This is a genomic window from Oceanimonas smirnovii ATCC BAA-899, assembly GCF_000381965.1.
GTDB classification, from domain to species: Bacteria; Pseudomonadota; Gammaproteobacteria; order Enterobacterales; family Aeromonadaceae; genus Oceanimonas; species Oceanimonas smirnovii.
Genome location: NZ_KB908472.1, coordinates 1 through 57,671 on the forward strand (window position 1 = coordinate 1; position 57,671 = coordinate 57,671).

53 protein-coding genes (1 of these 53 running past the window's edge) are annotated in these 57,671 nt (G+C 55.4%); 9 read left to right on the forward strand and 44 right to left on the reverse strand.

What is annotated here, in order from left to right; all coding sequences use genetic code 11:
- Positions 1–202: 202 nt before the first annotated feature.
- A complete protein-coding gene (locus G364_RS0115340; protein ID WP_019936024.1) occupies positions 203–1,402 on the forward strand; it encodes an NnrS family protein in 1,200 nt (399 codons plus the stop codon).
- Positions 1,403–1,763: 361 nt separating this feature from the next.
- Here the strand turns inward: G364_RS0115340 and clpB are convergent, their stop codons facing one another.
- The 3 genes from clpB to rluD form a co-directional block, all read right to left on the reverse strand.
- Positions 1,764–4,337, reverse strand: coding sequence for an ATP-dependent chaperone ClpB (gene clpB / locus G364_RS0115345; protein ID WP_019936025.1), 2,574 nt, complete (start codon positions 4,335–4,337; stop codon positions 1,764–1,766).
- 100 nt (positions 4,338–4,437) lie between these two features.
- Positions 4,438–5,166 (reverse strand): peptidoglycan editing factor PgeF, encoded by a 729-nt coding sequence (pgeF, locus tag G364_RS0115350; RefSeq protein ID WP_019936026.1) that lies wholly within the window; start codon positions 5,164–5,166, stop codon positions 4,438–4,440.
- The gene (gene rluD, locus G364_RS0115355) at positions 5,157–6,137 is read right to left on the reverse strand and encodes a 23S rRNA pseudouridine(1911/1915/1917) synthase RluD (protein WP_019936027.1); all 981 of its coding nucleotides are present in this window, start codon (positions 6,135–6,137) and stop codon (positions 5,157–5,159) included. The genes pgeF and rluD overlap by 10 nt, the downstream gene beginning before the upstream one ends.
- Before the next feature lie 102 nt (positions 6,138–6,239).
- On the opposite strand from rluD, the gene G364_RS0115360 reads away from it, so the two are divergent.
- On the forward strand, positions 6,240–6,986 hold the full coding sequence (locus tag G364_RS0115360; RefSeq protein ID WP_019936028.1) for an outer membrane protein assembly factor BamD: 747 nt from the start codon (positions 6,240–6,242) through the stop codon (positions 6,984–6,986).
- Positions 6,987–7,058: 72 nt separating this feature from the next.
- Here G364_RS0115360 and gshA read toward each other — a convergent pair whose 3' ends face one another.
- From gshA to G364_RS0115375, 3 genes are read right to left on the reverse strand one after another with little or no spacing between them, the layout of a single operon-like run.
- Complete coding sequence (gene gshA, locus G364_RS0115365) at positions 7,059–8,648, reverse strand: glutamate--cysteine ligase (RefSeq protein ID WP_019936029.1); 1,590 nt, start codon at positions 8,646–8,648, stop codon at positions 7,059–7,061.
- Between the two features lie 54 nt (positions 8,649–8,702).
- Complete coding sequence (locus tag G364_RS0115370; RefSeq protein ID WP_026344946.1) at positions 8,703–11,507, reverse strand: M16 family metallopeptidase; 2,805 nt, start codon at positions 11,505–11,507, stop codon at positions 8,703–8,705.
- A gap of 30 nt (positions 11,508–11,537) precedes the next feature.
- Positions 11,538–12,470, reverse strand: coding sequence for an NADP-dependent oxidoreductase (locus G364_RS0115375; protein WP_026344947.1), 933 nt, complete (start codon positions 12,468–12,470; stop codon positions 11,538–11,540).
- Positions 12,471–12,609: 139 nt separating this feature from the next.
- On the opposite strand from G364_RS0115375, the gene G364_RS17250 reads away from it, so the two are divergent.
- Positions 12,610–12,777, forward strand: coding sequence for a hypothetical protein (locus G364_RS17250; protein ID WP_156816528.1), 168 nt, complete (start codon positions 12,610–12,612; stop codon positions 12,775–12,777).
- Between the two features lie 15 nt (positions 12,778–12,792).
- Here G364_RS17250 and G364_RS0115385 read toward each other — a convergent pair whose 3' ends face one another.
- The 14 genes from G364_RS0115385 to G364_RS0115450 form a co-directional block, all read right to left on the reverse strand.
- Positions 12,793–13,530: a ferredoxin--NADP reductase gene (locus G364_RS0115385; protein ID WP_019936033.1), complete on the reverse strand. Its 738-nt coding sequence runs from the start codon at positions 13,528–13,530 to the stop codon at positions 12,793–12,795.
- 96 nt (positions 13,531–13,626) lie between these two features.
- On the reverse strand, positions 13,627–14,076 hold the full coding sequence (gene rplI, locus G364_RS0115390; protein ID WP_019936034.1) for a 50S ribosomal protein L9: 450 nt from the start codon (positions 14,074–14,076) through the stop codon (positions 13,627–13,629).
- Positions 14,077–14,116: 40 nt separating this feature from the next.
- Positions 14,117–14,344, reverse strand: coding sequence for a 30S ribosomal protein S18 (gene rpsR / locus G364_RS0115395; RefSeq protein ID WP_014291460.1), 228 nt, complete (start codon positions 14,342–14,344; stop codon positions 14,117–14,119).
- 27 nt (positions 14,345–14,371) lie between these two features.
- Positions 14,372–14,743 carry a 30S ribosomal protein S6 gene (gene rpsF, locus G364_RS0115400; RefSeq protein WP_019936035.1) on the reverse strand — a complete coding sequence of 124 codons (372 nt, stop codon included), beginning with the start codon at positions 14,741–14,743 and terminating at the stop codon, positions 14,372–14,374.
- Positions 14,744–15,103: 360 nt separating this feature from the next.
- Entirely contained in the window at positions 15,104–15,967 is an 864-nt protein-coding gene (locus G364_RS0115405) for a DMT family transporter (protein WP_019936036.1), read from the reverse strand.
- Between the two features lie 10 nt (positions 15,968–15,977).
- Positions 15,978–16,712 (reverse strand): 23S rRNA (guanosine(2251)-2'-O)-methyltransferase RlmB, encoded by a 735-nt coding sequence (gene rlmB / locus G364_RS0115410; RefSeq protein ID WP_019936037.1) that lies wholly within the window; start codon positions 16,710–16,712, stop codon positions 15,978–15,980.
- A gap of 97 nt (positions 16,713–16,809) precedes the next feature.
- On the reverse strand, positions 16,810–19,146 hold the full coding sequence (rnr, locus tag G364_RS0115415) for a ribonuclease R (RefSeq protein ID WP_019936038.1): 2,337 nt from the start codon (positions 19,144–19,146) through the stop codon (positions 16,810–16,812).
- 130 nt (positions 19,147–19,276) lie between these two features.
- On the reverse strand, positions 19,277–19,786 hold the full coding sequence (gene luxS / locus G364_RS0115420) for an S-ribosylhomocysteine lyase (RefSeq protein WP_019936039.1): 510 nt from the start codon (positions 19,784–19,786) through the stop codon (positions 19,277–19,279).
- Between the two features lie 134 nt (positions 19,787–19,920).
- A complete protein-coding gene (gene glnB, locus G364_RS0115425; protein ID WP_019936040.1) occupies positions 19,921–20,259 on the reverse strand; it encodes a nitrogen regulatory protein P-II in 339 nt (112 codons plus the stop codon).
- Between the two features lie 10 nt (positions 20,260–20,269).
- Positions 20,270–21,889 (reverse strand): NAD+ synthase, encoded by a 1,620-nt coding sequence (locus G364_RS0115430; RefSeq protein WP_026344949.1) that lies wholly within the window; start codon positions 21,887–21,889, stop codon positions 20,270–20,272.
- A gap of 75 nt (positions 21,890–21,964) precedes the next feature.
- Positions 21,965–23,542: a type IV pilus modification PilV family protein gene (locus G364_RS0115435; RefSeq protein ID WP_019936042.1), complete on the reverse strand. Its 1,578-nt coding sequence runs from the start codon at positions 23,540–23,542 to the stop codon at positions 21,965–21,967.
- 11 nt (positions 23,543–23,553) lie between these two features.
- Positions 23,554–24,678 (reverse strand): pilus assembly PilX N-terminal domain-containing protein, encoded by a 1,125-nt coding sequence (locus tag G364_RS0115440; protein WP_019936043.1) that lies wholly within the window; start codon positions 24,676–24,678, stop codon positions 23,554–23,556.
- Positions 24,665–25,318: a PilW family protein gene (locus G364_RS0115445; protein WP_019936044.1), complete on the reverse strand. Its 654-nt coding sequence runs from the start codon at positions 25,316–25,318 to the stop codon at positions 24,665–24,667. The genes G364_RS0115440 and G364_RS0115445 overlap by 14 nt, the downstream gene beginning before the upstream one ends.
- On the reverse strand, positions 25,306–25,803 hold the full coding sequence (locus G364_RS0115450) for a GspH/FimT family pseudopilin (RefSeq protein ID WP_019936045.1): 498 nt from the start codon (positions 25,801–25,803) through the stop codon (positions 25,306–25,308). The genes G364_RS0115445 and G364_RS0115450 overlap by 13 nt, the downstream gene beginning before the upstream one ends.
- A gap of 81 nt (positions 25,804–25,884) precedes the next feature.
- Here G364_RS0115450 and G364_RS0115455 point away from each other — a divergent pair, with 81 nt between their 5' ends.
- Positions 25,885–26,268 (forward strand): type IV pilin protein, encoded by a 384-nt coding sequence (locus G364_RS0115455; protein WP_019936046.1) that lies wholly within the window; start codon positions 25,885–25,887, stop codon positions 26,266–26,268.
- A gap of 28 nt (positions 26,269–26,296) precedes the next feature.
- Here the strand turns inward: G364_RS0115455 and ispH are convergent, their stop codons facing one another.
- From ispH to murJ, 6 genes are all read right to left on the reverse strand, one after another.
- Positions 26,297–27,238 carry a 4-hydroxy-3-methylbut-2-enyl diphosphate reductase gene (gene ispH, locus G364_RS0115460; RefSeq protein WP_019936047.1) on the reverse strand — a complete coding sequence of 314 codons (942 nt, stop codon included), beginning with the start codon at positions 27,236–27,238 and terminating at the stop codon, positions 26,297–26,299.
- A gap of 2 nt (positions 27,239–27,240) precedes the next feature.
- Positions 27,241–27,687 (reverse strand): FKBP-type peptidyl-prolyl cis-trans isomerase, encoded by a 447-nt coding sequence (fkpB, locus tag G364_RS0115465; RefSeq protein WP_019936048.1) that lies wholly within the window; start codon positions 27,685–27,687, stop codon positions 27,241–27,243.
- Positions 27,680–28,171: a signal peptidase II gene (gene lspA / locus G364_RS0115470; protein WP_019936049.1), complete on the reverse strand. Its 492-nt coding sequence runs from the start codon at positions 28,169–28,171 to the stop codon at positions 27,680–27,682. Before lspA ends, fkpB begins: the two co-directional genes overlap by 8 nt.
- A complete protein-coding gene (ileS, locus tag G364_RS0115475; protein ID WP_019936050.1) occupies positions 28,171–30,996 on the reverse strand; it encodes an isoleucine--tRNA ligase in 2,826 nt (941 codons plus the stop codon). The genes lspA and ileS overlap by 1 nt, the downstream gene beginning before the upstream one ends.
- Before the next feature lie 5 nt (positions 30,997–31,001).
- Positions 31,002–31,949, reverse strand: a complete 948-nt coding sequence (ribF, locus tag G364_RS0115480; protein ID WP_019936051.1) for a bifunctional riboflavin kinase/FAD synthetase — start codon at positions 31,947–31,949, stop codon at positions 31,002–31,004.
- 92 nt (positions 31,950–32,041) lie between these two features.
- The gene (gene murJ, locus G364_RS0115485; protein WP_051089288.1) at positions 32,042–33,604 is read right to left on the reverse strand and encodes a murein biosynthesis integral membrane protein MurJ; all 1,563 of its coding nucleotides are present in this window, start codon (positions 33,602–33,604) and stop codon (positions 32,042–32,044) included.
- A gap of 196 nt (positions 33,605–33,800) precedes the next feature.
- Between murJ and rpsT the strand changes: the two genes are divergently transcribed.
- Complete coding sequence (gene rpsT, locus G364_RS0115490; protein WP_014291441.1) at positions 33,801–34,061, forward strand: 30S ribosomal protein S20; 261 nt, start codon at positions 33,801–33,803, stop codon at positions 34,059–34,061.
- A 64-nt stretch (positions 34,062–34,125) separates the two neighbouring features.
- Here the strand turns inward: rpsT and G364_RS0115495 are convergent, their stop codons facing one another.
- The 7 genes from G364_RS0115495 to rppH all read right to left on the reverse strand — a co-directional run bounded on the left by G364_RS0115495 (position 34,126) and on the right by rppH (position 41,537).
- Positions 34,126–34,419 (reverse strand): ArsR/SmtB family transcription factor, encoded by a 294-nt coding sequence (locus tag G364_RS0115495; RefSeq protein ID WP_019936053.1) that lies wholly within the window; start codon positions 34,417–34,419, stop codon positions 34,126–34,128.
- Between the two features lie 28 nt (positions 34,420–34,447).
- Positions 34,448–35,392 carry a transcriptional activator NhaR gene (gene nhaR, locus G364_RS0115500; protein WP_026344950.1) on the reverse strand — a complete coding sequence of 315 codons (945 nt, stop codon included), beginning with the start codon at positions 35,390–35,392 and terminating at the stop codon, positions 34,448–34,450.
- Between the two features lie 88 nt (positions 35,393–35,480).
- Positions 35,481–36,680, reverse strand: coding sequence for a Na+/H+ antiporter NhaA (gene nhaA, locus G364_RS0115505; protein ID WP_019936055.1), 1,200 nt, complete (start codon positions 36,678–36,680; stop codon positions 35,481–35,483).
- A gap of 176 nt (positions 36,681–36,856) precedes the next feature.
- The gene (gene thyA / locus G364_RS0115510; protein WP_019936056.1) at positions 36,857–37,651 is read right to left on the reverse strand and encodes a thymidylate synthase; all 795 of its coding nucleotides are present in this window, start codon (positions 37,649–37,651) and stop codon (positions 36,857–36,859) included.
- Positions 37,648–38,466 (reverse strand): prolipoprotein diacylglyceryl transferase, encoded by an 819-nt coding sequence (gene lgt, locus G364_RS0115515; protein WP_019936057.1) that lies wholly within the window; start codon positions 38,464–38,466, stop codon positions 37,648–37,650. Before lgt ends, thyA begins: the two co-directional genes overlap by 4 nt.
- A 239-nt stretch (positions 38,467–38,705) precedes the next feature.
- On the reverse strand, positions 38,706–40,964 hold the full coding sequence (ptsP, locus tag G364_RS0115520) for a phosphoenolpyruvate--protein phosphotransferase (protein ID WP_019936058.1): 2,259 nt from the start codon (positions 40,962–40,964) through the stop codon (positions 38,706–38,708).
- Positions 40,965–40,979: 15 nt separating this feature from the next.
- On the reverse strand, positions 40,980–41,537 hold the full coding sequence (rppH, locus tag G364_RS0115525; RefSeq protein WP_026344952.1) for an RNA pyrophosphohydrolase: 558 nt from the start codon (positions 41,535–41,537) through the stop codon (positions 40,980–40,982).
- Between the two features lie 613 nt (positions 41,538–42,150).
- Here rppH and mutH point away from each other — a divergent pair.
- Positions 42,151–42,828 carry a DNA mismatch repair endonuclease MutH gene (gene mutH / locus G364_RS0115530; protein WP_083928726.1) on the forward strand — a complete coding sequence of 226 codons (678 nt, stop codon included), beginning with the start codon at positions 42,151–42,153 and terminating at the stop codon, positions 42,826–42,828.
- A gap of 309 nt (positions 42,829–43,137) precedes the next feature.
- Here the strand turns inward: mutH and G364_RS0115535 are convergent, their stop codons facing one another.
- From G364_RS0115535 to ffh, 6 genes are all read right to left on the reverse strand, one after another.
- The gene (locus tag G364_RS0115535) at positions 43,138–44,304 is read right to left on the reverse strand and encodes an MFS transporter (RefSeq protein WP_019936061.1); all 1,167 of its coding nucleotides are present in this window, start codon (positions 44,302–44,304) and stop codon (positions 43,138–43,140) included.
- Between the two features lie 136 nt (positions 44,305–44,440).
- Entirely contained in the window at positions 44,441–44,794 is a 354-nt protein-coding gene (gene rplS, locus G364_RS0115540) for a 50S ribosomal protein L19 (protein WP_019936062.1), read from the reverse strand.
- Between the two features lie 32 nt (positions 44,795–44,826).
- Positions 44,827–45,573, reverse strand: a complete 747-nt coding sequence (gene trmD / locus G364_RS0115545) for a tRNA (guanosine(37)-N1)-methyltransferase TrmD (protein ID WP_026344954.1) — start codon at positions 45,571–45,573, stop codon at positions 44,827–44,829.
- Between the two features lie 27 nt (positions 45,574–45,600).
- Positions 45,601–46,122, reverse strand: coding sequence for a ribosome maturation factor RimM (gene rimM / locus G364_RS0115550; RefSeq protein ID WP_019936064.1), 522 nt, complete (start codon positions 46,120–46,122; stop codon positions 45,601–45,603).
- 23 nt (positions 46,123–46,145) lie between these two features.
- Positions 46,146–46,397 carry a 30S ribosomal protein S16 gene (gene rpsP, locus G364_RS0115555; RefSeq protein ID WP_019936065.1) on the reverse strand — a complete coding sequence of 84 codons (252 nt, stop codon included), beginning with the start codon at positions 46,395–46,397 and terminating at the stop codon, positions 46,146–46,148.
- 165 nt (positions 46,398–46,562) lie between these two features.
- Complete coding sequence (gene ffh, locus G364_RS0115560; RefSeq protein WP_019936066.1) at positions 46,563–47,948, reverse strand: signal recognition particle protein; 1,386 nt, start codon at positions 47,946–47,948, stop codon at positions 46,563–46,565.
- A gap of 145 nt (positions 47,949–48,093) precedes the next feature.
- Here ffh and G364_RS0115565 point away from each other — a divergent pair, with 145 nt between their 5' ends.
- Both G364_RS0115565 and G364_RS0115570 read left to right on the forward strand, forming a co-directional pair.
- A complete protein-coding gene (locus G364_RS0115565) occupies positions 48,094–48,885 on the forward strand; it encodes a cytochrome C assembly family protein (protein WP_026344955.1) in 792 nt (263 codons plus the stop codon).
- Positions 48,886–48,941: 56 nt separating this feature from the next.
- On the forward strand, positions 48,942–50,216 hold the full coding sequence (locus G364_RS0115570; RefSeq protein ID WP_019936068.1) for an HlyC/CorC family transporter: 1,275 nt from the start codon (positions 48,942–48,944) through the stop codon (positions 50,214–50,216).
- Between the two features lie 7 nt (positions 50,217–50,223).
- On the opposite strand, the gene G364_RS0115575 is transcribed toward G364_RS0115570, so the two are convergent.
- From G364_RS0115575 to rlmD, 5 genes are all read right to left on the reverse strand, one after another.
- Positions 50,224–50,682: an Rrf2 family transcriptional regulator gene (locus G364_RS0115575; RefSeq protein ID WP_019936069.1), complete on the reverse strand. Its 459-nt coding sequence runs from the start codon at positions 50,680–50,682 to the stop codon at positions 50,224–50,226.
- A gap of 83 nt (positions 50,683–50,765) precedes the next feature.
- Entirely contained in the window at positions 50,766–51,428 is a 663-nt protein-coding gene (locus G364_RS16650; RefSeq protein WP_019936070.1) for a tetratricopeptide repeat protein, read from the reverse strand.
- Between the two features lie 53 nt (positions 51,429–51,481).
- Complete coding sequence (mazG, locus tag G364_RS0115585) at positions 51,482–52,285, reverse strand: nucleoside triphosphate pyrophosphohydrolase (protein WP_019936071.1); 804 nt, start codon at positions 52,283–52,285, stop codon at positions 51,482–51,484.
- A gap of 20 nt (positions 52,286–52,305) precedes the next feature.
- Positions 52,306–54,519, reverse strand: coding sequence for a GTP diphosphokinase (gene relA / locus G364_RS0115590; RefSeq protein ID WP_019936072.1), 2,214 nt, complete (start codon positions 54,517–54,519; stop codon positions 52,306–52,308).
- A gap of 8 nt (positions 54,520–54,527) precedes the next feature.
- A complete protein-coding gene (rlmD, locus tag G364_RS0115595) occupies positions 54,528–55,841 on the reverse strand; it encodes a 23S rRNA (uracil(1939)-C(5))-methyltransferase RlmD (RefSeq protein WP_019936073.1) in 1,314 nt (437 codons plus the stop codon).
- An 80-nt stretch (positions 55,842–55,921) separates the two neighbouring features.
- Between rlmD and barA the strand changes: the two genes are divergently transcribed.
- Positions 55,922–57,671 carry the 5' portion of a two-component sensor histidine kinase BarA gene (barA, locus tag G364_RS0115600; RefSeq protein WP_019936074.1) on the forward strand. The gene runs 947 nt beyond the window's last position, so 1,750 of the gene's 2,697 nt are visible here — the first part of the coding sequence; the start codon lies at positions 55,922–55,924; its stop codon lies off the right edge, out of view.

Consider the following 57,671-nt stretch of genomic DNA (forward strand, 5'->3'; position numbering starts at 1 on the left):
GTGTTGCCCCGTGTCAGTGGATGCGCATTATAGGGAGCCGCGATTTTTGCGCAAGGGCTTTTTTGACGTTTTTTGTCACTTTAAAACCGTTCGCTCAAAATTCATACTGAAGCGGTTTTTTTGACTAGTTTTGATCTGATTCAAGTTGCCTTTGACGTGAACACTTATAATAGTCATATGAAATGCAATTAAAGGTGGCTATATGCAAATTTTGGATGCACAAAAGGAAAACAAAATAGTGCCCCTGTTCCGGCTGGGGTTTCGCGTATTTTTTCTTGGCGGAGCCTTGTTCTCCTGCCTGGCCATGCTGGTGTGGCTGCTGTCTTTAAGAGGTATGGCACTGCTGCCCGGTGTCAGCAACCCTATCTGGTGGCACGCTCATGAAATGATCTTTGGTTTTGGTCTGGCCATTATCGCGGGGTTTGTACTTACCGCCATGCAGAACTGGACTGGCATTCCCGGCGTGCGCGGCTGGCCGCTGGCACTGGTTTCCGGTCTCTGGCTGCTGCCCCGCTTGCTGATGCCGTTGCGAGGCGAGCTGAACGACCTGGTGATAGTGCTGGATTTACTCTGGTTGCCCTTGGTCGCCGGCTTTCTGGCGCGGCCGGTTATTCAGGTAAAGCAATGGCGCAATCTGTTCTTTGCTCCCCTGCTGATGTTTATGATGTTGCTAAACGCGCTCAGCTACTACGCGGCATTCAGCCATAACTGGCTGCTGGCGGAGCGGGTGTTCACAACCGCCGTGTTGGCGATTGCCGCTCTTATTACTGTTATGGGCGGCCGGGTGATTCCGTTTTTTACTGCCCGAGCCACCGGTACCGACAAACCTGATGCCATTCCTGCACTCGAGAAACTGGCACTGGGCTCTATCTGGCTGGCCACCCTGGGCTGGTTGATGCTGCCGAGAACCTCGCTGTTTAATGGTTTACTGGCCTTGGTACTGGTGATTGCCGCTGTGACGCACTTTGTTCGCTTATCCCGCTGGAACAACAAGCTGACCAAAGACATTCCGCTGCTGTGGGTGCTGCACATCGGTTATTTGTTTGTTCCACTGGGGCTGCTGGCCATGGCGGCCGCCATCCTTAACTGGGGCATTACAGTGTCACTGGCCAGTCACTGGCTCACTGCCGGTGCCATGGGCACGGTAATCCTGGGTATGATTGCCCGTGTGTCTCTGGGCCACTCGGGCCGGCCACTGGAGCTGAAAAAGCCCATGGTCATCGCCTTTATGCTGGTGATTATTGCCGGCCTGGTGCGCGCTCTGTTACCCATGCTGGCCCCCGGCCTGACCCGTATGGCTTATGATGTGAGCGCTTTGGCCTGGGTGATGGCCTTTGGTCTCTTCTGCCGGATTTACTGGCCCATACTGACACAACCCAGAGCCGATGGCCGGCCGGGTTAAGCGGTGAAGAGTGAGCAAGGGCGCAACTCGAAGCATCAGCGCGGTTGCACTCCGCCGACACGCTGCGAGTACATCCATGTAGCGCTCGAAAATGCCATCCATGGCATTTTATGGTCGGCTCCGGCAATCCCCACTGCTACTTCGGGCAACACCGGCGTTGTCTGCTTGCTGTCAGTCAGCTCAATGCGCTCCGAGGAGGGCAAAGGGTGTCTGCTTCGCCGTGCCCTTTGCGCCAGGGAAGGCGCAACGGAGCCTACATGGATGTATTCACGGCGTGCCGGAGAGGCAGTGCGCTTTGTCCGACGGTGGTGCACTACTCATCAAACGATAATATTAGACAGCCTAACCCCTTATGGCTGAATTACTGGTTCAGTACCAGGCCGTTGTCGTCGGCATCGAGTGTCAGTACTTTACCGGGCACCACTTTGCCAGAGAGCATGGCCTGAGCCAGGGGATCTTCCACCTTGCTCTGAATGGCCCGCTTGAGCGGCCTTGCACCAAACAGCGGATCGAACCCGGCAGAAGCCAGCTTGTCCAGCAGGGCATCGGTCACCGACACGTCATAGTCCATGGCCTCAAGCCGCTGCACCAGCCCTTGCAGCTGAATGCGGGCAATGGACTTGATCTGCTCCTGCGCCAGCGGATGGAACACCACTATTTCGTCGATACGGTTAATAAACTCGGGGCGGAACTGATGCCCCAGCACCTCCATCAGCATGGCCTTCATCTGATCATAATCTTTGGAAGCACTGTGCTCCTGAATAAGATCCGATCCGATGTTGGAGGTCATGATCACCACCGTATTACGGAAATCCACGGTACGGCCCTGACCATCGGTCAGGCGGCCGTCATCCAGCACCTGCAGCAGAATGTTGAACACGTCCGGGTGCGCTTTTTCCACCTCGTCCAGCAGGATCACCGAGTAGGGTTTGCGCCGCACCGCCTCGGTCAGGTAACCGCCTTCCTCATAGCCCACGTAACCGGGAGGCGCGCCCACCAGACGGGACACAGAGTGCTTCTCCATAAATTCCGACATATCGATGCGCACCATGGCGTCACGGCTGTCGAACAGAAAATCCGCCAGCGCCTTGCACAGCTCGGTTTTGCCCACCCCGGTGGGGCCCATAAACAGGAAGGAGCCCACCGGCCGGTTGGGATCCGACAACCCCGCCCGGCTGCGGCGAATGGCATTGGAAACCGCATCCACCGCCTCGTTCTGGCCAATCACCTGCTCATGCAGGCTGTCTTCCATACGCAACAGCTTGTCTTTTTCCCCTTCCAGCATTTTGGCCACGGGAATGCCGGTCCAGCGCGACAGCACATCGGCAATTTCTTCATCGGTAACCCGGTTTTTCAGCAGGTGCTGCTCCTGCATCTCGGCCTGAGCGGCCAGATCCAGCTGTTTCTCCAGCTCGGGAATGCGGCCATACTGCAGCTCGGACATACGCGCCAGATCGCTGGCCCGGCGGGCCACTTCCAGCTCCTGACGAACCTGCTCCAGCTCGGCTTTGATATGCTGAGTGCCTGCCAGTGCGGCTTTTTCAGAGGTCCATACCTCTTCCAGCTCGGCATATTCCTTTTCTTTCTCGTCCAGCTCGTCGCGAATAAGCTGCAATCGTTTGCGGCTGCCTTCGTCGTCTTCCTTGAGCAGCGCCTGCTCTTCCAGCTTTAACTGAATAATGCGCCGGTCGAGTTTATCCAGCGGCTCAGGCTTGGAGTCGATCTGCAGACGAATGCTGGACGCTGCTTCGTCGATCAGATCAATGGCCTTGTCGGGCAACTGACGATCGGCAATGTAACGGTGAGACAGCGTCGCCGCCGCCACGATGGCCGGATCCGTGATCTGCACATGGTGGTGCAGCTCATAGCGTTCTTTAAGACCACGCAAAATGGCGATGGTGTCTTCCACCGTCGGCTGATCGACCAGCACTTTCTGAAAACGCCGCTCCAGCGCTGCGTCTTTTTCCACATACTGACGATATTCATCCAGTGTGGTCGCACCCACACAGTGCAACTCACCCCGGGCCAGCGCCGGTTTGAGCATATTGCCTGCGTCCATGGCCCCTTCGCCCTTGCCGGCCCCCACCATGGTGTGCAGCTCGTCGATAAAGAGGATCACCCTGCCCTCTTCCTTGGCAAGCTCGTTCAGCAGCGCCTTGAGCCGCTCTTCAAACTCACCGCGATATTTGGCACCGGCGATCAACGCGCCCATATCAAGTGACAGTACCCGTTTGTTCTTGAGCCCTTCCGGTACCTCACCGTTAATAATGCGCTGGGCCAGTCCTTCGGCAATGGCGGTTTTACCCACGCCGGGTTCACCGATCAGCACAGGGTTGTTCTTGGTGCGCCGTTGCAGCACCTGAATGGTACGGCGAATTTCATCATCCCGGCCGATCACCGGATCCAGCTTGCCCTGCTCGGCCCGCTCGGTGAGATCGATGGTGTACTTTTCCAGTGCCTGACGATTTTCTTCCGCATTCGGATCATCTACCTTCTGGCCGCCACGCACTTGATCAATGGCCTTGGTAAGCCTGTCTTTGGTCAGCCCCACCCGCTTGAGCAACTCACCCAGCTCGCCCTTGTCATCAAGGGAGGCAAGCAGAAACAGTTCGGAAGAGATGTAGGCATCCTTACGCTGCTGAGCCAGCTTGTCGCACTGGTTCAACAGCCGGCCCAGCACAGGGGATACCTGCACATCCATATCGCCGCCGCTGACTTTGGGCAGGCGGTCAAGAGATTTATCGAGCTCTACCCGCAGGGCATTGCCGTCCACGCCGGCAGTGGTGAGCAGCGGGCGTATGGTGCCGCCCTCCTGGTTAAGCATGGCTACCAGCAAGTGAGCCGGTTCTATATAGGCATGATCCCGCCCCAGCGCCATTGACTGGGCGTCTTGCAGGGCAAGTTGAAATTTACTGGTAAGACGATCAAGACGCATCAGCTTTCTCCTCAAACGCCCGCACAGCGGGCATACAAGCTTAATTCTGATACTAAGAATGGGGACTTTCGACGAATTTTCAACCGGTGCTTATTGGTTTTTACTCATTTAACCAGACCATGGTGGCCATGCGTCCGGTCTGGCCGTCGCGCCGGTAGGAAAAAAATCGTTCAGAGTCAGTGAAGGTGCAGTATTTACCACCGTAGATATGGTGCACCCCAGCTGCTGCCAGCCGCAGCCGGGCCAGATGGTAAATATTGGCCAGCCACTTCTCTCCATGAGCCACAAAGGCATCTTGCGCCAGCGCCGAGTGCGCCATAAAGGCATCGCGCACTTCGCTTCCCACTTCAAAGGCAGTGGGGCCTATGGCCGGGCCCAGCCAGACCAGCACAGAGGCAGGATCCGCGTCCATTTCCTGCAGGGTGGCTTCCAATATGCCGGCAGCCAGCCCGCGCCAGCCGGCATGGGCAGCTCCCACTACGGTACCGGCTTCATCACAGAATAGCACCGGCAGGCAGTCGGCCGTCATCACAGTACAAATCTGTCCGGGTGTACGGCTGATCACCGCATCGGCGGTAAGATTGTCGTTTTCTGCCGGCAGGGTGAGCACACGAGTGCCGTGCACCTGCTCCAGCCACAACGGATCTTCCGGCAAATTAAGACACGCCGCCAGTCGCTCCCGGTTGGTGCGCACATGGGCAATATGATCGCCCACATGAGCGCCCAGATTCAGGCTGTGCCAGGGGGCGGCACTCACACCACCGGTGCGGGTGCTCTGAGCCGAGCCAACATTGGCCGGTGCCGGCCAGTTGGGCAGAATTATATCCATACCAGATCATCCGGATGTGCTTCGGTGTCGGCACGCAGCACCTCCACCAATTTAACCATGTCGTCGGGAATAGGTGCATGCCATTCCATCAGCTCACCACTGATAGGGTGCTCCAGCCGCAGCATAACCGCATGCAGCGCCTGGCGTTTAAAGCCCCGCAAAAAGTCCATCAGCTCCGGCTCGGCGGCCCGGGGCGGCTTGAGCCGGCCACCGTATACCGGATCCCCCACCAGCGGATGCTTGAGGTGAGCCATATGCACACGAATCTGGTGGGTACGGCCGGTTTCCAGCCGCACCCGCAAGCGAGTGTGGGCGCGGAATTTTTCCATCACCCGGTAGTGAGTGACCGCCGGCTTGCCGGAGGGAATCACCGCCATCTGAATGCGCTGAGTAGGATGACGACCAATATTGGCGTCTACCGTGCCGCCGGCGGTCATATGGCCAATGGCCACGGCTTCATATTCCCGAGTAATATTGCGCGCCTGCAGCGCCGTAACCAGATGGGTTTGCGCCGGTATGGTCTTGGCCACCACCATCAGACCTGTGGTGTCTTTGTCGAGGCGGTGCACTATGCCGGCACGGGGCACCTCGGCAATGGCCGGGCAATGATGCAGCAGCGCATTGAGCAAAGTGCCGTCGGGGGTGCCGGCACCCGGGTGCACCACCAGACCGGCGGGTTTGTTGATTACCATAATGTCGTCGTCTTCATAGACGATGTTCAGTTCAATGGCCTGAGGCTCGAACCGGACTTCGTCTTCCAGCTCGGCGTTCACCACCACCTGCTGGCCCGGCAGCACCTTTTCCCGGGGCTTGCTGACGACTGTGCCGTCGATTTGCACCAGATCCTGCTGAATCCAGGTTTTAATGCGTGAACGGGAATAATCGGGGAACATTTCCGCCAACGCCTGGTCCAGACGTTGACCGTATTGATGATCGGCGACGGTGCCGTTCAGTTCGATATGCTGGCTCATGAAGACCACTGGTTACCAAATAGGATTTAATTGGTTATTCTAGCGGTTCTTGACGCTGAGCTTAATCAGTTTCCGAATTTTGCAATCACAATGGACTTTTCAATGGCGAAACAATCAAGCCTCTGGCTCACCCTGACACTCACTCTGGCGCTGGCCGCCACCGGCTGCTCCAGCACCAGCAAGAACGACGTTCCGGACGAGGCACCGGAAGTACTGTATCAGGACGCCCGGGAACGCCTGCAGGCCGGAAACTACATTCGCGCCGCCGAGTTGCTGGAAGCCATGGACTCGCGCTATCCGTTTGGTGCCTACTCCAATCAGGTACAGCTGGATCTCATTTATGCTTACTACAAACAGGACGATACAGTACGGGCGTTGGCCAACATAGATCGCTTTATTCGCCTGAACCCCAATCACCCCAGCGTGGACTATGCCCGCTATATGCGCGGTCTGACCAATATGTCGGCAGACTACAATTTCTTTCAGAACCTGTTCAACATAGATCGCGCAGATCGTGATCCTACCTATGCACGCCAGGCCTTTGCCGATTTTCGTCAGCTGCTGCGCCAGCACCCCGACAGTGTTTATGCCGCTGATGCCAAGGCCCGCATGATCAGCCTGAAAAACCGTCTGGCCCGATATGATCTGGCAGTGGCCAATTATTACGTAAAACGCAAAGCCTGGCTGGCTGCCGCCAACCGGGCCAAGTTTGTAGTGGAAACCTATCCCGACACCGAGCAACTCAAGCCCGCTCTTGAGATTATGGAGCAGGCTTACAACAAACTGGGCCTGACCGAAATGGCCAACCACGCCAAAGCAGTGCTCAAGGCCAACTATCCTGCGGGGTAAGTTTCCTGTCGGTTAAATGCAAAAAACCCGCAACAGCGGGTTTTTTATTACCTGATATTCAGCCTGCCGGCATCACTCACTGGCTGAAAAATAAGCCGTGAGAAAGTCATCAAAGCTGACGGTGTCGGACTCTTCCAGCTTGCGCTGACGGGCCAGAGAACGGGCTCCCTCTTCGTCAAAGTAGCTATCATCCCAGTAACGGGGCAGCACATCGGCAAAGTGTTCGCCGTAGCGACGGGACAGCTCCATGCCAAAGGGCAAAATGTCGGTGTTGCGTTGTTTCAGCTCGCTCAGCACTTTTGCCGACAGGGTCAGCCCGGGATCGCGCATGGCCGCCAGTTGCTGCTCGTGCGCCTTGCCGTAACAGCCCCTGCCACAGCAGGCGTCAAGCAGTGCCGCCACGTCTGCCAGCCCGGCAAAGTAATGCTCGCCCAGTTCCTTTATGGTGATGTCGTCCTGGTTAAACTGCTCCAGCATCAGACCCGGCTTGCGCCCTTCCATCACCACCTTGTTGAAATTGCGCCGGTTAAGGGCAATTTCGTCTTCTTCCAGCGGTGCCGAGGGCGTGAGCAGACACCAGAGCAGGAAGGTATCGAGAAAACGGATCTGCTCAGGCGCTATGCCCACCGGCGAGAAGGGATTTACATCCACCGAGCGCACTTCAATATATTCCACCCCCCTGGCTTCCAGCGCTTCCGACGGTTTTTCGCCGCTTTCGGCGGTACGCTTGGGCCGGATGGGCGCATAGAGCTCGTTTTCAATCTGCAGCACATTGTCGTTGAGCTGACGGTATTCGCCATCCACTTTCACGCCAATGCGGGCAAACTCGGGGGCGTGAGTGCCAATGGCCCGGCGCAGACTGGCCACATATTCATCCAGGCTGTTCAGGGAAATATTCAGTCCGGCCTGAGCATTGTTGGTGTAGCCCAGATCCGACATGCGCAATGAAGTGGCATAAGGCAGATAAAGAGTGCCCTTGCCCAGCCGCTCAAAGGGCAGTTTATGCTCCCGGCCCTGCAGAAAGGAGCCACACAACGCCGGCGAGGCACCGAACAGATAAGGAATAAGCCAGCCAAAGCGGTAGAAATTACGAATCAACCCCAGGTAGGCTTCAGAAACAAAATCCTGCAGATAACTGCCGTTACCTTCCAGCTCGTGCCATTCTACCCAGAAGCTGTCGGGCATGGAGAAGTTAAAGTGTACTCCCGAGATCACCTGCATGCTGCTGCCATAACGATGATGCAGCCCCTGCCGGTAGAGGGTTTTCATGCGGCCCACATTGGAACTGCCATATTGCGCCAGGGGAATATGTTGATCGCTTTTCAGCAAACAGGGCATGCTCAGCGGCCAGAGCTGTTCGCCATCCAGATGACGCACCGTATAACGATGAATATCACTGAGCTGAGCCAGCAAGGTTTCTACCGAGTCAGATACCGGCGTAATGAACTCCATCAGTGACTCGGAAAAATCAGTGGTGATATGAGCATGGCTCAGGGCCGAGCCCAATGCACTGGGATGGGGGGTATGCGCCAGCTGGCCGTCGGGAGTAATACGCAGACTTTCACGCTCTATGCCGCGACGAATGCCCTTGATGGAAGGCAGTTTGTCGGAACGCTGAAATGCCCGCAGGCGCTGCTGCAGGGAAGCGGTTGTTTTGGTCATTATGGTTCGCTCTTGGCCGCGGTGCTTGTTAGCACCGCGGGAGGCTTGGCCTCGTTATTCAATGATTAAATCGTGCATGGGAAGATTGAGTTCTGCCAGTGATTTTTCAAGTTTTGTCTTGTCACCGGCAACGACAATAACCATTTGCTCAGGATCCAGCCACTTTTTGGCCTGTTCGGTCAGAGTGGCGGCATTTACTTCAGACACAATTTGCTGCTGCTGGCTGAGGTAATCCGGCGACAGCTCCAGCATGGCCAGGTTCAGCAGAAAACCGGCTTTCTTGCCCAGGGTTTCATAACTAAGGGCATCCTGCTGGGAGTAACTGCTCTTCAGATAGGCCAGCTCTTCCGCCGTGGGTCCTTTAGCAGCAAATTGCTGCATTTCCTGCAGAACTTCGGTAATGGCACCGGCGGTGGCATCACCGCGTACATCTGCCGATACCACAAAGGCACCCGCCTCCCGGTTGCCGCTGAAGTAGGAATAGGCACCATAGGTATAGCCCTTGTCTTCCCGCAGGTTCTGGTTAATACGGCTGTTGAAATTACCACCCAGGTTATAGTTCATCAGCTGGCCATAAAAGTAGGGGCCAGTAGCATCCACCGGCAACGCCCGGCGGCCTGCCCGCAATACGGACTGAACCGCCCCGGGCATATCAATAACATAAATACCCGGCTCGGCGGCCTGTTCCGGCACGTCAATTGTCGGCAACGCCGGAGCATCCCCCTGCCATTGGGTCAAAAAACCAAGCTGCGTTTTTGCCTGATCGGCAGACAGGTCGCCGGCAATAATCACATGGCCGTTTTTGGGGTTGTAGTAGCGTTGATAAAAGGCTTTTACCTGCTCCAGCGTAAAGCTTTCCAGATTTTCCGGCATGCCCTCGTCGGGCAGACCCAGCCGGCTGTTGCCATACATCAGCTCATTAAACCCTTGCTGTGCCAGCCAGGACGGCTGATTACGACTCTGGGCCATGGACTCCAGCATACGCGCTTTTACCTTGTCGAAATCTGCCTGACGAAACCCCGGATGGAACAGCAGCTCTTTCACCAGCTCAAGAGTCGCAGGCAGCTGGTCAGTCAGGCTGGTCACTTCTATCAGATTGGTATAAAAACCACTGCGCACATTCACACTGGCCCCCAGCCGCTCCAGCGCTTCGCTGAAGTCACCATTACTGAGCCGCTCGGTCCCCTGATCCATCATGGCAGCAGTCAGGGCCGCCAGCCCTGCTTCGCCCTCGGCTTCGGCGCGCTGGCCGCCGGGAAGGGCAAAGATCAGCGACACAGCCGGAATTTCGTCGTTTACCGTGCCCAGAAGCTGAATATTGTCGCCAATGGTTTCCTGCCACAACGGTGGCACAGCCACACTCACCGGCTCGCCGGCATTGGGTATCACACTGCGGTCAAAGTCGTCCTGCACGGTGCGCAGGGGCAGCTCGTCAATATGCTGCCGCTCGGGCAGCTCCCGCTCGGGCGTGACATAATCCGGCTCCGCGGCCTGCCAATCGGTCTTGCCCGCAGGCACCACACTCAACAGAGCGTGAGGCTGATTTTTGAGATAGCGCTGATAGGCAGCGGTGACTTCATCGGGCGTGGTGCCGGCCAGTTGTCGCCAGGCATTGATGGCATACAGGGGATCGTCCTGCAGCACCTGCCCCAGTGACAGCTGACGGGCCTTGCCCCTGGCGCTGTCGAGGCCAAGAATAAGATCAGCGCGCAACTCGGTCACTGCCTTGGATACGTCCTCGGGCTGAATGCCGCGCTCCACCACGCTGTTGATAATGCGCTCCACATCGGCCTTGAGCGGGGTTAAATCGCCGTTTTTAGACGGGTTGGCGTAGGCCCAGATGCTGAAGGTACAGGCCAGCTCGGAGCAGTAGTGCCCCGCTCCTGCCGACACCGCCTTGCCGGTTTCTACCAGTTCCTGATAGAGCAGCGAACTCTTGCCGCCACCCAGCACATTGGCCAGCACATCCAGCGCCGCTTCGTCTTTGTTACCCAGCCAGACGGTAGGGTAAGACACATACAGCATGGGCATGCGAATGCGTGAGTCTTCCAGGGTCTGATGACGGTTGCGTTCCAGTTTTGCCGGGGCCGGCTCGGCCCGCTTGACCTCGGGGCCGGCAGGAATGGGACCAAAGTATTTTTCTATCCACGCCAGCGTCTGCCCGGTGTCGAAATCACCGGAGATCACCAGGGTGGCGTTATTGGGGCCGTACCAGCGCAGAAAGAAGGCCTTGAGATCGTTAACATCCACTCTGTCCAGGTCTTCCACATAGCCGATGGTCGGCCAGCTGTAAGGATGGTCGCGGGGATAGAGCAGCTCATCCATGCGCTCCCCCACCAGACCATAGGGTTGATTATCAATGCGTTGTGCCCGCTCGTTCTTGACGGTGTCGCGCTGAATTTCAAATTTGCGCTGACTCACCGCCTCCAGCAGAAAGCCCATGCGATCGGCTTCCAGCCAGAGCACCTTTTCCAGATGATTGGCGGGCACGGTCTGAAAGTAATTGGTTCTGTCCTGATTGGTGGTGCCGTTCATGGTGCCGCCGGCTTCATTGATCAAGCGAAAATGCTGCTGATCTCCCACATGCTTGGATCCCTGAAACATCATGTGCTCAAAAAAATGCGCAAAGCCGGTTTGATCCGGCTCTTCCCGCGCGGATCCGACATGGTAGGTCACTTCCACATGAGCCAGGGGATCGGACTTGTCGGGGTTGAGGATCACCGTCAGACCATTATCCAGCCGGTACTGCTGGTAGGGGATCACCAGCTCATCCTGACCTTTCTCCACTGTTTTTATCAGCGTGGGGGCTGCCTGAGCGGCCAGCGGGCACAACAAGAGTAACAACGACCAATACTTCATGAAGTTTCCTTATGTTTACAACAATGCCGGTCAGCCCCGCAGCAGCACCTTGCCACGGGTATGACCGGTTTCTATCTGGCGGTGGGCGTCAGCACCGTCGGCCAGCTCAAAGACCTGGCTTACTTCCACTGTTAGCCGCCCTTCTGCTACCGCATCGGCCAGCATGGCCAGCTGCTCATTATCATTCTCCTTGAGCATGCCGGTGGCACGAATACCTTTCTTTTGGGCGGCGGCAATGACCTGATCGGCAGTAATGGTGGGCACCGTCACCACACGGCCATTTGGTTTCACCTGAGACAAAAGTGTTTCACCAGAAGTTCCCCCCACCAGATCAAGAAACAGATCCACCGGCGCTATGCTGGCCACAGCCGCATGATCGTGATAATCCACCACTTCGTCGGCACCCAGCCCTGTCACAAAGTCCTGATTGGCCGTTGAGGTCAGCGCCACCACAGTGGCACCTTCCGCTTTCGCCAGCTGTACCGCCAGGTGCCCCACACCACCTGCAGCGGCGGAAATCAGCACCCGCTCGCCCTGTTGCAGGCCACCATGAACCATCAATCCCTGCCAGGCGGTAGTGCCGGCCAGCGCCAGGCCACCGGCCATTTCGTAAGAGACTTCATCAGGCAGCGGCATCATTTCATCGCAATTCACTACCAGTTCTTCGCTGTAGGCTCCGCCTCTTACCAGCCCGAATACTCGGTCTCCAGGCATAAAGCGACATACCTCCGAACCGACTTCCAGTACTTCTCCGGCCACTTCAAAACCCGGTGACCAGGGCAGGCTGTCTTTGATGGCTTCAGCTCCCCAGCCCAGCCCGGCACGGGTTTTGGCGTCCACCGGGTTGACCCCGGCATAATGCATTTTAAGACGCATTTGCTTGGATGCCAGCGGCGGATGGTCGGCTTCGGTCAGTTGCAGTTTTTCCGGGCCGCCAAAGGCAGTAATGACAAGCTGTTTCATATCGGACTCCTTTTCCATGTGAGGCTCATGCAAGCAGCACCATAGCACGGCTTTGTTCAGGCCTGAAGGCTGGTTGGCGTGCCGCCTCGGTCTTGCTACAGTGCAATGAAGCATAGACGACAACCCCAGAGGAATGGCCATGACCCGATTGTTTTTGCTACCGCTTATTCCAGCGCTGCTGTGGTTTTTCTTTTTGCTGTACCACCACATTCCCATCAAAAAAGGGGCCAAAGGGTTTTACTGGATAATGGGCCTGGGCTGGGGTCTGGCGGCCTTCCTCAGTCTGATGATGGTGCTCACCCGCTAACACACAGCTTTGTTTTCACCAGTAGTTTTCCATCAAGATCTGACCGGGTTTACGGCGCAGGTGTTTCTGCAGGCCTTTGTTTTTTAGTTCAGTAAGAGTGTCACGCACCATTTGCGGGTTGCCGCAAAGCATCACCCGGCTGTGCTCTGGAGTGAATGGGAGGCCGGCCTTTCGCTCCAGACTGCCATCACTGATGGCATGAGTAATGCGGCCGGTCTGGGTGCCGCCGGTGTCTTCGCGGGAAACAAAAGGAATATACTGAAACTGACTGCGCCCTTCAGTGAGCTCTGCTATCTGTCGCCGATAACCCAGCTCGTCGGCAAAACGCACGCCATGCACCAGCACAATGTTCTCGAACTGCTGCCAGCAGCTGCCTTCCGCCAGCATGGAAACAAAGGGCCCCACCCCGGTGCCGGTGGCCATCAGCCATAAGTCCCGGCCGCAAGGCACCTCATCGAGAGTCAGAAAGCCGGCAGCACTATGCTGCACCAGCAGTTCGTCACCCACCTCAAGATTGGCCAGCCAGGGTGTAAGCTGCCCTTCAGGAATGGTGATCACGTAAAACTCGGGATCCTGACCGGGAGCATTGACATAGGAATAAGCCCGGGCCACTTTTTTATCGTCAGTGTGCAGCGCCAGTTTGGTGAACTGACCGGCCTTGAACGTTGCCACATCAGCATCCAGCACCAGTGAAAAAAGATTATTCGACCAGGTTTTACGGGCTTTGACCCGCGCTGTGATCCAGTCTGCCATAACGCGCCCTCCCTCAGTGTTTCTTCCACTTTAGCCGGAACGCGGGCAATAAAAAACCCGCGACAAGCGCGGGTTTTTTCAAAGCGGTGCCTTAACTCAGGCAGCTACCACCTGGATGGTAACAGTCGCTTTAACATCAGCGTGCAGCTGAACACCGATTTCGTATTCACCTACGTTACGCAGAACGCCGTCGTACAGACGAACTTCGCTCTTGGCTACTTCAACACCGGCAGCAGTGATGGCATCGGCCACGTCACGGGCACCGATGGAGCCGAACAGCTTGCCTTCGTCGCCAGACTTGGACTCGATAACAACGGCTTCCAGAGCAGCCAGTTGATCAGCACGGGCCTGGGCAGCAGACAGCTGATCGGCCAGTTTGGCTTCCAGCTCGGCGCGGCGGGCTTCAAACGCTGCTACGTTGTCTTTGGTCGCCAGTACTGCTTTGCCCTGAGGCAGCAGGAAGTTACGGGCATAACCGGACTTTACGGTTACCTGGTCACCCAGGCCGCCCAGCTTGGCGATTTTATCCAGCAGAATTACTTGCATGATTACCTTTCCTCTTTACAGGTACGAGTTAGGCCGCTGCTTACTTGTGCAGATCGGTGTAAGGCAGCAGGGCCAGGTAACGAGCGCGTTTGATCGCACGGGCCAGCTGGCGCTGATATTTAGCGCGGGTGCCGGTGATGCGGCTCGGTACGATTTTACCGGACTCGGTGATGTAGTTCTTCAGGGTAGCGATGTCTTTGTAATCGATCTCGGTAACACCGTCAGCGGTGAAACGGCAGAACTTACGACGACGGAAATAACGTGCCATGATTCTCTTCCTCTACTAAAACGTGAATTACTCGGCAGCGGCTTCGGCGCGAGCATCGTCGCGACGGGGCTGACGCTCTTCCTTGGCCTTGGCCATTTCGGAAGGCTCGGTAACGGCTTGCTTGGTGCGCATGATCATGTTGCGCAGCACGGCGTCGTTGTAGCGGAAGTTGGTTTCCAGCTCGTCGATCACAGCCTGGTCAGACTCAACGTTCATCAGAACGTAGTGAGCTTTATGCAGTTTGTTGATCGGGTAAGCCAGCTGACGACGGCCCCAGTCTTCCAGACGGTGGATTTGACCACCGGCAGTAGTGATGGCGCCGGTGTAGCGCTCGATCATGCCGGGAACCTGTTCACTCTGGTCAGGGTGAACCATAAATACGATTTCGTAATGACGCATGGATTGCTCCTTACGGGTTATAGCCTCTGCGCGGGCTCAGTCACACCAGCGGAGGCAAGGAACTTGGGTTTTAATGACTGATTTCAAGGCGGCGTAGTTTAAGACATAACCAACGGAAAAGAAAGCTTTTAGCGGTCAGCTTGAAGCAGAAAGCCGCCACAGTGTGCGCGATGCGAAGCATCAGCGCGGTTGCACTCCGCCGACACGCTACAAGTACATCCATGTAATGCTCGAAAATGCCATCCATGGCATTTTATGGTCGGCTACGGCAATCCCCACTGCTGCTTCGAGCAACACCGGCGCTGCTGTTTTTGTCTTCCAGCTTCTGGCTTCAGGCTTCAGGCTTCCAGCTCTGGAGCGTCAGCGTAAACGGCGTTGCAGCCCGATGGCGGCAATAACGATAAGCGCGCCCAGATACACGTTCCAGTCAGGGAACTCACTAAACAGCGCCATGCCCATCAGGGTGACGAAAATCAGCCCTGAGTATTCACTGGCGGCAATTTTGCTGGCATCGGCCATGGCGTAGGCCATGATGCAGATGCCCTGATAAATAATGCCCACCAGGGTGGAGCCAATCAGCAGCCACCACACATCAGCCGGAATCGGCTGCCAGCCGGGCAATGCCAGCACCAGACTGACGGGAATGGACAGCGCCTGGGTCATAAACAGGGTGGCCAGCACAGAGCGCCCTGTGGGCAGACGGCGCACCAGCACATTGGAAGCGGCCATCGACAGCGCGGTGAGCAACGCCACCCAACCAGCCCAGTGCCATTCGGCCGGGTTGAGCACCACCAGAATGCCGCCAAAGCCCAGCAGGCTGACCGCATAGGTGGCCGGGCGCACCGATTCCCGGCTGATCAATGCTGCCAGCGGCAACGTCAGCAGGGGTGCGGCATAAAATACCGCATTGGCGGTGGCCAGCGGCAAGTACACCAGACTGATAAATACACAGGAAGAGCCCATCAGCAGCAAGTGGCCACGCAGGCAATGAATTTTCCATTGGCCCCAGCCTCTGCGCTCCGGTGCCAGCCGCCACCAGAACGGCAGCAGCAATAACGACGTCATGGTAAAGCGCAGAAACACATACTGGTAAGGGGTGATCTGGCTCTGGCCCATGAGTTTAACCAGCACGTCGCCAAACGAGATCATCAGGTTGCCGAGTACCAGCAATAAGATCGCCAGCAGCTGAGTGTCAGCCCGCATACGGCCCACTAGCTGTTGCATGTCAATTCCATTACCCGCGCTGACGCACCATTTCAAACAGGCAGACACCGGTGGCTACCGACACATTCAGGCTGGAAACGGAGCCGGCCATGGGAATGCTGACCAGCTCGTCGCAGTGCTCCCGGGTCAGACGGCGCATACCCTTACCCTCGGCCCCCATCACCAATGCCAATGGCCCGGTAAATTTGGCCTGATAAATGCCGTGATCCGCCTCACCGGCGGTGCCCACCACCCAGATACCCTTGTCTTGCAGGGCCCGCAGGGTGCGCGACAGGTTGGTCACCTGAAACAGCGGCACTACCTCGGCAGCGCCACAGGCCACCTTGCGCGCTACCGGGGTCAGGCCGGCAGACTTGTCTTTGGGCACTATCACTCCATGCACACCGGCAGCATCGGCGGTGCGCAGGCAGGCCCCCAGGTTATGGGGGTCGGTGACGCCGTCCAGCACCAGCAACAGTGGCGTCTCGGTACGCGCCAGCAGCGCATCCAGATCCGACTCGTTTAATGCCGGCAATGCCTTGATCCGGGCCACCACTCCCTGATGCTGAGCACCGCCTGCCTTGTTATCCAGCGTCTGACGATTGGCCAGCTGGGCGCGCACACCCAGTTGCTGCAATTGGTTTTGAACCTCTTGCAGACGGGCGTCTTCCCGGCTCTTGAGCAGCCAGACTTCCAGTATGTTTTCAGGATGATTTTCCAGGGCGGCGTTCAGGGCATGAATGCCGAAGATCAGTTCACTACTCATGTTTGTTCTCGGGATTGGGGATTAGGGAATGGGGAATAGGGGATGGGCTCAGGTATTAACCAGTCCCTGCTCCCTAATCCCTATTCCCAAAACTTAATCAGCGGCGCTTGCGGCTGCGGTTACGAGAGCGGGACTTGCCGCTTTTCTCGCCTTGTTCACCCTTGTCGCCACTCTTGCCGCCAGTGGGCTTGGCACGCTGACGCGACTTGAGGTTTTTGGCACCCTTGCCGGTTTTGCCTTCGCCTTGCGGTGCGTCTTCCACCAGCTCAAAGTCAATCTTGCGCTCATCCAGATTGACGGCCATGACCTTAACCCGAATCTTGTCACCCAAACGGTAGCGGCGACGGAAGTTTTCACCAATCAGCTGCTGGCGGGCAGGATCAAACTGGTAGTAGTCATTCTGCAGGCTGGAAATATGTACCAGACCATCAATATGAAACTCATCCAGGCGCACAAAGAAGCCAAAGCCGGTGACGTTGGCAATGGTACCGCCAAACTCGTTGCCTACATGGTCCAGCATGTATTCACACTTGAGCCAGTCGGCTACATCACGGGTGGCGTCATCGGCACGGCGCTCTGTCAGTGAGCAGTGCTCACCCATGGGGGCCACCTGATCATACTGGTAAGGCACGCCGCCGGTCTTGCTGCCGCCGCCGCCATGCATTTTTGCCAGCTGAGCCTTGATAGCGCGGTGCAGGATCAAATCCGGATAACGGCGAATGGGTGAAGTAAAGTGAGCGTAAGACTTCAGTGCCAGACCAAAGTGACCGTTATTCTCGGCCTGATATACCGCCTGCTTCATGGAGCGCAGCAGCATGGTCTGAATAAGCTCCGCATCGGGCCTGTCTTTTATCTGCTCGGCAAGCAGGGCGTAATCCGCCGGCTCCGGCTCAAGGCCGCCTTTCAGCTCCAGGCCCAGCTCGCCCAAAAAGCTGCGGAAGCCGGTGAGTTTTTCTTCACCCGGCTTATCATGCACCCGGAACAGCGCGTGTGCCTCCTGCTTTTCAATAAAGCGGGCGGCAGCCACGTTGGCCATGATCATGCACTCTTCGATGATCTTGTGCGCGTCGTTGCGCACCACCGGCACAATGCGTTCAATCTTACGCTGCGGATTAAACACAAAGCGGGTTTCTTCGCTTTCAAACTCCACGGCACCACGCTGATGGCGGGCTTCCTTCATCGCATGGAACATGCGGTTCAGCTCTTCCAGATGCGGCACCAGCGGCGCGTAACGCTCACGCAGGGCCTCATCTCCTTCCAGAATGGCAGCCACTTTGGTATAGGTCAGGCGGGCATGGGAGTTCATCACCGCTTCATAGAACTTGAAGCCAGACAGTTTTCCGGTAGCGGATATGGTCATTTCTGCCACCATGCACAGCCGGTCTACCTGAGGGTTGAGTGAACATAAACCGTTGGATAATACCTCGGGCAGCATGGGAATCACCTGCTCGGGGAAGTAAACCGAGTTGCCACGCTGATAGGCTTCCGCATCCAGCGCCGTGTTGGGGCGCACATAGTAGGATACATCGGCAATGGCTACCCACAGCCGCCAGCCGCCGGAGCGCTTGGGCTGACAGTGCACCGCATCGTCAAAGTCGCGGGCATCTTCGCCGTCTATGGTGACCAGCGGCAGATCGCGTAAATCCTTGCGGCCCACCTTGGCTTCTTCCGGCACTTCTTCACTGAGTTTGGCTACCTGCTGCTTGACCTCTTCCGGCCATACATGAGGAATGCCGTGAGTGCGCAGGGCAATTTCAATTTCCATGCCCGGGTCCATGGTTTCACCCAGTACTTCAATGACCTTGCCAATACCAGTCATGCGCTTGGTAGGACGCTGGGTAATAGTGATCACCACCACCTGGCCCATCCGTGCCCCCATGGTCTCGCCCTGCGGAATAAGGATATCCTGGGCAATGCGGCTGTCGTCGGGTACTACATAGCTGACACCGTTCTCAACAAAATAGCGACCCACCACGTCCAGGCTGCGGGACTCAAGCACACGGACCAGCCGCGCCTCACGGCGGCCACGGGAGTCAAAGCGCAAGGGCTGCACCAGCACATAGTCACCGTGCATCACGGCGTCCATTTCACGCTGGGCCAGGAACAGATCATCGCCGCCGTCTTCCGGACGCACAAAACCAAAGCCGTCGCGGTGGCCGATGACCTGGCCTTTAATCAGGTTCAGCTTGTCGGGCAGGGCGTAACATTTATTACGGGTAAACACCAGCTGGCCATCGCGCTCCATGGCACGCAGGCGGCGGCGCAGGGCTTCTTCCTGCTCTTCACCGGCCAGATTCAGCTCGGCAAAAATTTCATCCCGGTTGGCCGGTGTCTTGCGCTGTTTCAGGTGCTCAAGAATAAACTCCCGGCTGGGGATAGGGTTTTCGTATTTTTCGGCTTCCCGTTGTTGGAAAGGATCTTGGTGTTCTGACATAAGAAGGTCCGTTTGAGCACTGTGATAGAAGGATGTATATCAACAGAATAAGAATAACAAGTGACAGTGCGTCCGGTTAAGCCAGTGCTCGCATTAACCGGACATCAGTCACCGGGGAAGCCGCCGTTATTTACAGGGTTTTCAGCATTTCTTCCGGCAGCGCCAGGTTCTGGTTGCTGTTTACACCAATGCCCCGCTCGATAATATTACGGGCGATGGCCTTGGCCTCGTCCAGCGAGTGCATCACATAGGTGCCGCACTGATACTCATTAAGTTCCGGGATCTCGGACTGATTTTCTACCTTGAGTACATCTTCCATGGCGGCTTTCCAGGCGGCAGCAACCCGCTGCTCGTCGGGCGCGCCCACCAGACTCATGTAGAAACCGGTACGGCAGCCCATGGGAGAAATATCGATAATCTCCACATTGTCGCCGTTAAGGTGGTTACGCATAAAGCCGGCAAACAGGTGCTCCAGGGTATGAATGCCCTTTTCAGAAAGAATTTCCTGGTTGGGCAGACAAAAACGCAGATCAAAGACAGTAATGGTGTCTTTGTTGGGAGTCGCCATGGTTTTGGCCACCCGCACCGCAGGAGCCTCCATTCGGGTATGATCTACGGTAAAACTGTCCAGCAGTGGCATGGAATACTTCCTTAATTCAAATTCAATCAATCATTGTGGCAAAAAAAACGGGCGGTTAAAACAAGGGACTGGGGATTAAGGTCCTAGGAATGGTAAAAACAACTCCCTGCTCCCCATTCACTACTCCCCGCCGTTCACACCGCTTCTTCGTTCTGCTCACCGGTACGAATGCGGATCACCTGGCCAACATCCAGCACAAAGATTTTGCCATCCCCTATTTTGCCGGTTCGGGCAGTGCTTTCAATCGCTTCAATGCAAGACTCTACCAGTTCATCCTGAACCACCAGCTCCAGTTTGACCTTGGGCAGAAAGTCAACCATGTACTCGGCCCCCCGATACAGCTCGGTATGCCCTTTCTGACGACCAAAGCCTTTTACTTCCGATACTGTCATGCCGGTAATGCCGCGCTCGGCCAACGCCTCGCGCACGTCGTCAAGCTTGAAGGGTTTAATAATAGCTTCAATTTTTTTCATGGGCGGCTCCTTACCAGTTTGTTTTGCCAAATCCCGAAGTAATGGGGTAACGCCTGTCCTTACCAAAGTTGCGGGCGGTAATGCGCGGCCCCACTGCGCTCTGCCGGCGCTTGTATTCATTAATATCCACCAGCTTGATCACCCGGCGCACATCGGCCTCATCAAAGCCGGCGGCAAGCAAGTCGTCCAGGGATTTGTCCTGCTCCACATAGCCTTCAAGAATGGCGTCCAGCACATCATAGGGCGGCAGGCTGTCCTGGTCGAGCTGATCCGGTGCCAGCTCAGCCGACGGCGGCCGGTCAATCACCCGCTGGGGGATCACATAGCCAAGCGTATTACGGTAGCGGCACAGTTCAAACACCAGGGTTTTGGGCACGTCCTTGATGGGGGCAAAACCGCCCACCATGTCGCCGTAGAGGGTGCAGTAACCCACCGCCACTTCACTCTTGTTGCCGGTGGTCAGCACCAGCCGGCGGCGCTTGTTGGAAATGGCCATCAACAGCACACCGCGAGCACGGGCCTGCAGGTTTTCTTCCGTGGTGTCGCGCTCTGTGCCCTCAAACAGGGGTGCCAGCTGGCCCATAAAGGCGTCGAACATGGGCTCGATGGAGACGATATCGAACTCCACGCCAAGGCGCTCTGCTTCCTCTCTGGCATCTTCCACGCTGATGGAGGCGGTATAACGAAACGGCATCATCACCGCCTGTACTTTGTCCTTGCCCAGCGCATCGGCGGCAATGGCCAGGGTCAGGGCCGAGTCGATACCGCCGGACAGGCCCAGCACGGCACCGTTAAAGCCATTTTTATTCACGTAATCCCGGGTGGCCAGCACCAGCGCCTGATAAATTTCAGCCAGGGGATCAAGGGCTGGCTGAATATCACCCGGCACGGACGCGCCCTGCTCAAACTTCATCAACGTCAGTGCGTCGGCAAAGGCCGGCAGGCTCTGGGTGAGTTCGCCTTCGGCGTTGAATACCTTGGAGCGGCCGTCAAACACCAGCTCGTCCTGGCCGCCCACCTGATTGAGATACACCAGTGGCAGCTGGTTATCACGGCTGCGCTGGGCCAGCAGCTCTTTGCGGATCCAGGCCTTGCCCTTGTGATAGGGCGAGGCATTCAGGCTGAGCACCAGCCCGGCGCCGGCGGCTTTTGCTGCCGCCATGGGGGCCGGCTCCCATACATCTTCACAGATCAGCAGGCCCAGTTTGTGATCCTTGAACTCAATCACGCAGGATTCGCTACCGGCAGTGAAATAACGCAGCTCATCAAACACACCATAGTTGGGCAGCAACTGCTTGAAATAACGGCCTTGTAGTTTGCCCTGATAATAGAAAGAAGCAGCGTTATACAACTTGCCCTCTTCGCGCCAGGGATGACCCACCACCAGGGCGATGTTCTGGCTGGCGGCGGCCAGTTCGTTCAGGGCGCTGGCAACCCGCCGATGCAGATCGTCGCGATACAGCAAATCTTCGGGCGGGTAGCCGGTCACCGCCAGCTCGGGAAACAGCACCAGATCCGCGCCCTGCTCAGCGGCATTGGCGGCGGCGGTCAGCATTAGTTGCGTGTTGTGTTCAATGGCACCGACGGTCGGATTAAGCTGGGCCAGCGCCAGTGTAAGATGTGAGGGCATGATCTGTCTGTCAGGTAAAAAAGCAATAGCTGCCATAGTAATGAAAGACGGCCGGATTGTCAGGTTTCTCAGTACTCAAGGAGCCGCTGTCACCTCGACAGTCAGCTCGGCTGTGATCCAGTCATTGTCTTCCTCAAAAGGGGATATGGGGGTGTTAGTGGTAAGGCCACTGTTGCTGCGGAGGATACTGGCTGTGACTGTTGTCTCTCCTTCGCCACCAGCTTGCAACTCTCCTCCTGTATTAATGCTGGCAACATCCTCACTATCAACATGCCAAGCCACCCTATCACTTAAATCCTTTGGTGGCTCCCAAGGAAGAAACTGAAAGAAATCACTCGCCAGCAATTTGTCAAGCGAGGTATCCTCACCATCTTCCATCCGGGATAACAAAGACTCACGATACTCGGGAGAGATAATATCCACGTAGATACCTTTTGCCTCCAGCTCAGTGTTGGTTGATGGCACCACACTGATTTCATTATCTTCTCCCAGGTATTTATAGAAGCTACCAAGATCAACAGGTAGCGTATAACCAGCCACATTATAATTCGCCCCATCCTTTATCTGAGCTCGAACATACTCAATTACTACCTTCTTAAAATACTCCTGATACTTGGCTTTATTATTAATAAAAAAATCTTTTGGAAAGATGTCAAAGGTGACCAGATTCCAGTCACTGGCCACGAAAAAATAGCCATCAAGTCGCACCAGACGACAGGCTTCTTTATAGGTTGACGTATGTGTATGAGCATTATTTTTAGCCTTGATGGCATCGTACCAGTGACTGAAGTCACCATTTGGGACATCAAAATGATTCTTACAGCACAGGTCACAAAAATCATCCTGATCTTTATTTTTAGGAACACCTGTATTTATCTGTGAAGGGGATTCCTCACCTTTTTTCCAGTATGAAAAGTTACCAAGCAAAGTTCGCTGTGCTGGCTGTTGAGGTGAAGCGGTACCACTCAGCTTACAATTGCAGGACACCGTTTCCAAATCTTGTTCCTGCACCTTATTATTTGATGCATCATAGATAGTGGTTTTTTCACTCACTCTGACACTAGTGGAGTCATTCTTGGCGACCGTGATCAACGGCTTGCTGGTTTCCTGCTTCAAGCCCCCTCCCAAATCGATAGGGACGACATCAGGCAACGCACCAGGAGTATGCTCAACTTCGGCCCTGCTCTTGCCTGCACTGTCCATTCCGAGGGCAGTACCAAAGGGGCCGCTAATGGCTGAGATATTTGATGAAATTTCCGATTCCAGAGCAAAACTCAGCGCTTCACCACCGTCGTTCCAGTTAATGATAACGGTAACCTGCTTTTTTATTGTCTCTTGCTCACTCGGCGATGGCGTAACCCAGGCATTGTTCCAGGCATAATCAGTCACGGCCCAGGTACGTTCATACTCAATATTATTCAGGTTGACACTATCAGTGCCGTTAGTGATTGCAATAAAGCCGATCCGATTCTGAAAACGACGCAGCTCGTCCAGTTTGGATTCCGCCAGGCGCATAGCCACTTCCCGGCTACGACCGTCCCTGCTGTATTCCAGATAGGTTTTATTCAGTTGCAGCAAAGTGCTGGCGGTGGCTGCCACAATCACAAAGGCAAGCATCACTTCAATCAACCCAAATCCGTCTTGCCGTTGCATGATGCCTCCTGTTACCAGTCCTTCCAGCTGCCGGAAATAACATTCAAATTTACAAAAGGACTGCCAGCATCAGCATCCGTCAATCTTACAATAACATCCTGATCATAGATTGCATCATAACTCCCTGTAGGCAGCTCGATATCTTCATAATTTGAAATTAAAATGCCATATAACCTAGCATCACCATTCACTTTAACGCTAAATTTTGAACCAACTCCAGCATGAGAGTCATAGGCAAATACAACACCATAGACACTATAATTACCACTAATAGTTAAATCACTGTCTTTCAGTACAATAACAACAGGAGACGTAGCACCTAAGTTCGCACTAACCGAACAGTCTGAAACGCCTTGGATAATGTAAAAACCACCATCTTTAATAGCCACTTTACTGCAAGTGTTTAAAACTGCCGTTGCACTTGACTCAAGATATGCCCAACCAGCAGCGTTATCAGGAACATTAAAAATATATTCAACCAAATTATCCGGAAAGTTATTCGTGTCATTATCAACAATATCTAACCATTTTTTATTTTTTGTGCTGTATGCAGTGTCGCTATTACAACCATCCTGATATGCCTGCAGACTGCAAGTTTTGGCATTTCCACTCAAGGTTGTAGCCTCTTTTGACCAGACAGATACAGGAACACCTGGCCCGCCTCCGTTAGGATTCGCAACGATTGTGATATTGCCATTCGTGGGCAGGTTACCCGACAGCATAAAAGGAGCTGCACGCTTTAGATTTTCTTCATCGAGAAGGGCTCTTTCTGCCACCTGTACACTCACGGTGGCTTCACTTCCATTGGGCAATATCGCCACCGACTTCAATTGCCAGACATCGGGAATGGGCACTCCTTGCTCCATGGTGACCGTATAGCTGGCCGTCGCCGCCGAGGAGCTTAACGTTCCTGAAAGGCTGGTAGCCAGAGGATCTACCTTAAGCCTTGCCATGGCCTCGGCAATGCCTTTTTCCGCTGCTGCCTGAGCGATGCGGTATTCAATTTCATTCAGCGTAATGCGCTTGTCGGAAATCAGTACCTTACCCACAAATACAGAAACAGCCACCAGCATAGACACCAGTACCAGCGTGATGGTGAGAGTAGCAAAGCCTTTTTGAGAGTTAGTAGCCATCATTTCTTAACTTTACCTCCCGCTGCAAAGTCACCGACAATGCCGGCCGGCTAATATGGGATGCACTCAGAGTAAGTCGTATGCTGCGCATACCGGTAGCACTGCTGCCAGATACCAGCTCAAAGCGTAAATCATCGATCGAGATTTCCTGCTCGGCCATGATTTTGCTGCCGGAATAACACAGAGAATTTAATTCAGTGCTATCCAGTGGACCCACCTCTTTTACCTTGATTATTTTTTCTTTTTTATCGTGACTATAAATAATCCCCACTGCTTCATTTGATGTTCTCCTTTCATCCCAATATTTCACCCGTATACAATCAGGCGGTGCCGAGGCGTCTGAGTTATATAAGTCGTTGGCAGGTGAAAAGAGGTATCTGGCTGGCGCTGATGATGAAGCTGGCATGCCTGCACTCATATTATCAGCAGCATCAACGTGATATCCGGAGCGCTGAATATCCCTGGCCATCAGATCCGTCACTGCCTGCACATCCTGGTTCAGCCGGGAAAGCATCAGGTTGGTATTCCCGGCTACCATGATCGAAGAAAACAAAGACAGGGCCCCTGCCACCACCAGCAGACCAGCGATCATGGAAACCAGCATTTCTATGAGCGTCATGCCTTCCTGCTTTAATTGGTACATGCAGGTACTCCGGACAGATTATGATCCGAGCAGGTGCGGATAATGCCGTTATTCCAGGTAGAAACCTGCATTTTATGCTGTTCGTAAGAGAGCAGAATTTTCTTGGTAACAAGCTGATGCCGACGTGGCTGAAAGGAAAGCCTGTCTCCTCCGATGCCGGTCATTTCAAGCTTTATACCCGTAAAATCCTGGCTGCTTACTTGCTCAATCATGGCTCCGGAACAATCACCGGACTCTCGAAGCTGATAACTCCATTCAGTGCTACCCAACCCGGTAAAACACACCGTCACTTCCCGATTGCGCTTAATCGCCTCGCTGCGGGCCAGTTGCAGGTCGGCATACACCGCCATGCCGGCGCTGCGCACCGTGTATTGCTCGCGCAGACTCTGAAAGCCGGGCACTGCCAGGCTGGTCAGCACTGTCATCACCACCAGGCCCACCAACAATTCAATCAGGGTCAGGCCACGTTGCTTTTCGTTGTTCACCGCCTCGGCCTCCTAATCTCAGGCAATGTCTAAACTGAAGTAAGCTTGAGACAGGGTCAGACTTTAAACAAGGAAGCCTTCATGCAAAGGTATTTGGGGTTTACGCTGGTGGAGTTGTTAATCACGGTGGCCATTCTGGCCATTATCACTGCTGTGGCCTATCCGGCCTACTCGGGCTATATGCAAAAAGCCAGGCGAACAGAGGCCATTCAAACACTTTATAGCATGCAGCTGGCCCAGGAAGACTGGCGTATATCCAACCCCGGTTATACAAGCTCGGTCGCGGACCTGAAAAGCCCGGCCAGTACCAATCACTATGACTTCAGTGCAACTGTTGCAGACAACAGCTATACCCTCACCGCCACCGCCAGGAAAAGCCAGCAGAATGACAAGGAAGGCGGCACCAGCTGCTCAACACTGACCCTGGCACGCAGCGGCGACAAAACGCCGGCTGCCTGCTGGTAATAAAAAACCGCCCCTGAGGGCGGTTCGGTTACACCTGTTTGATTTTGAGCTCGGCGGGCACTTCAAACACAATATTTTCTTCCCGCCCGGGGTGCTCGGTGACGGTTTTTCCGCCCAGCGACTGCAGGTGAGAAACCACTTCCTGCACCAGCACTTCCGGGGCCGAGGCACCGGCAGTCACACCAATGCGCTCGGCACCATCCAGCCAGGCCGGCGCTATCATCTCAACACAGTCGATCAGATGGGCCCGGGTACCCATCTTTTCTGCCAGCTCCCGCAGCCGGTTGGAGTTGGATGAGTTGCGCGATCCTACCACCAGCATCAGATCAACCTTGGCAGCCAGCTCGCGCACCGCATCCTGCCGGTTCTGAGTGGCGTAGCAGATATCATCCTTGCGCGGCCCCTCAATTGTGGGAAAGCGCGCCCGCAGTGCGTCTATCACATCGGAGGTTTCATCCACACTCAGGGTGGTTTGAGTGACAAAGGTCAGATTATCGGGATGCTTGACCTCAAGGCTGGCCACATCGTCCGGATTTTCCACCAGATACATGCCGCCTTCAGTACTTTCATACTGACCCATTGTGCCTTCCACTTCCGGATGGCCCGCATGGCCAATCAGAATAGTCTCAATACCTCTGCGGCTGGCTCTGTGCACTTCCATATGCACCTTGGTTACCAGCGGACAGGTAGCGTCAAACACCTTGAGTCCACGCCGTTTGGCCTCTTCCCTCACCGCCTTGGACACACCATGGGCAGAGAAAATCACAATATTGCCGTCTGGCACCTGATCCAGCTCGTCCACAAACACGGCACCCGCATCTTTAAGCTTGTTCACCACATAGCGGTTATGCACCACTTCGTGACGCACATAAATGGGCGCACCAAATTTTTCCAGGGCGCTCTGCACTATACTGATGGCCCTGTCCACGCCGGCACAGAAGCCTCGGGGGTTGGCGAGCAGGATTTCCATGATCAGGCTCCGTTTTCGTCTACGGCCAGGATCTCCACCTCAAAGGTGACATTATGACCGGCCAGAGGGTGATTAAAGTCTACGGTGACCGAGTCGCCGGCCACGCCGCGAATAATACCGGGAATTTCAGCGCCATTGGGCTGAGTAAACGACAGAATAGCGCCTTCTTCCAGCTCCAGATCAGCACTAAAACGGCTGCGCTCCATGTAATGAATATTATTTGGGTTCACTTCACCAAAGGCGTCGTTGGGCGTTAACTCAAATACTTTTTTCGCGCCGGTTTCAAGGCCCAGCAGGCAGGCTTCAAAGTTGTCGGTCAGGCTGCCATCGCCCATCTGCAGTTTGGCCGGCTTGCCCTGCAGCTGAGTGCTGTCAGCCACAGAGCCATCCTCCAGCTTGATGGTAAAGTGAAACAGCACTTCGCTGTTGGGACCAATTACATTACTCATTGGGGGCTTCCTTTTTAAAACTGTCGATGATGATCATGGCGGCACCAATAAAAATGAAGCTGTCGGCCAGGTTAAATGCCGGCCAGTGCCAGTTACCCACATAAAAATCAAGAAAATCAACCACATGCCCAAGCAGTAAGCGATCAATCACGTTGCCGATGGCACCGCCAATAATCAGCGCATAAGCCACCGGCATCCAGCGGGCGGTACGCGGTGCCTTGTACATCCAGATACTGAGCAGCACTGTCACAGCAAAGGCAAGCCCGGCGAAAAACCAGCGTTGCCAGCCGCCCTGATCAGCGAGAAAGCTGAACGCCGCTCCCGGATTATAAACATGTACCAGATTGAAGAAGGGGGCGATCTCCACCCCCGGGTAGCCATAATCCAGATAGTTGACGGTCAGCCATTTGGTTATCTGATCCAGCACTATGGTCACAATGGCCAGCCACCACCAGCGCAGGCCAGTATCAGTGAGCGCACGCATCAGGCAAACCGGCGGACTTCGCCGTCTCCGGCCACGTTCGATACGCAACGGCCACAGATGCCGTCATGACCTTCATGGGTACCTACATCATCCACATGATGCCAGCAACGACCGCACTTGTCGGCTTCACTCCTGGCCACACTCACTTTGAGGCCGGCCAGCTCGGTATCGGTCGCATCGGCTGCCTCGCCAAGTGCGGCAATAGTGACGTTTGAAGTCAGCATCACAAAGCGCAGCTCATCGCCCAGTTGCGCCAGCTTGGCGGCCAGGGATTCATCGGCATAGAGAGTGATATCGGCCTCCAGGGCTCCACCAATCACCTTGTTGCTGCGGGCACTTTCCAGCGCCTTGTTCACCGCCTGACGCACTTTGAGCAGCTCAGCCCAGTAGGCATCATTCATCTGTTCACCTTCTGCCAGACCAAACAGACCGTCATAGAACTCTTCGGTAAACACAAAGCGCTCACGCTTGCCGGGCAGCAGGGCCCAGATCTCGTCGGCGGTAAAACTCATGACAGGTGCCATCCAGCGGACCAGGGCCTCCACAATGTGGTACAGGGCGGTCTGGCAGGAACGGCGCGCCTGGCTGTCAGCCTTGGCGGTATACTGGCGATCCTTGATTACGTCCAGATAGAAAGAGCCCATCTCGATAGAGCAGAACTGCATCAGTTTTTGCGTCACCAGATGGAAGTTGTACTCGTCATAGGCCTGAGTGATCTCCTGCTGAATGGCCTGAGCACGTCCCACCGCCCAGCGGTCAATCACCACCATGTCTTCCGGTGCCACCATGTCGGTTTCCGGATTGAAGCCGTTCAGGTTGGCCAGCAGGAAGCGGGCAGTATTACGAATACGGCGGTAGGCATCGGCGCTGCGCTTGAGAATTTCATCGGATACCGTCATCTCACCGGAGTAATCGGTGCTGGCCACCCACAGGCGCAGAATGTCGGCACCCAGCTTGTTCATTACTTCCTGGGGGCTGACCACGTTGCCGATGGACTTGGACATTTTGCGGCCCTGGCCGTCCACGGTAAAGCCGTGAGTCAAGACCTGACGGTAAGGCGCATGGCCCTTCATGGCAGTGGAGATCATCAGTGATGACATAAACCAGCCACGGTGCTGATCCGAGCCTTCCAGATACATGTCGGCAGGATGCCCCTGAAACTCGGAACGTACGTCCACAACGGAAGAGTGAGTAGAGCCGGAGTCGAACCATACATCCAGGGTGTCGAGCACCTTGTCGTACTGGTCGGCTTCCTCACCCAGCAGCTCGGCGGGGTCCAGATCCCACCAGGCCTGAATGCCGGCTTTCTCCACCCGCTTGGCTACTTCCTCCATCAGCTCAGTGGCGCGGGGATGCAGCTCCTGAGTGTCTTTATGCACAAACAGGGCAATGGGCACACCCCAGGTACGCTGACGGGAAATACACCAGTCAGGACGGTTTTCCACCATGGACTGAATACGGCTTTGGCCCCACTCGGGTACCCACTGCACTTTTTCAATTTCACTCAGTGCCTGACCGCGCAGACCGGCCTGATCCATACTGATAAACCACTGAGGAGTAGCGCGGAAAATAATGGGCGTCTTGTGCCGCCAGCAATGCGGATAGGAGTGCATATAAGCTTCATGGTGCAGCAGCGCGCCACGCTCCTTGAGCACCTCAACTACAGCGTCGTTGGCCTTGAAGACATGCTGGCCGGCAAACAGCTCAGTATCGGGCAGATAAACACCGTTGCCGCCCACCGGGTTAGCCACTTCCAGACCGTAGTGCTGACCTACCGCGAAGTCTTCCTGACCATGGCCAGGAGCCGTATGTACGGCACCGGTACCGGAGTCGGTGGTGACGTGGTCGCCCAAAATGGCAGGTACATCAAAGTCGTAGAAGGGATGCTGAAAACGCTTCAGCTCAAGCCCGGCACCCTGACAGTAACCCAGATTGTGATAGTGAGTGATGCCGGCTCTGTCCATCACGTCCTTGACCAGATCTGCCGCCAGAATCAGCCGCTCGGGCTGATCACCTTCCACCTGCACCAGGGCATAGCTCAGCTCGGCATGCAGCGCCACCGCCCGGTTGGCGGGCAGAGTCCAGGGCGTGGTGGTCCAGATCACCACAGAAACGGGACCATGACCGGCATGTCCTTCGGCACAGTCAAAACTGGCAACCACAGCAGCCTCGTCAGCGGCCCTGAAGCGGACATCAATAGCTGGTGAACGCTTGTCTTCGTACTCGACTTCGGCCTCGGCCAGCGCCGAGCCACAGTCGGTACACCAGTGCACCGGCTTGGAGCCCTTGTGCAGATGACCTTTGTCGATAATTTTGCCGAGGGCTCGAATGATGTTGGCCTCGGTATCAAAGTTCATGGTCAGGTAAGGATTGTCCCAGTCACCGAGTACCCCCAGACGGATAAAGTCAGCCTTCTGCCCTTCCACTTGTTCTTTGGCGTAGGCACGGCAGGCTTCGCGGAACTCGGCGGCAGACACTTTGACACCGGGCTTGCCGACCTTGCCTTCCACTTTCAGCTCAATGGGCAGGCCGTGGCAGTCCCAGCCGGGAATGTAGGGCGAGTCGTAACCCAGCAGGCCCTTGGACTTGACGATAATGTCTTTCAGGATCTTGTTGACCGAGTGACCAATATGAATGTTGCCGTTGGCGTAGGGAGGGCCATCATGAAGAATAAAGGGCTTCTTGCCGGCCTTGGCACGACGCACGGCACCATAGAGATCTTCATCAAACCAGCGCTGCAGCATCTCCGGCTCGCGTTTGGCCAGGTTGCCGCGCATGGGAAACTCTGTTTCGGGCAAATTCAGGGTGTGTTTATAGTCGCTCATTGATCCTACATTCCGTTCGGTTCTGATACCGTCAGGCCGAACCAGGCCCGGGCATTGACGGCATCGCGTTGAATCTGCTCCTTCAACAGCGCAAAGGAAGCGAATTTTTGTTCATTTCTCAGCTTGTGACACAAAGCCACGCTCACCTGTCTGCCATAGAGATCGCCCTCAAAATCAAACAGGTGCACTTCCAACAGGGCTTTGGTGCCGTTGACTGTGGGTTTATGGCCGATATTAGCCACACCGGCATATTCCCGGCCGTCCACACTCAGACGCACTGCATACACGCCCGACACCGGAATCACCCGGCGCTTGAGCGCTACATTAGCGGTAGGAAAACCGATAGTACGGCCCAGCTTGGCACCATGAGCCACCCGGCCACACAAACTAAAGGGCTGGCCCAGCATACGTTCAGCGTCCTGCAGCCGATCTTCTGCCAGCGCCTTGCGGATCAGGGTGCTGCTGACCCGTCGATTTTCCATGCGCCAGCTTTGTGTGCTGACCACATCAAAATCAAAGGCACGTCCGGCCTGGGTGAGCAGGGTAAAGTCCCCGCCCCGGTTGCGGCCAAAACGAAAATCATCACCCACTACCAGGAAGCGTATGCCCAGCTTGTCAACCAGCAGACCACGAATAAAATCATCGGGACTCTGTGCCGCAAAGGCTGGCGTAAAGCGCACACACAGCAGGCGATCTATGCCCAGTTCGGCCAGCCGGGCATATTTTTCTCTCAGTCTGGTTAATCGGGGCGGAGCATTGCGTCCGGCAAACAACTCCTGCGGCTGCGGCTCAAACACCATCACGCAGGCAGGCACCTTCAAACGCCGCGCCTGCATCACTAGCCCACGCAACACGGCCTGGTGCCCCAGGTGAACGCCATCAAAGTTACCGATGGACAGCACGCATCCCCGATGCCAGGGTTTAATATTGTGAATGCCGCGAATTAGCTCCATAAGTCCTGCTGCTCGGCCCCTGCAAATCGGCGGATTATAACTCAGCCGGCGATCAGGATCAGCCCTTGTTAAGCGGAGCCTGCCCTCATTCCTCACAAGCTGATACTGCGAAAGTGCCGGGGGCGCACTCCAAACAGCAGCAGCAGCACACCGTAACACAGTGCGCCCGCCGCAATATAGCCCAGCAAGTACAGCCCACTGTGCCACAGACTCCAGTCAGCCCATACTGCCAGCGACGGAGACAGATATATCAGCAGTCCCGCCATACCAGCGCTGGCCACAATCACTCGAAGTAAAAACATCAGCGTGGTTTTACCCGGGCTGTATACACCACGCTGATACAGCCCCCAGCCCAGCAAGCCGGCATTCAGCACGCCCGACATGGCAGTAGCCAGCGCCAGCCCCACATAGCCCAGGGGAAAAATCAGTACGGCGTTAAATACCATATTGGCCACCATGGCAATAATGCCGAAGCGCACCGGAGTTTTGGTATCCTGGCGGGCATAGTAGCCTGGTGCCAGTACCTTGATCAGCATAAAGGCCTGCAACCCCAGGCCATAAGCCACCAGGCTCTTGCCCGCTGCCGCCACTTCTGCCATGCCAAACTCGCCGCGCATGAACAGCACCCTGAGCATGGGCTCACTCAGTACAATCAGCCCCACCATGGCAGGAAAGCCCATCAGCAGTATCATGCGCACACCCCAGTCCATGGTGGCGGCAAAACTGTCTCTGGCCTCATCCACATGGCGGCTGGACAGGGCCGGCAGAATCACGGTGGCAATGGCAATACCGAACAGCCCCAGAGGAAACTCCAGCAGCCGGTCTGAATAATACAGGTAACTGATGGAGCCGGTCGCCAGAAACGAGGCCAGCATGGTGTCGAACAGCAGGTTCACCTGACTCACCGACACACCGAACAGCGCCGGTATCATCAGGGTTCGAATCTTCACCACGCCGGGGTGATGCCATGCCCAGCGCGGACGCACCAGCAATTTAAGCCTGGCCAGAAACGGAAACTGAAACAAAAACTGCACCAGACCGCCGGCAAACACCCCCACCGCCAGGCCGATTTCCGGCTGTGCCAGCCTTGGCGACAGCCACAACGCCGCAGCGATAATGCAGACATTCAGAAATACAGGGGTAAAGGACGACACTGCAAACCTGCCGAAGGTGTTGAGAATAGCTCCGGCCATGGCAGTAAAACTGATAAACCACAGGTAGGGGAAGGTGATCTTGAGCAGCAGGGACGCCAGCTCAAACTTATGCGCCTCAGGGCCATCGTTCAGCCATTCCACAAACCAGCCGGCCCCAAACAGGGCGGTCACCACCCCTGAGCCCAACATGCCCGCCAGGGTCACCAGAGTGACAATCAGCCCCAGGGTACCCGATACCGCCGCCAGCAGATCCTGAGTGTCTTTAAAGCTTCTGGTCTGCTTGTACTCGGTCATGACCGGCACAAAAGCCTGATTAAAAGCCCCCTCGGCAAACAACCGGCGCAAAAAATTAGGAATACGGTTGGCAAAAAAGAACACATCGGCAGAAGCTCCCGCTCCCATCAGGTTAGCAATCACCACATCCCGGGCCAGCCCCAGCACGCGAGAAACCAACGTCATGGCAGAAACAATCATGCCTGACCGCAACAGCGCCTTGCTCAAAATGAAAACCTCGCGGTAAGAAATTGCTGAACGCAGGTGAATACTGCTAGAATTCGGCGGATAGTTTAACCCCCTGCCCTGTGCCACACCACAGGGCGGTGTTTATTTGCACAAATCAATTGACAAACTGCGGTGAAAAAGGCATATTCCTCGGCCTTTTATGAGCACTCGCTAAGACAGATTCAGGAGTTTTACCTTGGCTAACATCAAGTCTGCTAAGAAACGCGCTATTCAGGCTGAGAAGCGTCGCAAGCACAACGCCAGCCGTCGTTCCATGGTTCGCACCTACGTGAAAAAAGTTATTGCCGCCATTGCTACCGGTGACAAGGCCAACGCCCAGAAAGCGTTTGACGCAGCTCAGCCTCTGCTGGACCGCATGGCCACCAAAGGTCTGATCCACAAGAACAAGGCTGCTCGTCACAAGAGCCGTCTGAATGCCCAGATCAAAGCGCTGTAAGCGTTTTATTCTGGCATCGAAAAAACCGGCTTTATGCCGGTTTTTTATTGCCTGTTAATCAGGCCTACCGGCAATAGAGCCGGTGCAGCAGGGCAATCATTTCCCGCACTTCCTCGCTTTTCAGCGAGTAATACACGGTTTGCGCTTCCTTACGGGTGCTCACCAGATCGTCATTACGCAAAATAGCCAGATGCTGAGACAGCGCCGACTGGCTTAACCCCAGAAACTGGTTCATCTCTCCTACCGACAGCTCCTTGTCGAGTAAGTGACACAAAATGAACAGCCTGCGCTCGTTGGCCAGCGCCTTAAGCAGCTTGACCGCCTGAGCCGCGTTGGCTTCCATGTCCTTGATATTCATTTCTTGGGTCGCATTCACGTTTGAGCTCTCAACTGAATTCATCATCAAAAGTAGCGGGCGGCGTTACCGCCGAAAAATCGTCTTTACCGGAAAATAGTGAGCTGAAGTCACTCTCGCACAACCGTTTAACTGCAGGGTGCTGAATCATTCGCTCGGCAAAAATGACATAATATTCTTCTTTCAGCTCGGTAGCTCTGCCTATCTCAATCACTGGCTGATACTGCAAAATGGCATCCCGGTAAATGGCCGGGGCCACAAAGATGCCCTGATTGAAAAAACCAAAGGCTTTCATCAGGGCGGCGTCATCAAATTCGCCCAGGATCTGTGGCTTAAGCCCCTGTACTTCCAGCCAGTGGCGCAGCTGACGGCCCATGGCGGTGCGCCGGCCCGGAATAAGCAGCTTGCGCTCTTCCAGGCAAGCCGGGAAGGGTTTCACCGGCAGCGGCTCCCGGCAATAAAAGCCGATATCACACTCTCCCAGCTTTTTCGACAGCAGGCCCGCATGCTGAGCTGAATCAACCGGACAGTCGGACAGTATCATGTCGAGCTTATGCTCACTCAGCTGCTCCAGCAGCATTTCGTGAGTGGACTCATAACAACGCAGGTGAATGGAGCCGTCATTGGGGATCACCGACAGCAGCACCCGGCTGGCCAGTCGCTTGGACAGGGCATCAGCAATACCCACCTCAAACACCAGGTGATCTTCTTTGCGGTAATTCACAATATCCAGCATTTCATAAGACAGGCTGAACATGCGATCTGCATACTGAAACACCAGTTGTCCCAACTCGCTGGCTTCCAGTTGCCGGCCTTTTCGCTTGAACAGCTTGCCTCCCAGCCGTTCTTCCAGCTGACGGATCTGTCCGGTTACGGTTTGAGGCGTCAGAAACAGGGCTTCCGCGGCCTTGGTCACCGAGCCTTTTTTCTGTGTCATCCAGAAATAGTAAAGATGGTTGTAATTCAGGTGTGACAATATGTCGTCTCCGCCATGCAATGCCCCATCATAAAGAAACCGGCCGGGTTTTTATACCCGGCCGGTTCATCATCGGTAAAGGTGATGGTTACACCAGTTGTGTGTGTGCCGGAACCTTACGCTTCAGCGGCTCCTTTTTTGGCAGCACCCGCCTCAGCATCACATATCCGCTGATCGCCGCCAGTGTCGAGCCCATCAGAATACCCAGGCGCGACAGATTGGCCAGCTGAACCTGATCCGCAAAGGCCAGCGAAGAAATAAAGATAGACATGGTAAAGCCAATGCCACACAGCACCGACACCGCAAAAATCTGTTTAAAACACACGCCCGCCGGTAACTGGGCATAACCCAGCCGCACCGACAGCCAGCTGACCAAAAAGATACCCATGGGTTTACCCAGCAGCAGGCCAGCCATCACGCCCAGCGGTAACGCCGACGTCAGATCGGCAAGCGACAAACCTTCCAGTGATACGCCCGCATTAACAAAAGCAAACAACGGCAAGATCACAAAGGCACACCAGGGATGAAGAAAGTGCTCCAGCTGTTTGGACGGCGAGAACCGCTGGCCATAAAGCGGAATAAGAAACCCAAGGATCACGCCGGCCAGGGTGGCATGCACGCCCGACTTGAGCACGGCTACCCACAGGATCCAGCCCAGCAGCAAATAGGGCACCAGATTACTGACCCGGGCCCGGTTAAGCCAGACCAGACCGATAATACCCAGCAGACCGACCGCCATGGCGGTAAAGTCGACGCCGTGGTTGTAGAACAGAGCAATAATAATGATGGCACCCAGATCATCGATGATCGCCAGCGCCAGCAAAAAGATCTTCAGAGTCAGCGGCACCCGCTTGCCCAGCAGCGCCATCACCCCAAGAGCAAAAGCAATGTCAGTGGCCGCCGGAATGGCCCAGCCGCTCTGGTTGGCAGGCTCGCCCAGATTGAACAACATAAACCACAGTGCCGGAAACACCATGCCGCCAATGGCCGCCAGAGCCGGGAACATGGCTTTTTCACGAGTGGACAGCGCGCCTTCCACCATTTCCCGCTTCACTTCAAGGCCGACCAGCAGAAAGAATACCGCCATCATGCCGTCGTTCACCCACAGCAGCAGGGGTTTATCGAGGTTGAGATCACTGATGCGCAGCTGAATGGGCATATTAAGAAAGCCCTGATACATACCAGACAAGCCGGTATTGGCCATCAGCATGGCGATCAGGGCCGCAATAATTAACAGAATACCTCCGGCCGACTCCATGGCCAGAAAGCGTTTAAGCACATGAGACATAACGAGCTCCTTCTCAAAGAATCGCCCGAGTGTAATCAGCTTGTTACAGAGGTTATAATCGGTTGTTTCTGATTAATACCTCGGGAATACCGAAACAAAGTGCAAAACGTTTTGTAAATTCCGATGAAAATGAAATGTTAAACTAAAGTATAGCTTTATTTACAAACAAATATCTGTCAAATGGCAACCGGTGCTTTGATATGTGGGTGAGGCTGGTAGTCTTCCAGAATAAAATCCTCATATACATAATCAAACAGTGAATCCGGGCGGCGTGCCAGTCGCATAACGGGCAATGCTCTGGGCTCACGGCTCAGCTGCAGCCGGGCTTGCTCCAGGTGATTGCTGTAAAGGTGCACGTCACCGCCGCTCCATACAAAATCACCCGGCTCAAGATCTGCCTGCTGGGCCATCATCATGGTCAGCAGCGCATAGCTGGCAATATTGAACGGCAGCCCCAGAAACACATCACAGCTGCGCTGATACAGCTGGCAGGATAATTTGCCATTGGCCACATAGAACTGGAACAGTGCATGACAGGGCGACAGCGCCATTTTATCCAGCTCACCCACGTTCCAGGCAGAAACGATAATGCGGCGGCTGTCCGGATTGGTTTTAATGGTTTCCAGAGCCTGGCTGATCTGGTCAATAACCCGGCCGTCGGCGGTTTCCCAGCTGCGCCATTGTTTGCCATAGACCGGCCCCAGACTGCCGTTTTCATCAGCCCATTCATCCCAGATGCTGACACCGTTTTCCTTAAGGTAAGCGGTGTTGGTATCACCGTTCAGAAACCACAGCAGCTCATGAATAATGGATCTGAGATGGCATTTTTTGGTGGTGACCAGCGGAAAACCCTCGGCCAGATTAAAACGCATCTGATGGCCAAATACCGACAGGGTACCGGTGCCGGTTCTGTCTTCTTTGTGCTCACCATGATCCAGAATATGCTGCATCAGCTCGAGATAGGCTTTCATGCGGTTTTTGCTCCGTTACCAAACCAGTGGGGACGACGACAGGCCGCCCATAACATCAAGGCGCCGCCAATCATCATTGGCAACGACAACAACTGACCCATACTGAAAAAGTCGAGATACAATCCCAGCTGAGCATCGGGCTGGCGTACAAACTCTACCAAAAAGCGGAACGAGCCGTAGCACAGCAAAAACAGCCCGGAAATCACGCCCCGGGGCGGACGGGCACGCCAGGCCAGATTCAGAATAATCAGCAGCACCACCCCTTCCAGGGCAAACTGATACAGCTGGGACGGATGTCGCGGCAGCATGCCCGCTGCCGGAAAAATAATGCCCCAGGGCACATCGGTCACTCTTCCCCAGAGTTCGCCATTAATGAAGTTGCCCAGCCGTCCGGCTCCCAGGCCAAAAGGAATGAGTGGCGCGATAAAGTCGGCCACGGCAAAGAAGGTTTTATTGTGCTTGCGGCCAAACAGCCAGAACGCAGTAAGCACGCCCACCAGGCCGCCATGAAATGACATGCCACCGGACCAGATTTTTATAAGATAAACCGGATCGGCCAGAAAGGTGTCGAACTGATAGAAGAGCACATAACCCAGGCGGCCCCCCACTATCACACCGAGAAAGCCGTAGAAAAGCACATCGGATACCTGATCTTTGGTCCATTCCGAGCCCGGTTGTGCCGCCCGCCGGTTGCCCAGCCACCAGGCAAATACAAACCCCAGCAGGTACATAAGGCCATACCAGTGCACCGCCAACGGCCCCAGCTCTATGGCAATGGGATCGAAACCGGGAAACACCCAATGAGAATCAGACATGCGCTTACCCCGAAAAATGGAAAGCGGGTATTGTAAGGCAAACCGTGATGAGTGTCTGTGGACCTGTGCATTTCGTCATGCCAAAAGCACTGCTTCACCATCAGGGGCTGACGAAGCAGAAGCGGGGATTGCCGGAGCCGACCATTAAATGCCATGGATGGCATTTTCGAGCGTTACATGGAGGTACTTGTAGCGTGTCGGCGCAGCGCAACCGCGCTGCTGCTTCGCTCTGCGAACCGCTACAACCCCGAGCGCAGCAGACCGCCGAGGCCGCGCTCTTCCAGGTAGCGGCCGAAGATGCCCTTGAAGGCTCCGGTATGGCGGTGGCTGAGTGCTTCCTGCAGCAGTTTCTGCAGCTCATCAATGCGCGACTGCCGCACTATGTATTTAATGCGCATGATATTGCTGTTGTTCATGCTGAAGCGGCGGTAGCCCATGGCCATCAGCACCAGTACGCCAATCGGATCCCCGGCCAGCTCACCACAAATGGACACCGGCCGGGCATGCTTGCGGGCAGTGTCAATGATCTGCTGCAGCGCTCTGAGCACCGCCGGGTGCAGCGAGTCATAAATATCCGCAACCCGGCCATTGTTACGATCCACCGCCAGTAAATATTGTGTCAGATCATTGGTGCCCACCGACCAGAAGTCTACCAGCGGGGCCAGCTCGGTGAGCTGATACAACAGCGAAGGCACCTCTATCATGACCCCCAGACTGGGATAACGAATAATGCCTTGTTCATCAGCGGTTTCTATCGAGACTTCACGCCAGGCTCTGTCCAGCAACCGGCGGGCAACGCGAACTTCCTCCAGGCTGGCCACCATGGGCAGCATAATGGATAAGTTATCCAGCCCTATGCTGGCTCTGAGCATGGCCTTCAGCTGCACCAGAAAGATCTCGGGATGATCCAGGGTCAGGCGAATACCCCGCCAACCCAGAAACGGATTTTCTTCCACAATGGGAAAGTACGGCAGCTGCTTGTCTCCGCCCACGTCCAGAGTACGCATGCACACCGGTTTGCCCACATAACTGGTGAGCACCCGGCGATAACTGTGCACCTGCTCCAGCTCAGACGGAAACCGGTCGCGCATCATAAAAGGAATTTCGGTACGGAACAGACCGACACCGTCAGCAGTATCGTTCATGGCGATATCAGCGTCAGCACTAAGGCCGGCATTCAGCAAGAGAGAGATTTTTACCTCATCCCGCGTAATGGATGCTTCGGACCGCACAGTGGCAAAAAGTTCATCCATCTGGGCTTCTTCGGCAATCATGCGGCGGTATTCTTTCAATACCGATACCGGTGGTTCCACCAGCAATTCACCAGTGTAACCATCCACTACCATCAACCGCTCTTCCAGCAGCTCAAAGGAATGATCAATACCCATCACTGCCGGTATCCCCATAGCCCGGGCCAGAATAGCGGCATGTGAGTTAATGGACCCCTTTGCTGACACTATGGCCTTGAGCTTATTACGGGGTATTTCAGCGATCAGGGTGGCACTGATCTCATCCGCTACCAGCACCATGGGCTCGCTCAGGCTGAGGGGGCCTTCATCTTCGTGGATCAGCCGGGTCAGCAGCCGCTGGCCCAAATCCCGAATATCGGCGGCACGCTCACGCAGATACAGGTCTGCCATGTCACCAAACTGGGCAATTTGCTGTTCGCATACGCGTTTGACCGCGCTGCCGGCAGTCCAGCCTTGCTCTATTTCATCCCGAATCAGGCCAATAAATACCGGATCCTTGAGAATATACTGATACACCTCAAAAACGGCGATGGACTCGGCAGACGAAGACTCCTGAAAGCGCAGTGCCATGCTGTCCAGCTCTTCTTCTACCTGCTGCAGTACCTTATCGAGACGCTGGTGCTGCATCGGCAAATCATCCGCCCGGCGCAGCTGTACCTTGTGCAACTCAACTCTGGGCCGCCAGACCCAGGCCTTGCCGATGGCCACCCCGGGCGATCCGGCCAGCCCTTTAAGCATCCCCCGCCAGTTGCGTGACTTAAGGTTACCCTTGGCTTCGGCATGGGCAATCACGGTAGCCAGCTGAGCCGCCAGCGTCACCAGAAAGGACTCTTCTCCTTCTTCAAACAGGCGTACCTGTTTTTGCTGAACCACCAGCACACCCAGGGTTTTACGCTGATGAATAATGGGGGCACCCAGAAAGGAGCGGAATTTGTCTTCGCGGGCTTCAGGCAGGTATTTGAAGCGAGGATGAAGGCGGGCATCTGCCAGGTTGATCAGCTCTTCTTTTTCACCCACCAGGCCCACTATACCTTCCCCGAGAGGAATACGGGCACGACCCACGGCCTGGGGTGCCAGACCGTCAGTGGCTGCCAGCAAATAGAAGGCGTCCTGTTCCCGGCGCAGATAAATAGAGCAGCAGTCGGCCAGCATAGCCTGACGGGTCTGCTGGGCCAGCTCCGCCATGGCTTCGTTCAAATCGGAGCTGGCGGTGACCCGCTGGACAATTTCCCTCAGTTCCTTTAACACTGCCGCTCCTTTTGATTATCTGTGTCGTCTGCGCCTGTCCCGCTGGCGTCCCTGTTCCGACCGGTAACGACCCTGATCATGGTGGTTACGGCTTTGCTCAGCCATGACAATAGGCGCAAATTCCCGCAGCACCCGCCGGTAAACTTCCCGTTTAAAAGACACCACCTGACGTACCGGATACCAATAGCTTACCCAGCGCCAGTCATCAAACTCAGGATGCCCGTGGCAACCAAACTCAATATGTGGTTCCTGTTCCGGGTCCAATCGCAGCAAAAACCATTTCTGCTTCTGCCCAATGCAGACAGGGTTACTGTCCCACCGAACCAGGCGTTTTGGCAGCTTGTACTTGAGCCAGTGACGCGTCACCGCCAACAGGGTAACGTGCTCGGGCTTAAGCCCTATCTCTTCGTACAGCTCCCGATACATGGCCTGTTCAGGGCTTTCACCGTCATCTACTCCCCCCTGGGGAAACTGCCAGGAATGCTGGCCATAGCGTCTGGCCCACAATACCTGGCCTTTGCGATTGCAGATCACTATGCCTACATTGGGACGAAATCCGTCGCCATCTATCACGCAATCACCAGACTAAAAAGCTAACATGGAATGATTGTTCCATATTCCCCCATTTCCGGCAAATCGAGCCTGCATATTCATATAACGACATGACTTGAATAACTCTTGAATTTGTCAACAGTTATAAACAAAAAAACCTGACTTGCCGAATGGTTTCCCCCAGAACCTGTGAATAATACTGTGATAAAAACGGTATAGCCGAGTTTAATCAGATGAGCTGTAAGCGTTGCCTTTTGTGATCAACTTCATAAACAATAAAAAAATAATATAAAAAACAATATCTTAACATCACTCATATGGATCAGGCTGGATCTTTGATCAGGCGATCCTGCAGGATCAATCATGTTGATAACTAACGCAGGTCAATAAATAACCACTTTGGGGTTATCCACAAAACTAGTGAATGATCCGCCGGATCATGCAGCGCTCTCATCACATTTTGTTGGCCTCAGCAGCAAAATGACGTCCGGAAAGAAGCAGAATATCACTTATCCAGTTTTTCTGTGGATAAGCTTGTGTAACGGTATGTTCATACCTGAGTAAAACCCGTATAAGATCGGTCTGCTGCCTGTCACCACAGGCAGAAACAAGTACAAACCAAGGTGATTAATTTTTGAACAACCTTATCTTGCGCCCTGAAAGCGTCTCACAATTGCTGGAGCATGCTCAGGAGCTGGCCGGTCTTCCGCTGGCTGCTCTGGCTCATAATCTGAACCAGCCGGTGCCGGACAACCTGCGCCGGGACAAAGGCTGGATTGGCCAGCTGCTGGAGTTAAGCCTGGGTGCCAGTGCCGGCTCCAAACCTGAACAGGACTTTCCCGAACTCGGAGTGGAGCTCAAAACCATACCGCTTGACGCGGCCGCCCGGCCTCTGGAAACCACCTTTGTGTGCGTTGCACCGTTGCTGAATATTGCTGGCCTCAGCTGGGAAACCAGCAATGTGCGCAACAAGCTGTCCAGGGTGTTATGGATTCCGGTGATCGGTGAACGAGATATGCCCCCCGGCGAACGGCTGATTGGCCAGCCACTGTTATGGACGCCGAATGAAGAAGAAGAATGGTTATTGCGCCAGGACTGGGAAGAAATCATGGAGCTGATAAGCCTGGGCCGGGTGCAGGAAATTACCGCACGCCATGGCCAGGCCCTGCAGCTCAGGCCCAAGGCCGCCAACGGCCGTGCCCTTACCGATGCCATTGGCCCCGACGGCAATTACATTCAAACCCGCCCCCGGGGTTTTTATCTGAAAACCAGTTTCACCGCCGCTCTGCTGGCCCGGCATTTTATGCTGTGAGCCGTGTAAGAAGCAGCAACAGGGTTACCTACACCGACACGCTTCAAGTACTTCCATGTAACGCTCGGCAAATGTCATCCATGACATTTGACGGTCGGCTTCGGCAATCCCTGCTGCTGCTTCTGCTGACTCCGGCATTGCCTGTTGAAAGAGCATCCGGCTACGCGGTGGCGAGTCAGGAGGACAAAGGGTATCTGTTTCAGCGGCCCTTCGCGCCAGGAATGGCGCGACGGAGCCTACAGGGAGGTATTCACGGCGTGCCGCGGAAACAGTGCCCTTTGGCCGACGCGACTGCACGGCCAGGCAAAATCAGGCCGCCACCGGCTCACGAGTATTAAGCCGCCAGATCAGGGCAAATACCAGCAGGATCCAGGGCAGGGCAAACAGGTTCAGGCCGGTCCAGCCCAGCAGGGTCACGCCCTGGCCGGCAAACAGGCTGCCAAAAGCAGCAGCGGTAAACACCAGAAACTCGTTCATGCCCTGTACTCTGGCTTTTTCTGCCGGCTGATAACTGAAGGTCAGCAGATGCGTGGCCCCGATGAAGGTAAAGTTCCAGCCCACCCCCAGCAGCAGCATGCCCCACCAGTAGTGCCAGAAGCCGGTGCCGGATAAATTCACCGCCACACTCAGCAGCAGGGCGGCACAGCCCCAGAGGATCACAACACGGGTGCCAAAGCGGCGAATCAGACCACCGGTAAAAAAGGACGGTACAAACATGCCCAGCACATGCCACTGGATCACCATGGCAGTATCTGGAAAATCATGGCTGTGGTGCTCCATCGACAGCGGCGTAGCCGTCATCAGCAACACCATAATGCCGTAGCCGATCATGCCGGAAGCCACCGCTGCCAACAGCAGCGGCTGACGAAGCAGGTCACCATAGGAGCGCATACGTTCCCCCGGCTGCACCGGAGCTGCCGCTGGCAGCGGCAGCAGCAGGATCAGCAGCAGTGCCACTACATAAAGCCCAAGCAGACCATAAAAGGCACCGGCATAGGGGCTGGCGGCGTGCCAGTCCTGAGACCAGATAGCCAGATTGGGGCCAATCACCGCCGCCAGTATACCGCCGGCCATCACCAGGCTGATGGCTCTGGCATGCTGGCCGGGATCGCAGGCTTCCAGCGCGGCAAAGCGGTACTGCTGACCCACACCAATGGCGATACCAGTGAGAAAGGTTCCGCAGGCAAACAGACTCAGGCTCTCGCCTATCAACCCTTGTAATGCCACCCAGGCCCCCAGCAGGCCAAACAGATTACCCAGCATAAAGCCAGCTTTTCGGCCCAGCCGCTGCATCAGATGCGCCGCCGGCATGGTGGCCACAATCAGACCGGCAAACTGACAGGCTACCGGCAGAGTAATTTGCCATGGGGCGTCCGCCAGCTGCTGGCCAATCAGCGCCGACACCGACACCAGCAAAATATTGCCCGACATCAGCAGCGCCTGGGCCACCGCCAGGCCCCATACGGTAAACGGCATCACACATCCTTGGTTACATTAGAAACAAGTAAAGCATCATACTCCGTCTTGACTGAAACCAAAAGGAGGGCAAAGACCAGGAGCCAGAAACACAAAAGGCCCGCTTATGCGGGCCTTTTTCGACAGCCGGTTCGGCTTATTTGGTGGCGAGACGCTCTTTGATACGAGCGGACTTGCCGGAGCGGTCGCGCAGGTAGTAAAGCTTGGCACGACGCACGGCGCCACGACGCTTCACTTCCACGCTGCCGATCAGCGGGCTGTGAGTCTGGAAGGTACGCTCAACGCCTTCACCGCTGGAGATTTTGCGCACGGTGAAAGAAGAGTGCAGACCACGGTTACGCTTGGCGATAACAACGCCTTCGTAAGCCTGAAGACGTTCTTTACCGCCTTCAACTACACGTACCTGTACGCGCACGGTGTCACCCGGTACAAAAGCGGGGATGTCGCTGCGCAGTTGTTCTTCTTCAAGCTGCTTGATGATGTTGCTCATGATATTTCCTTACCTAGGGTAAACTGAAAACTCTACTGTTTGTCCTGCTGTTGGCGGACAAATTGGGCAAGAAGCTGTTCCTGCTCGTCAGTCAGAGCTAGGTTATTTAGCAGTTCCGGCCTTCTCAACCAGGTTCGGCCCAGTGCCTGCTGCATTCTCCAGCGTGCTATGTCTGCGTGGTTGCCACTGAGCAAGACGTCAGGAACGGCCATTCCTTCCAGCTGCTCGGGACGCGTGTAGTGAGGATGATCCAGTAACCCTTCACTGAAGGAGTCCTGTTCCGCACTGGCCATGTCGCCCAATACGCCGGGCACCATTCGGGCCACCGCATCAATCAGCACCATGGCCGGCAATTCGCCGCCACTGAGTACGTAATCACCCACCGACCATTCTTCATCGATATCGGCTTCGATAACGCGCTCGTCCACACCTTCATAGCGTCCGGCCACCAGGATCAGTTTATCCTGTTGCGCCAGTTCGCATACGCCCTGCTGATCCAGCTTGCGGCCCTGGGGTGACAGGTAAATCACCTTTGCCCCCTCGCCCGCTGCTGCCCGCGCCGCCGCTATGGCGTCGCGCAATGGTTGCACCATCATCAGCATGCCCGGTCCGCCCCCGTAGGGTCTGTCATCGACAGTGCGGTGTTTGTCCCGGGTGAAATCCCGCGGATTCCAGCTTTCAAATGTCAGCAGACCGTCTTTCACGGCCCTACCGGTCACCCCGTAGTCACTGACTGCCCGGAACATCTCCGGGAAGAGGCTGACAACCCCTATCCACATGACTCTCTCCGCGCAGGACGACCGGGATTAAAAATCCGGATCCCACTCTACTTCAATGATTCGGTCCGCAATATTCACAGACTTGATCACCTGTTGTTCCAGAAACGGAATTAACCGTTCCCGTTGGCCAAATGCATCATTGGCATTGGCTTTGACCACCAGCACGTCATTGGAGCCGGTTTCCATCAACTGAGACACCACACCCAGGTCGTAACCCCGTGTATTGCTCACTCGACAGCCAACCAGATCGCGCCAGTAAAATTCATCCGCCGGCAACGAGGGCAATGCCTCGGCGCTGACTGCAATGTCGGCACCGGTCAGTGCCTGAGCCTCTTCACGCTGGTCAATATCGGCCAGCTTGCAAATCAGACTCTGATTGTGGCGTTTCCATCCGGTGACCTGAATTTCACGCCAGCCTTTGCCATCTTTTATCAGCCAGGGCTGATAATCGAAAATGCCATCGGGCTGTTCGGTAAAGGAGTTGATTTTCAACCAGCCTTTAATGCCGTAAACAGCACCCAGGCGGCCTACTACGATAGGTTCACTCACCTTTCCCTCCTCGCCCGACCGACTTAGGCAGCGGCTTTGGAAGCGTCTTTGACCAGCTTGGCCACGCGCTCGGACAGGCTTGCACCCTGACCTACCCAGTGGTTGATGCGCTCGATGTCCAGACGCAGCTTTTCAGCCTGGCCGGCAGCGAGCGGGTTGAAGAAGCCTACTTTCTCGATGAAACGACCATCGCGAGCGTAGCGGCTGTCTGCAACTACTACCTGGTAGAACGGACGCTTTTTCGCGCCACCACGTTGTAAACGAATGGTTACCATATCGTCCTCTATTCACTTGAAACGAACAAGGTTCGCCAACAGTGCGAACCTCAGCTTAAAATAAGCCGCGCAATTGTACTCTGAACAGGCGAGAATGCAACCAAAAGGGAACTGCGCAACCACGTAATGCCACCGGTGAAACCCGGCGGCAAATTCAGTACCGGTTCAGAACGGGCCGCGGCGACCGCCGCCACCCAGGCCGCCCGGCCCCATCATGCCCTGCATCTGGCTCATCATTTTGCGCATGCCGCCTTTGCCGGACATTTTTTTCATCATTTTCTGCATTTGGGTGAACTGCTTGAGCAGCTTGTTCACTTCCTGCACGTCAGTGCCGGATCCCAAAGCAATGCGGCGCTTGCGGCTGCCCTTAATCAGCTCGGGACGACGGCGTTCCTTGGGAGTCATGGAGTTGATAATGGCTTCCATGCGTACGGTCAGCTTGTCGTTCACCTGATCCTTGACGTTGTCGGGCAGCTGGCTCATGCCCGGCAGCTTGTCCATCAGGCTCATCATGCCGCCCATGCTGCGCATCTGCACCAGTTGATCACGAAAGTCTTCCAGATCAAAACCCTTGCCCTTTTTGAGCTTCTTCGCCATCTCGGCGGCTTTGCTCTTGTCGACCGACCGCTCCATCTGATCGATCAGAGACAACATATCGCCCATGCCCAGAATGCGCGAAGCCACTCTGTCTGGATGGAAAGGCTCAAGCGCATCCACCTTTTCACCCATACCGATAAACTTGATGGGCTTGCCGGTAATATGGCGCACCGACAGGGCGGCACCGCCCCGGGCATCACCATCGGCCTTGGTGAGAATAACACCGGTCAGCGGCAGCGCTTCACTGAAGGCCTTGGCGGTGTTGGCCGCATCCTGACCGGTCATGGCATCCACCACGAACAGGGTTTCTACCGGATTAATGGCAACGTGCAGCTGCTGAATTTCGGTCATCATGTCTTCGTCGACATGCAAACGACCGGCGGTATCCACCAGCACCACATCAAAGAACTTCTTGCGGGCGTAATCTACTGCGTTGCGGCCGATGTCTACCGGCTTCTGACTGATATCACTGGGAAAGCATTCCACGTCGAGGTCGGCGGCCAGGGTCTCGAGCTGCTTGATTGCGGCCGGACGATAGACGTCGGCACTGACCACCAGCACTTTTTTCTTCTCGCGCTCTTTCAGGTATTTGGCCAGCTTGCCCACAGAGGTGGTTTTACCCGCCCCCTGCAGACCGGCCATCAGTACTACCGCCGGCGGTGTTATCGCCAGGTCCAGCGCCTCATTGGCTTCGCCCATCACAGAGACCAGCTCGGCATTCACAATTTTGATAAAAGCCTGGCCCGGACTCAGCGACTTGGACACTTCCTGGCCAACTGCCCGCTCTTTTACCCGGTTGACGAATTCGCGCACTACCGGCAAGGCCACGTCGGCTTCCAGCAGAGCCATGCGCACTTCGCGCAGGGTTTCCTTGATATTTTCTTCGGTGAGGCGTCCGCGGCCGCTGATGTTCTTCAGCGTGCGCGACAGCCTTTCTGTGAGATTCTCAAACATGAACTGCGTCCGCTAATGGCGAAAATTGCGACCAGTATAACCAAGTTAGGCCCCGAACTTAAGCGAACCCGGCTGGCGATGGGCAAGCGCTTGAGGGTATACTGACTTTTCTTTTTATATTTCCGATAAATGGCTGACATTCATTATGGAATTGCTTGCTGTTCTGGCGATGGCATTTTACCTGTTGGCGGCCTTTGCCTGTGTGCACAATCTGGTTAATCCACACAACAAAAGCCGTCGTTATGGATTGCTGGCTGCTGTTTTTGCATTATTGCTTCATGGCGTCTGGCTGGTAGACACAGTGATACTGGTGCCGGGGCAGAACCTGAGCATGCTGAACGTCGCCTCTCTGGTCAGTTTAATTGTGGCCGGACTGATGTCGGTGCTGGTCACCCGCTTTAATGTGTGGCTGCTGATGCCGGTGGTGTACAGCTTTGCCTGTTTGCTGCTGGTGGCAGATATTCTGTTACCGGGCAGCTACACCATGTATCTGGAAACCCGCCCCGAAGTGCTGGTGCACATTACGCTGGGCCTGATGTCCTATTCGCTGCTGGCCATTGCCTGCCTGCTGGCCATTCTGCTGGGCTTTCTTGATAACCGGCTGAAAAAACACAAGCTGACCAATCTGCCTGCCATGCCGCCGCTGATGACGCTGGAGCGCTATCTGTTCCGGCTGATTTTTGCCGGTGTGGTGGTACTGACGCTGTCCATTTCCAGCGGCCTGTTTTTTCTGCAGGAAATGTTCAGCCCGGGCAAAGCACACAAGGCCGTGCTCACCATCATTGCCTGGTGTGTTTATGTGGGGCTGCTGTGGGGTCATCACCGGCTTGGCTGGCGTGGCCGCAAGGTTATCTGGACCAGTGTGGCCGGCAGTTTGCTGCTGACCATGGCTTATTTTGGCAGTCGCTTTGTTCGGGAAGTATTGCTCGGTTCTTGACAGACTTTCGGCAAACTCGTAGAAATTGATCAGGTTTTTTACACAGGACGGTCTGTTTGGACGACATATCGACGGGTGCCTTAACCGGCATCCTGATTACACTACTGTTTGTTTCCGCCTTTTTCTCCAGCTCAGAGACCGGCATGATGTCGCTCAATCGCTACCGGTTGCGACATCTGGTACAAAATCGCCATAAGGCCGCTACCCGGGTTGAGAAACTGCTGTCCCGCCCTGACCGGTTAATAGGCCTGATCCTGATTGGCAACAACCTGGTCAATATTCTGGCTTCAGCCATTGCCACTCTGCTGGCCATTCGGCTGTTTGGTGATTACGGTGTGGCGGTGGCCACCATAGGTCTGACCCTGGCAGTACTGATTTTCTCGGAAGTGACTCCCAAGACTCTGGCCGCACTCTATCCGGAAAAGGTCGCCTTTCCTGCTTCCATTATTCTGCGGCCACTGATGGTGTTGCTCTACCCCGCGGTATGGGCCATCAACGCCATCTCCAACGGCCTGCTGGCGTTGTTTCGCATCAACCCCAAGGGAGGCGAGGACACTGCCATCAGCTCTGAAGAATTACGCACCATAGTGAACGAAGCCGGCGGTCTTATTCCTCGTCGCCACCAGGACATGCTGGTGTCCATTCTTGATCTGGAAAAGGTGACCGTGGACGATATCATGGTGCCGCGTAACGAAATTTACGGCATTGATATCACTCAGGACTGGAAAAGCATTAACCGCCGTCTGCTGCAAAGCCCCCATACCAAGGTGCTGCTGTACCGGGACAACATTGACGATGCGCTGGGTTTTATTCATGCTCGTGACGCGCTGCGCCTGCTGGCTAAAGAAGAGCTGTGCAAACCCAGCCTGATGCGCGCCGCCCGGGAGCTTTATTTTATTCCCGAGGCCACACCGCTCAACGTGCAGCTGCTCAAGTTTCAGCGCAACAAGGAGCGCATCGGCCTGATTGTGGATGAATACGGCGATATTCAGGGTCTGATCACCCTGGATGATATTCTGGAAGAAATTGTCGGTGACTTTACCACTACGATCAGCCCGACTCTGAGTGATGAAATTCAGCCTCAGGACGACGGCTCCTATCTGATTGAAGGCACCGCCAGCATCAGGGATCTGAACAAGGAGCTGGGCTGGGATCTGCCGACCGATGGCCCCCGATCACTCAACGGATTGATTCTGGAATATCTGGAAGACATTCCAGAGGCCAATATCGGCCTGCGGGTGGCGGGCTATCCGATAGAAATTCTGGAAGTGGAAAATAACGTGATCAAGCAGGTACGGGTACAGCCCCAGTATTATTTAACGGGGCGTTAAGCGGCGTTCAGCCTGCGCTGCGGCGCAGGCTTTCTGATTCAAGGTGGCTGAAAATAGGCAGCAGTTCATCGCGGTTGCTGATCAGATCAGCCAGAGTATATTGTTCCATCACCTGCAAAAACGCCTCCATGGCCTCGGCCAGCGCGCTTCTTAACCGGCAGGCAGGCACCAGATGACAGGCCGGACGGCCACAGTCTATGCCACTGAGATTATTTTCCAGCAGCCGGATTACTCGTCCGATATTGATATGCCCGGGTTCCCGGGCCAGCCGAATGCCGCCGTTCTTGCCACGCAGGGCATAAATATACCCTTCCCGGGCCAGCTGGTTAATAACTTTGACCATATGATTACGGGACACATCATACAAAGCCGACACTCTGGCCACACTGGTCAGCTCTCCCTCTGGCAGAGTAGCAAGATACATCAGGGCCCGCAGGCCAAAGTCGGTATAGGTCGTCAGCTTCATGCTAGTAATGTCCTGATAATGGGGGCGAACATATGCACATGATACACATTCAGGATAAAAACTGACATTAAATGTCAGCCCGTTTAATAAAGCAGCTGATGATTCAGCTCTTTTACCTTCTGGGCCGGCATGCGTTTGGCCAGTCCTTGAGTCAGACGCTCGGCCTGCTGATATTTGCTCTTGTCGTCAGTGACAATTTGCTTAAGCCAGAGATAGGCCTGGGGATAATCGAGCGGGCTGCCCGCCCCTTCCAGCAGCCAGGCAGCCCAGGTGAACTGCGCTTTTTCAAAGCCCAGACTGGCTGCTTCCTGCATCAAGGGGGCGGCTCGTTCCCGGTTCTGCTGCACCAGGGTGCCGGTATAATAATAACGCCCCAGTTGCTCCAGTGCCGCCGGCATACCCTGGCGGGCCGCTGACCACATCATTTGCAGACCACGGCGCGGTTCCGCAGGCACACAAACACCCCAGGCCAGCATATCGCCCCACAAAAACTGATAAGAAGGCAGCCGCAGCACCTCGGCCCGGGCTTCAATATCCTGCACCAGCTGACACTCGTCCCGATCCCGCACCCGCTGCAGATGCTGGTTGTTATTAATCAGGAGGATCAGCTCGTCTTCTTCGTACAAGGGCACGGCTTTCAAACCGTCAAGCACTCTGGCAACATCCGTCTGGCCGGCACCGGCAGGCGTCTCCGCGGCCCATAAAGGCAGCGCTGCACATAAAAGCAATAAGGGAAAATAATTCATGGAGCATCTCCTCAACTGCCTTGGTTATCGGCCAGCACCGCTGAATATTGAGTTCAGCCTTCCTGCTGTTTAACCCGTCTCCAGCAGTCATCCATTTCTGCCAGCGAGCTGCTTTGGCAGTTTTTGCCCCGCTCCGTCAGCATTTGCTCCACTGCCCGAAAGCGGCGCTCGAACTTGCTATTGGCCCGGCGCAACACACTTTCCGGCTCCTGCTTGAGGTGACGTACCAGATTAACAGTAGCAAACAGCAGGTCGCCCAGCTCATCGGCAATGCGGTCGTCATCGCGCTCAGGCTGGTTTATTTCTTCCATGACTTCATCCAGCTCTTCGCGAATTTTGTCGACCACAGGAGACAGCTCATTCCAGTCAAAGCCCACGGCAGCACAGCGCTTTTGCATCTTGTTGGCCCGGCTCAGCGCCGGCAGGGCCAGGGGAATATCATCCAGAGCGCTGGTGGCGGCAGCGTCTCTCGCTTTACGCTCTTCGGCCTTGGTGGCTTCCCAGTTGGCTTTAATGGCGGCTTCGTCATTAAGTTGTTTGTCGCCAAACACATGGGGGTGACGGCTGACCAGCTTGGCGCTGATGGCCTGCACCACATCGTTAAAATCAAAACGAGACTGTTCCTCTCCCAGACGGGAGTAGAACACCACCTGAAACAGCAGATCTCCCAGTTCACCGGGCAGTTCATTCCAGGCCTCACGGGCAATGGTGTCGGCCACCTCATAGGCCTCTTCCAGGGTGTGAGGCACTATGCTGGCAAAGTCCTGTTTCAGATCCCAGGGGCAGCCCCGCTGCGGATCCCGCAGAGCAGCCATAATGCCCAGCAGATCGTCCAGAGAATAGTGTTGCTGTGTCATGCTTGAGTTCCGTAGTTGATTTACAGCCGGCGGGCTTCCAGCACATCAGGCAGCTGACTGATACGAGCCAGAGTACGGCTCAGGGTATCAATGTTAAAAACATCCAGATCCATGTCGATGGTTGCGGTCTGCTGCTTGCGGTTAATGCGGCTGTTCACTCCCCGTACATTAATTTTTTCATTGGCCAGTATGGTAGTGATGTCTCGCAGCAGGCCGGAGCGGTCATTGGCCACCACCCGCAGCGTCAGCTGATAACCGCCACCATTGTCTTCTCCCCACACCGCATCCACTACCCGCTCGGGGTGCTGCAGTGCCAGCTCCTTGAGCTGCTCACAGTCGGCCCTGTGAATGGAAATACCCCGCCCCTGAGTAATAAAACCAGTGATTTCGTCCCCGGGAATGGGCTGACAGCAGCGGGCAATATTGGTCAGCAGATTACCCACTCCCTGCACCACTATATGGCCTTTAGGTTTGGTGTCTTGCGGTTTTTTAAGTGCTTTTTGCTCCAGCTCCCGCAACACCTGCTGATCCTGCTCTTCGCTGGTGGGCTTTTTATGCTGGCTCTGCAGGTAGTTGAGCAGCTGATTGATGCGCAGATCACCGCCGCCAATGCCGGCCAGCAGATCATCCAGGCTGGTCACGTTAAAGCGCTCCAGGGTCTTTTTATCCAGGCTGGCAAAGCCCATACCCAGCCGCTCCAGCTCCTTGTCGAGCAGCTCGCGACCAGCAATGATGTTCTTGTCCCTGTCCTGCTTCTTGAACCAGGTGGCGACCTTGGAACGGGCACGGGAGGTACGCAAAAAGCCCTGATTGGGATTCATCCAGTCCCGGCTAGGGTTCGGCTGCTTCTGAGTGATAATCTCCACCTGATCGCCGGTTTGCAGCTGATAGGTAAAGGGCACTATGCGTCCGTCGATTTTGGCTCCGATACAACGGTGCCCGACCTGACTGTGCACATAGTAGGCAAAGTCCAGCGGCGTGGCCCCGGCGGGCATATCCACCACATCTCCTTTGGGCGTAAACACATAGACTCTGTCTTCAAACACCTGACTGCGCAGCTCATCCACCAGAGAGCCGCTTTCCGCCATGTCTTCCTGCCAGGCCAGCAGTTTTCTCAGCCAGGCAATTTTTTCTTCATAGCCGCCCTGCTTGCCGCTGCCCGGACCTTCTTTATATTTCCAGTGTGCGGCCACCCCCAGCTCGGCATCCTGATGCATCTGCTCGGTGCGGATCTGAATTTCCACGGTTTTGCCTTCAGGCCCAATCACCACGGTATGAATGGACTGATAACCATTGGGCTTGGGATTGGCAACATAGTCGTCAAATTCCCGGGGAATATGCCGCCACTGGGTATGCACTATGCCCAGGGCGGCGTAGCAGTCCTGTAATCTGTGAGTGACCACCCGCACCGCGCGCACATCAAACAGCTCGTCAAAGTCGAGGCTCTTCTTCTGCATTTTGCGCCAGATACTGTAGATATGCTTGGGCCGGCCATACACCTCGGCTTCAACCCCGGCGTCATTCAGTGCTGTCTTGAGGCCGGCGACAAAGTCACTGATATAGGCTTCCCGGGCCAGCCGCTTCTCATCCAGCAACTTAGCAATGCGCTTGTAGGTATCCGGGTGCAGATAGCGAAATGACAGATCTTCCAGCTCCCACTTAAGCTGACCAATACCCAGCCGATTGGCCAGCGGCGCGTAGATGTTGGCAATTTCCTTGGCTACCAGCACCCGGGTTTCCTCATCGGCGCGCTTCACCTCACGCAGGCAGGTGATGCGCTCCGCCAGCTTGATCACCACGGCGCGCACATCTTCCACCATGGCCAGCAGCATGCGCCGCACCTTGTCGGCCTGAGCCTCATTACCCTTGTCGCCGTGCACGTGCTGCAGCGAACGAATGGCTTCCATATCGGCCACCCCCTGCAGCAGGCGGCAGATGTTATCGCCGAAATCTTCCTGAACTTGTTCGGGGGTCAGCGCCTTATATTCGAGAAACGGGTATAGCAAAGCCGATTTGAGGGTGTCGGCATCCATACTCAAGGTCAGCAGAATACCGACCATTTCCACACCCTGGGCCAGCAGACGAGCACTGCCGTCAGGGCTGATGTCCAACTGCCGGCAATACTCATAAATGGCTTTCAGCCGTGCCCGCTCATTAACGTCTACCGGAAGGCCATCGGCCCACTCCTGCAGGCAGAAGCTCGACTTGAGATGAGTTTCGCGCACGGCAACCATAAGCGTCCTTAAGTCAGTTCAAACAGCGCCATTGCTTCACAATGGGGCGTGTGGGGAAACATGTCGATAAGCCCCAGCCGGCTCAGGCGATAGCCTCCGGCCAGTAAGACTTCACTGTCCCGGGCCAGGGTAACGGGGTTGCACGATACATACAGTAACCGCTCAGGGGCCAGCGCCACCAGGTAGGGCATCACCTGTTCTGCCCCCGCCCGGCCGGGGTCAAGCAGCACCTGGGAAAACCCTTCCCTGGCCCAGGGCTCCTGCGTAAAGTCGGCAGCCAGATCGGCGCGGTAAAAGCGCGCCTGCGCCAGCTGATTATCTTCGGCATTGCCTCTGGCTTGTTCCACCATTTCCATTACGCCTTCCACGCCCGTCACCGGATGACCGGCAGCAGCCAGGGGCAGGCTGAAATTACCAATACCGCAAAATAAATCCAGCACCGGCGCGCCGGGCTCGGGAGCCAGCCAGTTTATCGCCTGCTGCACCATGCGACTGTTCAGCTCATCATGGATCTGAATAAAATCACCGGGTGTGAATGCCAGTTTCAGATTATCCAACTGATAATAAAGCGGAAACGGCACATGTAAAGGCCGCCGGCCAGCATCGTCCTGTAAAAACAGCGCCAGGTTACGCTGCTGGGCAAAGGTCAGCAGTATATCCAGATCTGCCGCCGGCAATGCGCCCTTGTGCCGCAGCAGCAGCGCCACCCCCTCGGCCGCATGGTAAAGCTCCAGGTGCCCCAGTTGTTTTACCGCGCGCAGACGGTTAAGTAACTGCCGCAGTGGCGCAATCAGCTCCGACAGCAAGGGAGTGAGTACACCACAATGAGCGATTTCTGCCAGATCATGAGACTGAGGCTGACGAAACCCCAGTGCCACGCCCTTACCCTGGCGGCGAATGGCCAGCCGGGCTGCCCGGCGATAACCCTGTTCTGCGCCATATAACCACTCGGTAGCGGGCAGATCATCAATGCCGTGACGACTGAACAGGCTTAATACTGCTTTTTGCTTTAACCGGCGCTGTCCTTTGGAAGGCAGCTGCTGCAAATTACAGCCACCGCAGTCGTTAATATGTGCACAGAAAGGTTTTACCCGATCCGGTGAGGCGCTAAGTACCTTTTGCAGCGTGGCAGTGGCATAACGACTGGTTTGCGTGGTCAGTTGTACCCGCACCTGTTCCCCGGGCAGAACGCCGGCCACAAACAGGGGTTTGCCCTGATGACGGGCCACGCCCATACCATGGCCGTTAAGCTCAAGAATATGAATATCCAGAGGCGCTTTGGCCGGTGCTGAAGGCTTTTTGACTTTGAAGAACTGAACCATAAAACGTGGAGCCCTCGAACCGGCTATGTCATCATGAGACTACTGTCTTTTAAACGCATATTCTCCCACATAAGCCGATTATGACCAAATATGGCCTGCGAGCCCGGGTACTGGCCTTCACCATTATTCCCACCCTGATTATCGGCATTTTGCTGGCGGGGTACTTTTCCGTAAACCGCTATCAGCAGCTGGAAGATGCCCTGATCCAGGAAGGGGTCAACGTGATTGAGCCGCTGGCGCTGGCCAGTGAACTGGCCCTGACGGCTCGCAACCGCGAGGCACTCAACCGGCTGCTCAGCAATATTCACCGTAATAATACGCCCCTGGTGACGTCCATCGCGCTGTTTGATGCCGACGGCAAATTGCTGGTTACCTCCAATTACCATAAAGACTATAAATTATTGCGGCTGCCGGACGGCATGGTGATTCCCTCCACCACCAATGTGGACAGCCGTGAAGACGGTATTATTTTACGCACTCCGGTGCTGACCGACGCCACCCGTGCCGACGCTCTGTGGGACGAATCAGCCACTCACCCTCTGGGCTATGTAGCCATGCAGCTGACCGATGATTCAGCCATGCTGCTGCATTATCGCGATACCTTTTTTGCCGGCCTGATCGTACTGCTGGGTGTGTGTGTCAGCGCCCTGTTCGGCGTACGGTTGATCAAGGGGGTGTCTCAGCCTATTACCGACATGGTAAGTGCGGTATACAAAATTCGGGAAGGCCGGCTCGATACCCGGGTCAGCGGCGAGTTTACCGGTGAGCTGGAAATGCTCAAAAACGGCATCAACGCCATGGCCAAGTCGCTGTCGGAATATCATGATGAAATGCAGCAAAACATTGATCAGGCTACGTCAGATCTGCGCGAAACCCTGGAGCAGATAGAAATACAGAACATAGAGCTGGATATGGCCAAAAAGCGGGCTCAGGAAGCGGCCCGGGTTAAAACCGAGTTTCTGGCCAACATGTCCCACGAGCTGCGCACACCGCTGAACGGCGTGATCGGCTTTGCCCGCCAGCTGCAAAAAACCAAACTCACCGCCAGTCAGCTCGATTACCTCAAGACCATAGAGCGTTCCGCGCAAAACCTGCTTGGCATCATTAATGACATTCTTGATTTTTCCAAGCTGGAAGCAGGCAAGCTGAAAATGGAGCAAATTCCGTTTTCTCTGCGTGACACGCTGCAGGAAGTCATGGTGCTGCTGGCACCCAGTGCTCATGACAAGGGGCTGGAGTTGTCTTTGCGCATTGATGCCGCTGTGCACGACAGCCTGGTGGGTGATCCGCTCAGGCTGCAGCAGGTGCTCAACAACCTGGTGGGCAACGCCATTAAATTTACCGAGCAGGGTAACGTGGATATTCGCGTAGACGCCCGCCCCGCTGGCCAGCCCGAGCGCACCGGCCTGTGCATTCATGTACAGGATACCGGCATCGGCATTTCCGACAACCAGCGCCGCCAGCTGTTTCAGGCGTTTAATCAGGCCGACTCCAGTATTTCCCGCCGCTATGGCGGTACCGGCCTTGGACTGGTAATTACCCAAAAGCTGGTACATCAAATGGCCGGTGACATCGAGCTGTATTCCGAGCCCGGCACCGGCTCGGTATTCAGCTTTACCCTGGAGCTGAATAAAGCTGCCCTGCCTCTGGCAGAGCCTTTGCCGCTGGCGGAGCTGGCCGGCAAGACGGTGCTATATCAGGAAGAAGACGGCTTCAGTCGCCGGGCCACCAGTGCCCTGCTGCGGGAATGGGATATGCAGGTATTGTATGAGCCTGATGCTGATCAGCCCATTGATATTGCCCTGCTGGGCTTTGGACCTCATGCTCTGC

Coding starts and splice junctions, on each gene's coding strand:
- G364_RS0115340 (WP_019936024.1), top strand. CDS start 203: ATGCAAATTTTGGATGCACAAAAGGAAAACAAAATAGTGCCCCTGTTC.
- clpB (WP_019936025.1), bottom strand. CDS start 4,337: ATGCGTCTTGATCGTCTTACCAGTAAATTTCAACTTGCCCTGCAAGAC.
- pgeF (WP_019936026.1), bottom strand. CDS start 5,166: ATGGATATAATTCTGCCCAACTGGCCGGCACCGGCCAATGTTGGCTCG.
- rluD (WP_019936027.1), bottom strand. CDS start 6,137: ATGAGCCAGCATATCGAACTGAACGGCACCGTCGCCGATCATCAATAC.
- G364_RS0115360 (WP_019936028.1), top strand. CDS start 6,240: ATGGCGAAACAATCAAGCCTCTGGCTCACCCTGACACTCACTCTGGCG.
- gshA (WP_019936029.1), bottom strand. CDS start 8,648: ATGACCAAAACAACCGCTTCCCTGCAGCAGCGCCTGCGGGCATTTCAG.
- G364_RS0115370 (WP_026344946.1), bottom strand. CDS start 11,507: ATGAAGTATTGGTCGTTGTTACTCTTGTTGTGCCCGCTGGCCGCTCAG.
- G364_RS0115375 (WP_026344947.1), bottom strand. CDS start 12,470: ATGAAACAGCTTGTCATTACTGCCTTTGGCGGCCCGGAAAAACTGCAA.
- G364_RS17250 (WP_156816528.1), top strand. CDS start 12,610: ATGACCCGATTGTTTTTGCTACCGCTTATTCCAGCGCTGCTGTGGTTT.
- G364_RS0115385 (WP_019936033.1), bottom strand. CDS start 13,530: ATGGCAGACTGGATCACAGCGCGGGTCAAAGCCCGTAAAACCTGGTCG.
- rplI (WP_019936034.1), bottom strand. CDS start 14,076: ATGCAAGTAATTCTGCTGGATAAAATCGCCAAGCTGGGCGGCCTGGGT.
- rpsR (WP_014291460.1), bottom strand. CDS start 14,344: ATGGCACGTTATTTCCGTCGTCGTAAGTTCTGCCGTTTCACCGCTGAC.
- rpsF (WP_019936035.1), bottom strand. CDS start 14,743: ATGCGTCATTACGAAATCGTATTTATGGTTCACCCTGACCAGAGTGAA.
- G364_RS0115405 (WP_019936036.1), bottom strand. CDS start 15,967: ATGCAACAGCTAGTGGGCCGTATGCGGGCTGACACTCAGCTGCTGGCG.
- rlmB (WP_019936037.1), bottom strand. CDS start 16,712: ATGAGTAGTGAACTGATCTTCGGCATTCATGCCCTGAACGCCGCCCTG.
- rnr (WP_019936038.1), bottom strand. CDS start 19,146: ATGTCAGAACACCAAGATCCTTTCCAACAACGGGAAGCCGAAAAATAC.
- luxS (WP_019936039.1), bottom strand. CDS start 19,786: ATGCCACTGCTGGACAGTTTTACCGTAGATCATACCCGAATGGAGGCT.
- glnB (WP_019936040.1), bottom strand. CDS start 20,259: ATGAAAAAAATTGAAGCTATTATTAAACCCTTCAAGCTTGACGACGTG.
- G364_RS0115430 (WP_026344949.1), bottom strand. CDS start 21,889: ATGCCCTCACATCTTACACTGGCGCTGGCCCAGCTTAATCCGACCGTC.
- G364_RS0115435 (WP_019936042.1), bottom strand. CDS start 23,542: ATGCAACGGCAAGACGGATTTGGGTTGATTGAAGTGATGCTTGCCTTT.
- G364_RS0115440 (WP_019936043.1), bottom strand. CDS start 24,678: ATGATGGCTACTAACTCTCAAAAAGGCTTTGCTACTCTCACCATCACG.
- G364_RS0115445 (WP_019936044.1), bottom strand. CDS start 25,318: ATGTACCAATTAAAGCAGGAAGGCATGACGCTCATAGAAATGCTGGTT.
- G364_RS0115455 (WP_019936046.1), top strand. CDS start 25,885: ATGCAAAGGTATTTGGGGTTTACGCTGGTGGAGTTGTTAATCACGGTG.
- ispH (WP_019936047.1), bottom strand. CDS start 27,238: ATGGAAATCCTGCTCGCCAACCCCCGAGGCTTCTGTGCCGGCGTGGAC.
- fkpB (WP_019936048.1), bottom strand. CDS start 27,687: ATGAGTAATGTAATTGGTCCCAACAGCGAAGTGCTGTTTCACTTTACC.
- lspA (WP_019936049.1), bottom strand. CDS start 28,171: ATGCGTGCGCTCACTGATACTGGCCTGCGCTGGTGGTGGCTGGCCATT.
- ileS (WP_019936050.1), bottom strand. CDS start 30,996: ATGAGCGACTATAAACACACCCTGAATTTGCCCGAAACAGAGTTTCCC.
- ribF (WP_019936051.1), bottom strand. CDS start 31,949: ATGGAGCTAATTCGCGGCATTCACAATATTAAACCCTGGCATCGGGGA.
- G364_RS0115495 (WP_019936053.1), bottom strand. CDS start 34,419: ATGAATATCAAGGACATGGAAGCCAACGCGGCTCAGGCGGTCAAGCTG.
- nhaA (WP_019936055.1), bottom strand. CDS start 36,680: ATGTCTCATGTGCTTAAACGCTTTCTGGCCATGGAGTCGGCCGGAGGT.
- thyA (WP_019936056.1), bottom strand. CDS start 37,651: ATGAAAGCCTATCTCGAGCTGATGCAGCATATTCTGGATCATGGTGAG.
- lgt (WP_019936057.1), bottom strand. CDS start 38,466: ATGTCTGATTCTCATTGGGTGTTTCCCGGTTTCGATCCCATTGCCATA.
- G364_RS0115535 (WP_019936061.1), bottom strand. CDS start 44,304: ATGCCGTTTACCGTATGGGGCCTGGCGGTGGCCCAGGCGCTGCTGATG.
- rplS (WP_019936062.1), bottom strand. CDS start 44,794: ATGAGCAACATCATCAAGCAGCTTGAAGAAGAACAACTGCGCAGCGAC.
- trmD (WP_026344954.1), bottom strand. CDS start 45,573: ATGTGGATAGGGGTTGTCAGCCTCTTCCCGGAGATGTTCCGGGCAGTC.
- rpsP (WP_019936065.1), bottom strand. CDS start 46,397: ATGGTAACCATTCGTTTACAACGTGGTGGCGCGAAAAAGCGTCCGTTC.
- ffh (WP_019936066.1), bottom strand. CDS start 47,948: ATGTTTGAGAATCTCACAGAAAGGCTGTCGCGCACGCTGAAGAACATC.
- G364_RS0115565 (WP_026344955.1), top strand. CDS start 48,094: ATGGAATTGCTTGCTGTTCTGGCGATGGCATTTTACCTGTTGGCGGCC.
- G364_RS0115575 (WP_019936069.1), bottom strand. CDS start 50,682: ATGAAGCTGACGACCTATACCGACTTTGGCCTGCGGGCCCTGATGTAT.
- G364_RS16650 (WP_019936070.1), bottom strand. CDS start 51,428: ATGAATTATTTTCCCTTATTGCTTTTATGTGCAGCGCTGCCTTTATGG.
- mazG (WP_019936071.1), bottom strand. CDS start 52,285: ATGACACAGCAACACTATTCTCTGGACGATCTGCTGGGCATTATGGCT.
- relA (WP_019936072.1), bottom strand. CDS start 54,519: ATGGTTGCCGTGCGCGAAACTCATCTCAAGTCGAGCTTCTGCCTGCAG.
- rlmD (WP_019936073.1), bottom strand. CDS start 55,841: ATGGTTCAGTTCTTCAAAGTCAAAAAGCCTTCAGCACCGGCCAAAGCG.